This window comes from Halobacillus faecis (assembly GCF_007991335.1).
Classification (GTDB): domain Bacteria; phylum Bacillota; class Bacilli; order Bacillales; family Halobacillaceae; genus Halobacillus; species Halobacillus faecis.
Genome location: NZ_BJYD01000022.1, coordinates 1 through 57,671, shown reverse-complemented (window position 1 = coordinate 57,671; position 57,671 = coordinate 1). Strand labels below are relative to the sequence as shown.

The 57,671-nt window shown below is 43.4% G+C and carries 58 protein-coding genes (1 of these 58 running past the window's edge); 55 read left to right on the top strand and 3 right to left on the bottom strand.

Features of this window, described 5'->3' with window-relative positions:
* The 9 genes from priA to spoVM all read left to right on the top strand — a co-directional run.
* Positions 1–2,182, top strand: the 3' portion of a protein-coding gene (priA, locus tag HFA01_RS12070; protein WP_146816564.1) for a primosomal protein N'. 227 nt of this gene lie to the left of the window's left edge; only the last 2,182 of its 2,409 coding nucleotides appear in the window; the start codon falls outside the window, past its left edge; the stop codon is at positions 2,180–2,182.
* Positions 2,183–2,204: 22 nt separating this feature from the next.
* A complete protein-coding gene (gene fmt, locus HFA01_RS12065; RefSeq protein WP_146816562.1) occupies positions 2,205–3,152 on the top strand; it encodes a methionyl-tRNA formyltransferase in 948 nt (315 codons plus the stop codon).
* On the top strand, positions 3,145–4,491 hold the full coding sequence (rsmB, locus tag HFA01_RS12060; RefSeq protein ID WP_146816560.1) for a 16S rRNA (cytosine(967)-C(5))-methyltransferase RsmB: 1,347 nt from the start codon (positions 3,145–3,147) through the stop codon (positions 4,489–4,491). The genes fmt and rsmB overlap by 8 nt, the downstream gene beginning before the upstream one ends.
* Before the next feature lie 143 nt (positions 4,492–4,634).
* Positions 4,635–5,396: a Stp1/IreP family PP2C-type Ser/Thr phosphatase gene (locus HFA01_RS12055; RefSeq protein WP_146816558.1), complete on the top strand. Its 762-nt coding sequence runs from the start codon at positions 4,635–4,637 to the stop codon at positions 5,394–5,396.
* A complete protein-coding gene (gene pknB, locus HFA01_RS12050) occupies positions 5,396–7,453 on the top strand; it encodes a Stk1 family PASTA domain-containing Ser/Thr kinase (protein ID WP_146816556.1) in 2,058 nt (685 codons plus the stop codon). Before HFA01_RS12055 ends, pknB begins: the two co-directional genes overlap by 1 nt.
* Positions 7,454–7,464: 11 nt before the next feature.
* The gene (rsgA, locus tag HFA01_RS12045; protein ID WP_146816554.1) at positions 7,465–8,346 is read left to right on the top strand and encodes a ribosome small subunit-dependent GTPase A; all 882 of its coding nucleotides are present in this window, start codon (positions 7,465–7,467) and stop codon (positions 8,344–8,346) included.
* 2 nt (positions 8,347–8,348) lie between these two features.
* Positions 8,349–9,002 (top strand): ribulose-phosphate 3-epimerase, encoded by a 654-nt coding sequence (gene rpe, locus HFA01_RS12040; RefSeq protein ID WP_146816552.1) that lies wholly within the window; start codon positions 8,349–8,351, stop codon positions 9,000–9,002.
* Positions 9,003–9,364: 362 nt separating this feature from the next.
* On the top strand, positions 9,365–10,024 hold the full coding sequence (locus HFA01_RS12035; RefSeq protein ID WP_246139324.1) for a thiamine diphosphokinase: 660 nt from the start codon (positions 9,365–9,367) through the stop codon (positions 10,022–10,024).
* Positions 10,025–10,072: 48 nt separating this feature from the next.
* Positions 10,073–10,153: a stage V sporulation protein SpoVM gene (gene spoVM / locus HFA01_RS12030; RefSeq protein ID WP_035505439.1), complete on the top strand. Its 81-nt coding sequence runs from the start codon at positions 10,073–10,075 to the stop codon at positions 10,151–10,153.
* 145 nt (positions 10,154–10,298) lie between these two features.
* Here spoVM and rpmB read toward each other — a convergent pair whose 3' ends face one another.
* Positions 10,299–10,487, bottom strand: a complete 189-nt coding sequence (gene rpmB, locus HFA01_RS12025; protein WP_035505437.1) for a 50S ribosomal protein L28 — start codon at positions 10,485–10,487, stop codon at positions 10,299–10,301.
* A gap of 242 nt (positions 10,488–10,729) precedes the next feature.
* Between rpmB and HFA01_RS12020 the strand changes: the two genes are divergently transcribed.
* The 4 genes from HFA01_RS12020 to HFA01_RS12005 all read left to right on the top strand — a co-directional run bounded on the left by HFA01_RS12020 (position 10,730) and on the right by HFA01_RS12005 (position 14,365).
* Entirely contained in the window at positions 10,730–11,092 is a 363-nt protein-coding gene (locus HFA01_RS12020) for an Asp23/Gls24 family envelope stress response protein (RefSeq protein WP_089654647.1), read from the top strand.
* Positions 11,093–11,123: 31 nt separating this feature from the next.
* Complete coding sequence (locus HFA01_RS12015) at positions 11,124–12,791, top strand: DAK2 domain-containing protein (RefSeq protein WP_146816550.1); 1,668 nt, start codon at positions 11,124–11,126, stop codon at positions 12,789–12,791.
* Positions 12,792–13,083: 292 nt separating this feature from the next.
* Positions 13,084–13,533 carry an Hsp20/alpha crystallin family protein gene (locus HFA01_RS12010; protein WP_146816548.1) on the top strand — a complete coding sequence of 150 codons (450 nt, stop codon included), beginning with the start codon at positions 13,084–13,086 and terminating at the stop codon, positions 13,531–13,533.
* A gap of 445 nt (positions 13,534–13,978) precedes the next feature.
* Positions 13,979–14,365 (top strand): YuzC family spore coat inner layer protein, encoded by a 387-nt coding sequence (locus tag HFA01_RS12005; protein ID WP_146816546.1) that lies wholly within the window; start codon positions 13,979–13,981, stop codon positions 14,363–14,365.
* Positions 14,366–14,448: 83 nt separating this feature from the next.
* Here the strand turns inward: HFA01_RS12005 and HFA01_RS12000 are convergent, their stop codons facing one another.
* Positions 14,449–15,717 (bottom strand): NCS2 family permease, encoded by a 1,269-nt coding sequence (locus HFA01_RS12000; RefSeq protein ID WP_146816544.1) that lies wholly within the window; start codon positions 15,715–15,717, stop codon positions 14,449–14,451.
* A 221-nt stretch (positions 15,718–15,938) separates the two neighbouring features.
* Between HFA01_RS12000 and sdaAB the strand changes: the two genes are divergently transcribed.
* The 9 genes from sdaAB (at position 15,939) to rnc (ending at position 24,366) form a co-directional block, all read left to right on the top strand.
* On the top strand, positions 15,939–16,601 hold the full coding sequence (gene sdaAB, locus HFA01_RS11995) for an L-serine ammonia-lyase, iron-sulfur-dependent subunit beta (protein WP_146816542.1): 663 nt from the start codon (positions 15,939–15,941) through the stop codon (positions 16,599–16,601).
* Between the two features lie 20 nt (positions 16,602–16,621).
* Positions 16,622–17,506: an L-serine ammonia-lyase, iron-sulfur-dependent, subunit alpha gene (sdaAA, locus tag HFA01_RS11990; protein ID WP_089652453.1), complete on the top strand. Its 885-nt coding sequence runs from the start codon at positions 16,622–16,624 to the stop codon at positions 17,504–17,506.
* Positions 17,507–17,511: 5 nt separating this feature from the next.
* Entirely contained in the window at positions 17,512–19,548 is a 2,037-nt protein-coding gene (gene recG, locus HFA01_RS11985) for an ATP-dependent DNA helicase RecG (RefSeq protein WP_146816540.1), read from the top strand.
* A gap of 300 nt (positions 19,549–19,848) precedes the next feature.
* Positions 19,849–20,430: a transcription factor FapR gene (gene fapR, locus HFA01_RS11980; RefSeq protein ID WP_146816538.1), complete on the top strand. Its 582-nt coding sequence runs from the start codon at positions 19,849–19,851 to the stop codon at positions 20,428–20,430.
* Positions 20,427–21,431: a phosphate acyltransferase PlsX gene (gene plsX / locus HFA01_RS11975; protein WP_146816536.1), complete on the top strand. Its 1,005-nt coding sequence runs from the start codon at positions 20,427–20,429 to the stop codon at positions 21,429–21,431. Before fapR ends, plsX begins: the two co-directional genes overlap by 4 nt.
* Positions 21,428–22,369: an ACP S-malonyltransferase gene (fabD, locus tag HFA01_RS11970; protein ID WP_146816534.1), complete on the top strand. Its 942-nt coding sequence runs from the start codon at positions 21,428–21,430 to the stop codon at positions 22,367–22,369. Before plsX ends, fabD begins: the two co-directional genes overlap by 4 nt.
* Positions 22,369–23,109, top strand: coding sequence for a 3-oxoacyl-[acyl-carrier-protein] reductase (gene fabG / locus HFA01_RS11965; protein ID WP_146816532.1), 741 nt, complete (start codon positions 22,369–22,371; stop codon positions 23,107–23,109). Before fabD ends, fabG begins: the two co-directional genes overlap by 1 nt.
* 255 nt (positions 23,110–23,364) lie before the next feature.
* Positions 23,365–23,598, top strand: a complete 234-nt coding sequence (acpP, locus tag HFA01_RS11960; RefSeq protein WP_035505393.1) for an acyl carrier protein — start codon at positions 23,365–23,367, stop codon at positions 23,596–23,598.
* A gap of 75 nt (positions 23,599–23,673) precedes the next feature.
* The gene (rnc, locus tag HFA01_RS11955) at positions 23,674–24,366 is read left to right on the top strand and encodes a ribonuclease III (RefSeq protein WP_146816530.1); all 693 of its coding nucleotides are present in this window, start codon (positions 23,674–23,676) and stop codon (positions 24,364–24,366) included.
* Positions 24,367–24,445: 79 nt separating this feature from the next.
* Here the strand turns inward: rnc and HFA01_RS11950 are convergent, their stop codons facing one another.
* Positions 24,446–24,667: a DUF1128 domain-containing protein gene (locus HFA01_RS11950; RefSeq protein ID WP_146816528.1), complete on the bottom strand. Its 222-nt coding sequence runs from the start codon at positions 24,665–24,667 to the stop codon at positions 24,446–24,448.
* 725 nt (positions 24,668–25,392) lie between these two features.
* Between HFA01_RS11950 and smc the strand changes: the two genes are divergently transcribed.
* The 33 genes from smc to HFA01_RS11785 form a co-directional block, all read left to right on the top strand.
* Complete coding sequence (gene smc, locus HFA01_RS11945; RefSeq protein ID WP_146816526.1) at positions 25,393–28,953, top strand: chromosome segregation protein SMC; 3,561 nt, start codon at positions 25,393–25,395, stop codon at positions 28,951–28,953.
* A gap of 13 nt (positions 28,954–28,966) precedes the next feature.
* A complete protein-coding gene (ftsY, locus tag HFA01_RS11940; RefSeq protein WP_146816524.1) occupies positions 28,967–30,256 on the top strand; it encodes a signal recognition particle-docking protein FtsY in 1,290 nt (429 codons plus the stop codon).
* Positions 30,257–30,331: 75 nt separating this feature from the next.
* A complete protein-coding gene (locus HFA01_RS11935; RefSeq protein ID WP_115824939.1) occupies positions 30,332–30,661 on the top strand; it encodes a putative DNA-binding protein in 330 nt (109 codons plus the stop codon).
* Between the two features lie 13 nt (positions 30,662–30,674).
* Entirely contained in the window at positions 30,675–32,015 is a 1,341-nt protein-coding gene (gene ffh, locus HFA01_RS11930) for a signal recognition particle protein (RefSeq protein WP_146816522.1), read from the top strand.
* An 85-nt stretch (positions 32,016–32,100) separates the two neighbouring features.
* The gene (rpsP, locus tag HFA01_RS11925) at positions 32,101–32,370 is read left to right on the top strand and encodes a 30S ribosomal protein S16 (RefSeq protein WP_146816520.1); all 270 of its coding nucleotides are present in this window, start codon (positions 32,101–32,103) and stop codon (positions 32,368–32,370) included.
* Positions 32,371–32,392: 22 nt separating this feature from the next.
* Positions 32,393–32,620, top strand: coding sequence for a KH domain-containing protein (locus HFA01_RS11920; protein WP_146816518.1), 228 nt, complete (start codon positions 32,393–32,395; stop codon positions 32,618–32,620).
* 91 nt (positions 32,621–32,711) lie between these two features.
* Positions 32,712–33,098 (top strand): YlqD family protein, encoded by a 387-nt coding sequence (locus tag HFA01_RS11915; RefSeq protein ID WP_146816516.1) that lies wholly within the window; start codon positions 32,712–32,714, stop codon positions 33,096–33,098.
* An 8-nt stretch (positions 33,099–33,106) separates the two neighbouring features.
* Entirely contained in the window at positions 33,107–33,622 is a 516-nt protein-coding gene (rimM, locus tag HFA01_RS11910) for a ribosome maturation factor RimM (protein ID WP_146816514.1), read from the top strand.
* Positions 33,622–34,353: a tRNA (guanosine(37)-N1)-methyltransferase TrmD gene (gene trmD, locus HFA01_RS11905; RefSeq protein ID WP_146816512.1), complete on the top strand. Its 732-nt coding sequence runs from the start codon at positions 33,622–33,624 to the stop codon at positions 34,351–34,353. Before rimM ends, trmD begins: the two co-directional genes overlap by 1 nt.
* A 127-nt stretch (positions 34,354–34,480) precedes the next feature.
* Positions 34,481–34,825, top strand: coding sequence for a 50S ribosomal protein L19 (rplS, locus tag HFA01_RS11900; RefSeq protein WP_089652436.1), 345 nt, complete (start codon positions 34,481–34,483; stop codon positions 34,823–34,825).
* Between the two features lie 325 nt (positions 34,826–35,150).
* Positions 35,151–35,699 (top strand): signal peptidase I, encoded by a 549-nt coding sequence (gene lepB, locus HFA01_RS11895; RefSeq protein ID WP_371860333.1) that lies wholly within the window; start codon positions 35,151–35,153, stop codon positions 35,697–35,699.
* A 10-nt stretch (positions 35,700–35,709) separates the two neighbouring features.
* Positions 35,710–36,555, top strand: coding sequence for a ribosome biogenesis GTPase YlqF (gene ylqF, locus HFA01_RS11890; RefSeq protein WP_146816508.1), 846 nt, complete (start codon positions 35,710–35,712; stop codon positions 36,553–36,555).
* 220 nt (positions 36,556–36,775) lie between these two features.
* Positions 36,776–37,540, top strand: coding sequence for a ribonuclease HII (rnhB, locus tag HFA01_RS11885; protein ID WP_146816506.1), 765 nt, complete (start codon positions 36,776–36,778; stop codon positions 37,538–37,540).
* 18 nt (positions 37,541–37,558) lie between these two features.
* The gene (locus HFA01_RS11880; RefSeq protein ID WP_146816503.1) at positions 37,559–39,415 is read left to right on the top strand and encodes a TP0910 N-terminal domain-containing protein; all 1,857 of its coding nucleotides are present in this window, start codon (positions 37,559–37,561) and stop codon (positions 39,413–39,415) included.
* On the top strand, positions 39,412–39,681 hold the full coding sequence (locus HFA01_RS11875; RefSeq protein ID WP_146816501.1) for an EscU/YscU/HrcU family type III secretion system export apparatus switch protein: 270 nt from the start codon (positions 39,412–39,414) through the stop codon (positions 39,679–39,681). Before HFA01_RS11880 ends, HFA01_RS11875 begins: the two co-directional genes overlap by 4 nt.
* 459 nt (positions 39,682–40,140) lie before the next feature.
* A complete protein-coding gene (gene sucC, locus HFA01_RS11870) occupies positions 40,141–41,301 on the top strand; it encodes an ADP-forming succinate--CoA ligase subunit beta (protein WP_146816498.1) in 1,161 nt (386 codons plus the stop codon).
* Positions 41,302–41,318: 17 nt separating this feature from the next.
* Positions 41,319–42,221: a succinate--CoA ligase subunit alpha gene (gene sucD, locus HFA01_RS11865; RefSeq protein ID WP_115823174.1), complete on the top strand. Its 903-nt coding sequence runs from the start codon at positions 41,319–41,321 to the stop codon at positions 42,219–42,221.
* A gap of 265 nt (positions 42,222–42,486) precedes the next feature.
* Entirely contained in the window at positions 42,487–43,170 is a 684-nt protein-coding gene (gene dprA, locus HFA01_RS11860) for a DNA-processing protein DprA (protein WP_246139323.1), read from the top strand.
* A 303-nt stretch (positions 43,171–43,473) separates the two neighbouring features.
* Positions 43,474–45,549: a type I DNA topoisomerase gene (gene topA / locus HFA01_RS11855; protein WP_146816494.1), complete on the top strand. Its 2,076-nt coding sequence runs from the start codon at positions 43,474–43,476 to the stop codon at positions 45,547–45,549.
* A 394-nt stretch (positions 45,550–45,943) separates the two neighbouring features.
* Positions 45,944–46,843 carry a tyrosine recombinase XerC gene (xerC, locus tag HFA01_RS11850; protein ID WP_146816492.1) on the top strand — a complete coding sequence of 300 codons (900 nt, stop codon included), beginning with the start codon at positions 45,944–45,946 and terminating at the stop codon, positions 46,841–46,843.
* A gap of 5 nt (positions 46,844–46,848) precedes the next feature.
* Positions 46,849–47,394 carry an ATP-dependent protease subunit HslV gene (hslV, locus tag HFA01_RS11845; RefSeq protein ID WP_146816490.1) on the top strand — a complete coding sequence of 182 codons (546 nt, stop codon included), beginning with the start codon at positions 46,849–46,851 and terminating at the stop codon, positions 47,392–47,394.
* A 12-nt stretch (positions 47,395–47,406) separates the two neighbouring features.
* On the top strand, positions 47,407–48,804 hold the full coding sequence (hslU, locus tag HFA01_RS11840) for an ATP-dependent protease ATPase subunit HslU (RefSeq protein ID WP_146816488.1): 1,398 nt from the start codon (positions 47,407–47,409) through the stop codon (positions 48,802–48,804).
* A 25-nt stretch (positions 48,805–48,829) separates the two neighbouring features.
* Entirely contained in the window at positions 48,830–49,609 is a 780-nt protein-coding gene (gene codY / locus HFA01_RS11835; RefSeq protein WP_089652423.1) for a GTP-sensing pleiotropic transcriptional regulator CodY, read from the top strand.
* Between the two features lie 784 nt (positions 49,610–50,393).
* Positions 50,394–50,786 carry a flagellar basal body rod protein FlgB gene (flgB, locus tag HFA01_RS11830; protein ID WP_146816602.1) on the top strand — a complete coding sequence of 131 codons (393 nt, stop codon included), beginning with the start codon at positions 50,394–50,396 and terminating at the stop codon, positions 50,784–50,786.
* 3 nt (positions 50,787–50,789) lie between these two features.
* Complete coding sequence (gene flgC, locus HFA01_RS11825) at positions 50,790–51,242, top strand: flagellar basal body rod protein FlgC (RefSeq protein WP_146816486.1); 453 nt, start codon at positions 50,790–50,792, stop codon at positions 51,240–51,242.
* Positions 51,243–51,259: 17 nt separating this feature from the next.
* A complete protein-coding gene (gene fliE, locus HFA01_RS11820) occupies positions 51,260–51,565 on the top strand; it encodes a flagellar hook-basal body complex protein FliE (RefSeq protein WP_146816484.1) in 306 nt (101 codons plus the stop codon).
* A gap of 62 nt (positions 51,566–51,627) precedes the next feature.
* Positions 51,628–53,235, top strand: a complete 1,608-nt coding sequence (gene fliF / locus HFA01_RS11815; RefSeq protein WP_146816482.1) for a flagellar basal-body MS-ring/collar protein FliF — start codon at positions 51,628–51,630, stop codon at positions 53,233–53,235.
* Positions 53,236–53,247: 12 nt separating this feature from the next.
* Positions 53,248–54,261: a flagellar motor switch protein FliG gene (fliG, locus tag HFA01_RS11810; protein WP_146816480.1), complete on the top strand. Its 1,014-nt coding sequence runs from the start codon at positions 53,248–53,250 to the stop codon at positions 54,259–54,261.
* On the top strand, positions 54,245–55,006 hold the full coding sequence (gene fliH, locus HFA01_RS11805; protein WP_146816478.1) for a flagellar assembly protein FliH: 762 nt from the start codon (positions 54,245–54,247) through the stop codon (positions 55,004–55,006). Before fliG ends, fliH begins: the two co-directional genes overlap by 17 nt.
* Positions 54,999–56,303, top strand: a complete 1,305-nt coding sequence (gene fliI / locus HFA01_RS11800) for a flagellar protein export ATPase FliI (protein WP_146816476.1) — start codon at positions 54,999–55,001, stop codon at positions 56,301–56,303. Before fliH ends, fliI begins: the two co-directional genes overlap by 8 nt.
* 15 nt (positions 56,304–56,318) lie before the next feature.
* Entirely contained in the window at positions 56,319–56,768 is a 450-nt protein-coding gene (gene fliJ, locus HFA01_RS11795; protein WP_146816474.1) for a flagellar export protein FliJ, read from the top strand.
* Between the two features lie 4 nt (positions 56,769–56,772).
* Complete coding sequence (locus HFA01_RS11790; RefSeq protein ID WP_146816472.1) at positions 56,773–57,348, top strand: MotE family protein; 576 nt, start codon at positions 56,773–56,775, stop codon at positions 57,346–57,348.
* A 25-nt stretch (positions 57,349–57,373) separates the two neighbouring features.
* Positions 57,374–57,671: hypothetical protein (locus HFA01_RS11785; protein ID WP_146816470.1), on the top strand; the 298-nt coding region annotated here is incomplete at its 3' end.

Here is a 57,671-nt window from a genome sequence, read left to right as displayed (position 1 = left end):
AGAACTTCTACAACTCGGGAAATGGTTATCTAAAAATACGCTGAGCTATTACATCTCCTGTCTTCAAGTCATGCTTCCTCAAGTGATGAAAGCCAAATATCGAAAAGAGCTGTGGAAGCTGACGGAAGAACCCCTTGGATCTGATCTCGATCCTCTATTTGACGGACGTGCGGTTGTAGATTTTGAGGAATTCGAGAAATCAGGCATCGGGTATCATACCCTCCGGAAGCACATGAATGATGGAGAAGTCGATGTCCATTATGAAGTGAAAAGCCGGGAAACGAAGAAGACGATGACGATGGTCGAGCCCCATTTAAATCCGATGGAATTAGAGGAGAAGCTTGAAGATCTCTCCCCACAAGCCAAAAAGCAGCGGACCATTGTCGAGTATTTTCTGGAGTACCCGGAAGCGGTGGAGAAGAAGAGGCTTTTGGATATTCTATCCACCACCCCCGCCTCATTAAAACCGCTCATCGAACAGGGGTTCATCCGCGAATTCAAGCAGGAAGTTTTCAGAGATCCATATGGGGATCGGGACTTCGAACGTACGCAACCTTTTCCACTGACAGTAGAACAGGAAACAGCCATACAGCCAATCCTTAAGACCATTGAGGAAAATGCCCATGATGTTTTTCTTCTTCATGGGGTGACGGGAAGCGGCAAAACGGAAGTGTATTTGCAGTCGATCCAGGAAGTCATTGATAAAGACGAGGAAGCCATCATGCTTGTACCTGAAATTGCTTTGACTCCGCAAATGGTTGAACGCTTTAAAGGGAGGTTCGGCTCAAAGGTCGCCGTCCTTCATAGTGCTTTATCAGCGGGGGAAAAGTACGATGAATGGCGGAAGATTCAGCGCAAGGAAGTCCAGGTCGTGGTCGGAGCAAGGTCTGCTATTTTCGCTCCGTTTACGAACATCGGCTTGATCATTATTGATGAAGAACATGAAACAAGTTACAAGCAGGAGGACCGGACACGTTATCATGCGAGAGACGTGGCCATTGAAAGGGGAAAAACCCATCAATGTCCGGTCGTTTTAGGGAGTGCTACACCAGCACTCGAAAGTTATGCCAGAGCTGTCAAAGGCAATTATCAGCTGTTGACGATGAAAAAGCGTATGAATGAGGCAGTCATGCCGGCGGTGGATCTCGTTGATATGAGAGAAGAACTTCATAGTGGCAACCGTTCCATGTTTTCAATCGCGCTGAAGGAGAAAATTGAAGAAAGGCTTGCCCGTGGGGAGCAGGTCGTTCTTTTTCTAAATAGACGCGGCTATTCGACCTTCGTCATGTGCAGGGACTGTGGTCACGTGAGTGAATGCCCACACTGCGACATCGCACTTACGTATCACAAAAGGCAGAACCGTCTGAAATGCCACTATTGTTCTCATGAAGAACCCATGCCGACCGAATGTCCGGAATGTGAGAGCAAAACCATCCGTTATTTCGGTACAGGGACACAAAAAGTGGAAGAGGCTCTTCAGGAGTTGATCCCGGAAGCACGTGTGATTCGCATGGACGTCGATACAACAAGAAGAAAAGGTGCTCACGAACGGCTGCTTAAAAAGTTTGGAGAAGGACAAGCGGATATCCTGCTCGGCACGCAGATGATCGCTAAAGGTCTGGACTTCGGAAACGTGACCCTTGTTGGTGTTCTTGCCGCTGATGCCCTTCTCAACCTGCCTGATTTCCGTGCGTCAGAAAAAACGTTCCAATTGCTCACCCAGGTAAGCGGAAGGGCAGGAAGACATGAGAAGCCCGGAGAAGTCGTTGTCCAAACGTACACACCGGAGCATTATAGTATTGAACTTGCCAGCCAGTATGATTATGAGCAATTTTTCAATGAAGAAATGAAATTGAGGAAAGCGTTCCGCTATCCTCCGTACTTTTTCTTGACACTTTTCACCATTTCACACCCTAATCAATTGAAAGTGCAGGAAGTGACACAGAAAATCACCATGTTCATGCAGCAGAAGCTTTCCGATCAATCTTATGTGCTCGGACCTACTCCTTCTGCGCTCACCAGGATCAATAATAGATATCGCTATCAATGCATGATAAAATACAAGAAGGAACCTGAGCAGCGAAAATTCGTTGAACGGATATTGCACTATTATGAAGATGAAATGAAACAAGAAAATGGTTTGCAGATTACGGTGGATTTCCAACCGTATCAGTTGATGTAAGCAAGAAGGGAGCAACAAAGTCATGACACGAATCGCATTTATGGGGACACCGGACTTCGCCGTACCTGTCCTTGACCGCATCATTGAAGAGGGGTATGAGGTTGTCCTCGTTATTACACAACCGGACAGACCGAAAGGGAGAAAGAAAACGATGACCCCTCCTCCAGTCAAAGTAGCAGCGGAGAAGCACGGGATCCCGGTATTTCAACCAGAAAAAATCAAAGAAGAATATCAAGAAGTTCTTGCTTACGATCCCGACTTGATCGTAACCGCTGCCTTCGGTCAAATTTTACCAGAAGCTTTACTCAAAAAGCCGAAACATGGATGTATTAATGTCCATGCATCCTTACTGCCTGAATTCCGAGGTGGTGCACCCATCCATTACAGCATCCTTGAAGGTAAGCAGGAGACAGGAGTCACCATCATGTATATGGTTAAACGTCTGGATGCAGGGGATATGCTTTCAAAAGTGACGGTGCCGATCGAAGACGATGATCATGTAGGAACGCTTCATGATAAACTTTCCGTCGCCGGAGCGGACTTGTTAGCGGACACGCTGCCGAAGTTATTGAGCGGAGATATTACGCCTGAGGAGCAGGATGAATCCAAAGTCACATTCGCTTCCAATATCAAAAGGGAGCAGGAGCTTATTGATTGGAGCAAAGAGCAACAAACGGTCTATAATCATGTACGTGGTCTTCATCCTTGGCCGGTCGCTTATACTTACTGGAACGGCAAGCCGATGAAGGTCTGGTGGATTGAAAAAATGGAAGATACATTTGAGGAAGCCCCTGGGACAGTTGTAAGAATCGATGAAGATGGTTTTCTTGTAACCACAGGTGGAAACCAAGCCGTAAAGGTTGTTTCCCTCCAACCTTCTGGAAAGAAAAAAATGGACGGACAGGCGTTTATTAATGGTGCTGGTCAGTCCTTACAGGTCGGCGAACGCCTGGGTGAGACGCATGACTAAGTATGCATTAAGAGAGTCAGCCCTGGATCTTCTTACTCGAATTGGTGAGCAGGGTGGATTCAGTCACGTTTTATTAGACAGGGAAATCTCTAAGCAAAAACTTTCCCGTCAGGATGGTGCATTGTTAACGGAAATTGTCTACGGTACACTTCAACGCCGGGATTTGATCGACTATTCCATTCAGCCTTACATTGCCAAGCAGAAGAAAATAAAGCCATGGGTCCGTTGGCTGCTTTATATGTCGGTATATCAGATGGTCTTTCTTGAAAGAGTACCGGACCATGCCATTATCCATGAAGCCGTGGAAATCTCTAAGAAGCGCGGACATAAAGGGATTTCTTCATTTATGAATGGCGTACTTCGAAACGTCCAGCGCAAAGGTGTTCAGAGCCTAGATAAAATCGAAGATCCAGTAGAGCGAATGGCGATTGAAACCAGTCATCCTCAATGGCTTGTAAACCGCTGGGTTGATCAGTATGGCATGGAAACGACAAAAGAGATGTGTGAAGCGAACAATCAACACCTCCCTATGTCGCTGAGAGTACAGCCGCTTAGAATTTCACGTGAAGAGGCGATGAAGCAGCTTCAGGAAGATGGATACAGAGTGGAAGAGAGCGCTCTCTCCCCTCAAGGCTTCCTTGTTCTTGAAGGGGCAATTCTCTCCCATTCCCTTTTCCAAGAAGGGTATGTAACCGTTCAAGATCAGAGTTCTATGCTTGTAGCGGAAATGATGGATCTTGAAAGGGGATTGTCGGTGCTGGATGCCTGTAGCGCACCTGGAGGTAAAACCACCCATATCGCTGAAAAGATGGAGGATGAGGGAGAAGTCGTCGCTTATGACTTGCATGAGAAAAAAGCGAAACTGGTAAGCAAAAAGGCTGAACAGCTGCAGCTCACATCCATTACCGCCAGTCAGGCAGACTCAAGAAAGCTTGGAGAAAAGCACACGCCGGGCACTTTTGACCGCATCTTACTCGATGCTCCTTGTTCCGGTCTTGGAGTTTTACGTGGAAAACCAGATATAAAATACCATAAAAAAGAAGAAGATATCTTCTCCCTAAGAAAGATTCAGGATGATTTATTGAGAGAAGTTGCGCCACTCCTAAAGCCTGGAGGCAAGATTGTCTATAGTACATGCACGGTGGACCGTCATGAAAATGAGGAAGCCGTCAAGCATTTCTTGAAAGAGAATCCGGACTTTGAAGTAGATCCAGCTTTCTTTAAGGAGCTTCCAGAAGCCCTTCAGGAATCGCAGGGTCTTACCGAAATAGGTCTTCAGCTTTTCCCTCAAGATTGGGATACAGATGGATTTTTCTTAACCCGGTTGTATAAAAAGTAAAGAATCTCAAAATGAATGAATTCCAGGGGGTAGAATCTGATTCCAATACTCGGATTCCTACCCTTTAAAGTAGAGTGTAAGATACCACCTAAGAATGAGCACCCATGTTTTATCTAAGTTATAAATATGAGGCAGGTGAGACCATGATAGGTTATTACGAAACAGATCAAGGGAAAGTCAGAATTCATAATGAGGATGCCGGCGGGGTTTTTAAAAACGATGCAGGCCAGGTCCTTGCCATCGTAGCCGACGGGATGGGTGGGCATCAGGCCGGTGATATTGCCAGTCAGATGACGACCTCACACATACATAAAAAATGGCAGGAAGCCAATCTTATAGAAACTCCTGATCAAGCTGAAAATTGGATCAAAGAAGCGGTCCTCTCTGCGAACAATGAAATCAAAGCCTATGCCAATGAACATGAAGAATGTGCAGGGATGGGAACGACAGTTGTCGTAGCTTTGTGTACAAATGAATTTGCGACGATCGGTCATATTGGAGACAGCAGGTGCTATTTTGCTAATGACTACGGCTTTAAAGTGATCACTGAGGACCATTCTCTCGTGAACGAACTTGTGCGTTCCGGACAGATTACCGAAGAACAGGCCGAGCATCATCCCAGGAAAAATGTATTGTTAAAAGCGCTTGGGACAGAATTTGAATTGACGGCCGATGTGAAAACAATGGAATTCGAGGAAGATGACCGCCTTCTATTGTGCACAGATGGCTTAACCAATAAGGTTAGTGATGAGGAATTAAGTGAATTGAAAACATTTGAAGGGGAATGGTCGTCATTTACGAAGCAGATGATCGATCTTGCGAATGAGCGTGGAGGGGAAGACAATATTACGCTTGCAGTCGTCCATCATCATCCTTCTTCCGACCAGAAAGAAGGTGCGGAATAATGTTGAATAACCGTCTCCTTAATGACCGTTATCGTGTACAAGAGATGATCGGTGGCGGCGGTATGGCGAATGTCTACCTTGCTCATGACACGATTCTGGACAGGGATGTCGCCATTAAAGTACTGCGACTCGAACATGGAAATGATGAAGAGTTTATTGCTCGCTTTCATAGAGAGGCACAATCAGCTACGAGTCTTTCTCATCCGAATATCGTCAACATTTATGATGTCGGGGAGGAAGACGACATTTATTTTATGGTGATGGAGTACGTCGATGGAATGACGTTAAAGCAGTACATTCAACAACATAGTCCAATCGATGTGTCTGAAGCGGTGGATATTATGAGGCAGATTGCATCCGCAATCGCTCATGCGCATGATAATGGAATCGTTCATAGGGATATTAAACCGCAGAACATTCTTATTGATCATTATGGTCATGTGAAAGTGACGGATTTCGGAATTGCTATGGCCCTCAGTGCGACGGCGTTGACTCAGACCAACTCTGTGCTTGGTTCTGTTCATTATCTATCCCCTGAACAAGCGCGGGGCGGGATGGCAACAAAAAAATCAGACGTCTATTCGCTCGGTATTGTTTTTTTCGAATTACTGACAGGCAGGCTCCCTTTTTCCGGAGAATCTCCTGTCTCGATCGCTTTAAAGCATCTTCAGCATGAAACACCTTCCTTGAAAAGATGGAATGCGGATCTGCCTCAAAGTGTTGAGAATATTGTTTTGAAATCAACGGCCAAAGATCCTTTTCATAGGTACGAATCGGTATTGGAGATGGAGCATGAGATTGAAACTTCTCTTGAACCATACCGCGCAAATGAACCGGTATTTACTTTACCCGATGATGGTGATGAAGAAAAGACCAAAGCCATCCCAGTGATTACAAATGAAGCATACGGGAATTCAACCGAAGAAGATACGATCATCAATACCAGTGATCATAAGCCTGTCAGCCCTACGCCTGCATCACCGACTAAAACCTATAAGGAGACACCTCCTGCAGCTCCTCAGGCTGACGAGAAGAAACAAAAGAAAAAGCGAAAAGTGTGGCCCTGGATCCTTACGGTTATTCTTTTATTAGTCATTGGGGGAGCCGTAGCCTTATTCACAATCCCTGGGATCATCCAGCCGGCGGATGTGGAGATTCCTGATCTTGCAGGAGAAGAGTATGAGACGGCATATAGTGAACTCAGTGACTTGAACCTTAGTGTGACAAGAGAAACGCGTTTTTCTGATGAGGTGGAAGAGGGAGATGTCATTGAAACAGACCCTGAAGCTGGGATGACAGTGAAGGAAGGTTCCGAGGTTACCGTATATCTTAGCAACGGAAAAGAACGTGTGGATTTCCCTGATTACAGCGGTGATGATTACGAACAAGTAAAAGAAGAGCTGGAGAGTAAGGGATATAGTGGTGTCGATTTAATCGAACAGACAAGCGAGGAACATTCAGCAGGAGAAATTATTTCCCATGTAAGTCCAAGCCCTGGTACGAGTGTCATTCCAGATGAGACCACGGTAACCTTCCGTGTCAGTTCTGGAGTGGCTAAAGTTCAACTTCCGAGTTTAGTGGAAGCGAATGAGAAGTTTGCCACAGATTACCTGCAAAGAAATAAATTGAAATTTGAAGTGACACGTGAATTCTCCGAAGAGGTAAGAGAAGGCTATGTGATTAGACAGGATCCTGCTGCTCAAACAGAAGTAGAGCAAGGGTCGACCGTAAACTTAGTCATTTCTAGAGGACCTGAGCCAAAACCTCCTAGAGATGAGACCGTTTCTATTGAAGTTCCGTATGAACCGGCAACGAATGAGGAAGAAGGCCAAGGGGATGGCGAGCAAGAAGGAGAGCAGCCGGAAACCGAGGGTCAGGAAGTATTGATTTATGTCAATGATGCTAATCGAAACGGAAGTACTCCAGTGATCAGTGAAACGATTACCGAGACGAAAACGTTTGAAATTACTTTAACCATTGAACCGGGAGAAGTAGCCACCTACCGGGTAATGAGGGACGGAGAAGTCTATCAAGAAGAAGTGGAAGTACCGTATTAAGAGGTGAAAAGATGCCAGTAGGAAAAATTATTAAATCATTGAGCGGGTTCTATTATGTCCTTTGTGAAGGGGAGATCTACCAATGTCGTGGACGGGGCAACTTTCGTAAGAAGAAAGTCACCCCTTTAGTTGGTGATCTCGTAGAGTTCAAGGCGGAAAATAAAGAAGAAGGTTACATCTTATCCATTGAAAACAGAAAGAATGAGTTGGTCAGGCCTCCAATATCGAATGTTGATCAGGCGTTAATCGTCACTTCTGCTGTTCACCCGGATTTCAATGCTTTATTACTGGATCGCTTTCTCGTCCTTGTGGAAGAAAAGAGGATTGAGCCTTTTATTGTCATTTCCAAGGTGGACCAATTGGATGAACAACAAATGGAAGTGATGGAAAGCTACAAATCCTTGTATGAAAAAATCGGCTACCCCGTTATTTTATCAGCTGTAGACGATACAGAATCTATGGATCAAATTGAATCTCACCTGGCTGGGCGTACAACGGTGATTGCCGGTCAGTCCGGTGTCGGTAAATCGTCCTTGCTTAATTCCATCGATCCAAGACTCTCTATTGATACCGATGAAATCTCTGAGAGTCTGGGCCGTGGAAAACATACAACACGTCATGTGGAACTTTATGAAATAGCAGGCGGGCTTGTAGCAGATACCCCTGGTTTTAGTTCATTGGAATTCGGCGAATTGGAACTTGATCAACTGCCTGAGTGTTTCCCTGAGTTCGTAGAAGTACAGAATGAATGTAAATTCCGAGGTTGTTTGCACAACAAAGAGCCGAAGTGCGCGGTCAAAAAGGCCGTAGATAATGGGGAGATTTCCGATCAGCGGTACGAGCATTATCTACAATTTTTAAATGAAATACAGAATAGAAAGCCGAGGTATTAAACATGACAAAAATTGCACCATCCATTCTAGCTTCTGATTTTTCAAAGCTTGGAGAAGAAATCAAGGATGTCGAACGTGGAGGAGCGGATTATATCCACGTAGACGTCATGGACGGACATTTTGTTCCTAATATTACAATCGGCCCACTAATTGTGGACCACATTCGTCCGGTAACCGACTTGCCTCTTGATGTCCATTTAATGATCGAAAATCCAGATCAATATATTGAAGCTTTTGCCAAAGCAGGATCTGATATCATCACCGTTCATCAGGAAGCATGTCCACACCTCCATAGAACGATTCAATTGATCAAAAGCCATGGGGTAAAAGCAGGAGTCGTCATCAATCCAGCAACTCCAGCGGAAGCCATTCGGCCGATTCTCCAGGATGTCGATCTTGTCCTCTTGATGACGGTTAACCCAGGATTTGGGGGGCAATCATTTATTCAGTCGGTCGTACCAAAAATTGAACAAATCTCCCAGTGGAGGGAAGAAGAAGGACTTTCCTTCGAAATCGAAATAGATGGTGGAGTGAAAGTTGATACAGCTAAACTTTGCACAGACGCTGGAGCGGATGTGCTTGTGGCTGGCAGCGCCATCTTTAACCAAGAAGATCGTAAAAAAGCGATGGAAGAAATTAGACAAGCGGCACAATAAATGAAACGCTCAAAGGGCCTCGATCCTTTGAGTTTTTTATTTTCTTTTTTATTATTGGCATCCAGTTCAGAAATAAGTTACATTTTACAATAGAAGAAACCGTCCTATTGTAATAGATAACAGGATTGTGAAAGACTTGATTTCGAGACTTTTGTTGAGTGGATGGGGGCTGCGGGGAATCACTCGCTTTCCGCGGGAGCGCGGCGCTCCCCCACAGGAAAGCGAGTATCTTCCCGACCACCCCTGAATCTCCTTATGGCAAATGAAGCCCGAAACATCTTGAAATTGAGTCTTCCACAGGGAGCTTATCGTGAATAGTGAAGGATTTATTTTTTTATGGTGAAAGGTACAGGGAGGATGTTATGGAAATGAAGAGAGTTATTGTTGTCGGTGGCGGACCGAAGTCTTACATACCGGATTTAAAAGCATATGCATGTGATGAATGCATTTGGATCGGGGCCGATCAAGGAGCAGAAGTTCTCGTCGAGCAGGGAGTGGCTCCCGACATCGCCATTGGAGATTTTGATTCTGTATCAGAAAGATCACTGGCTGAAATAAAAAAGAAATCCAAACACGTCTTTGTTTATCCAGATGAAAAGGATGAAACGGATTTGGAATTAGCTATAAATGAAGCACTCCGTTTAAAGGCGGGGCATATTCTATTATTCGGAGTGACCGGTGGTCGGATCGATCATTCTCAGGCGAACATGCAGCTTCTTTACCCCCTCATGAAGGAAAATGTAAAAAGTGCGATCATTGATCGACAGAATCGGGTGGAATTAGTCTCAGCTGGTGAGCATAAGATGGAAGCGGATGAATGTTATCCATATGTTTCTTTCTTGCCAGTGACGCTGGAAGTGACGGATATTACCCTCGAAGGGTTCTACTACCCTTTGGATCGCGCTTATCTGCCATTTGGATCCACCCTGTGCATCTCAAACCGACTGATTGAAGATACAGGTACTTTTTCATTTGAGTCAGGCATACTCTTAGTAATAAGAAGTACAGACTTGCCTACATGAGGGTTATAAGGGAGTTCGCATTAGTTCATATAGGAGGAGGGGGCTCTTTTGAAATTTTATACCATCAAACTCCCAAGGTTCGTCGGGGGTTTAGTGCGCGCAGTCATAAGTACATTTAAAAAAGATTAGGACCAAATCAAAGTGGAGAGCTCCGGAGTACACATGGGCTGAGCTCCGGAGAGCACCAAAATCGCCCGTTAATTTATCTTAGCAAATAAAAAAAGCACCCGGAAAGGGTGCTTTTTTTGTGAGCTTATAAGCTCTGTGTCAGCAATTATACGCGTTGTACTTTGCCGGACTTAAGTTCACGTGCTGTTACGTAAACTTTTTGAGGCTTGCCATCCACAAGGATGCGAACTTTTTGAACATTAGCTTTGAATTTACGTTTATTAGCGTTCATCGCGTGTGAACGGTGGTTACCTGAGCGTGTACCTTTACCAGATAGAACACTTCTGCGTGCCATGAAAATCCCTCCTGTTACATACATAAATCATCAGATACTTAGTAACTTTATCATATAGAATACGTGTTTGCAATAATCTAGTCAGAATTATATCAAGAATTTTTTCTTGACAGAACTTATGAATTGTTACACAGTATAGTAGGGATATCCAGGTCATTTTCTTACCATTGAACAGAAATTCATTTCACATTTTTGTGTTATAATAGGGTAGGATTGAAGAGGATTATAAAGGAGGATCTATTATGTCTGTTGATTTAAATAACCAATATGGTCATATTACTATTAGCAATGAAGTCATTTCAACGATTGCTGGAGGAGCCGCTGTTGAGTGCTACGGCATCGTCGGTATGGCATCTAAAAATCAGATCCGTGACGGTTTATCTGAAATGCTCCGAAAAGAGAATTTTTCCAGAGGAGTCGTTGTCAGACAGGATGAAGATCGCCTCCATATAGACATGTACATTATTGTGAGCTACGGGACGAAGATTTCCGAAGTCGCTCACAACGTCCAATCACAAGTAAAATACACACTAAACAAAACAGTTGGTTTGTCTGTGGATTCTGTGAATATCTTCATTCAGGGAGTTCGTGTGACGACCGAATAGATCGCGGTTGTAGTCAAAGGAGGAAGTAAGTGTGACGTTACAAAAGTTAGACGGCAAGACGCTTGCCGAAATGATCTTGCAAGGAGCGCATCATTTAAAGCAGAACTCTCAGATGATTGATGCTTTGAATGTTTTCCCTGTACCGGATGGAGATACGGGGACAAATATGAATCTATCCATGACTTCTGGAGCTGAAGAAGTGCGGAACGTGGACCAGAATCATGTAGGAACAGTGGCCCAATCTTTATCCAAAGGTCTCTTAATGGGAGCCCGAGGAAACTCAGGGGTTATTCTTTCCCAAATTTTCCGTGGCTTTGCGAAGACGATTGAAGACAAAGAAGTCATTACAACCAAGGACTTTTCAGACGCTCTTCAAGGTGGGGCCAAAACAGCATATAAAGCTGTCATGAAGCCTGTGGAAGGAACCATTCTTACTGTAGCGAGAGAGGCTGCTGAAGCATCTGTCGAGATTGCTGAAAAGGAGGAAGACTTCATTCCGTTCATCGAAGGAGTCGTTCAAGCAGCTAAAAAATCCTTGAAGCACACACCTGAGCTGCTTCCTGTATTGAAGGAAGTAGGGGTTGTGGATAGTGGAGGACAAGGTCTCGTCACGATTTATGAAGGTTTCCTGGCCAATCTAAAAGGGGAGGAACTTCCTGATCTTGAGGAAACAGTATCGATGGATGACATGGTCAATGCTGAACACCACAAGTTAAATCAGGACTTCATGAATACGGAGGATATTGAATTTGGCTATTGCACAGAATTCATGGTCAAATTTGAAGAAGATAAACTTGCCGAACATCCATATGATGAAGAAGCCTTCCGTAATGAGCTTAGTGAAATGGGTGATTCTCTACTTGTCGTTTCTGATGAAGACTTGATCAAAGTCCATGTGCACGTGGAATATCCAGGTGAAGCTATGACCTTGGGGCAAAGATACGGAAGTCTAATCAACATGAAGATTGAGAATATGCGTGAGCAGCATACTTCAATCGTTGGGGACAAAAAGAAGGCCAAGCCCAAGTCAGAGGAAAAAGCGGAGTACGGAATTGTAACAGTGAGCATGGGAGACGGAATCAAAAAGCTGTTCGAAAGTCTTGGCGCTACTGTTGTCATCCAGGGTGGTCAAACCATGAACCCAAGTACTCAAGATCTTTCAGAAGCGATTAAAGAAGCACATGCGAAACGTGTGCTCATCTTGCCGAATAACAAGAATATCGTCATGGCTGCTGAACAAGCGGCAGAATTAGCGGAGGTAGAGGTTGCTGTCATTCCATCGAAAACCATCCCTCAAGGAATGAGCGCACTTCTTGGGTTCAACCCGGAAGCAGATCTTGATGCGAATAAAGAAGAAATGCTCAGCCTTATGTCTGAAGTGAAAACAGGACAAATCACGTATGCCGTCAGAGATACGCAAATTGATGGGTTGGATATTTCCAAAGGCCACTTCATGGGAATTGCCGATGGTAAAATCTCAGCCACAGACAAAAATGCTTTGACGACGGCTAAAACGTTGTTGAACCAAATGATAGACGAAGATGAAGATGAAATTCTGACCATCTTGACTGGTGAAGAAGCCGACGATAAAGAGATTGCAGAACTTGAGTCATTCATTGAAGAAACATACGAAGATTTGGAAGTGGAAATCCACAATGGTGGACAGCCGATATATTCCTATATCTTTTCAATCGAATAATTCGTGTCGAAACGCAGCCCTAGGGCTGCGTTTTTTATGCTTGCTTTCCCAACAGCTTAAACCGAAGGTGATCTCTATTCGGAAAAATAACAATCAAGGTACACCCGGAAAATGAGAGAAGTGTACATAAAACGGGAAGATGATGAAAGGTTTGGAGATTTTGTTATACGCAAAGGGTACATCCAGCCTGTAACTTCAGGTCAAGATTTTCATTCATAAGTGAAATGTTCACCAAACCGAGCGCCGTGCATAAAGTGTAGGGCAGACTTTATGCAAAAAGAGGTGCAAAGGTATGGATGATAAACATAAACAACTGCCGGATTTGTTTGACAAGAGTTTTCGTGACATCGTCAAGGCGTTCGACTCGTTCTTTGACGAATCGATTAAGCACGTCCATGACTTTTTTCAACAGACCACAATCCCTGTGGAAGTGTTCGAAACAGATCGAGATGTTACTGTCGAAGCTTACCTTCCTAATGTGTCGCGAGAGCAAATACGCATAGATCGATCTGGGAATCAGCTTCGAATCCGCGTGGATGAACGGCAACTAAGAGAAGTGAAGAATGAAGAGGCTCATTATTACCACCGTTCTCATTCATTAAGCCAAAGAGAACGCGTGGTGACCCTTCCCTTTGCCGTGGCGGAGACAGCAAGCAGTGCATCCTTTAAAGGTGGCGTTCTTACGATCGTATTTCCAAAGCATAACTCTACAATCAAGGTCATAGATGTAGATGATCAATAACCTCGCACATAGTAAAAAGCGTCCAGAATTTCTGGGCGCTTTTTAGATGACTTTTTTATCCATTATTGTATCGTTATTAAGTTAAATGGCAGGATTTTGTAAAAAAACGATTTCGAGATGGGGTGCGTTTAGGGGCTCCGGGAAACCGTTCGTTTTCCAAGGGGCGGGCGGTGAGCCTCCTCGGACTTCGTTTTGTGAGGTCTAACCTGTCCTACACGTCCTATAGGAGTCTCACCGTTTCGCTGAGCCCCATGGCCATATAAGTGTCTTGAAACCACTCGATGCAGTAAACGAACCCCGGTTATCTCGAAGCAGAGTTTTACAATAAAGGGAGCGTTACAGGAAGGGGAGGAGATTTGAAGCTTCTGAAATGATGTGGGGTACATATATTTAATAATAGTTTATAAGAGGAGGAAATGTTCTAAAGGGCCCGGGGGGTTTTTATATGTATGTCGTATGGGTTCCGTGCTATGTCCCTTTCGTATATCCAACTGTTTACTATCATGATCATCAACGTCGTTCTATCCGGTTATATCCGGAAGTTGATGAGGATATGTTTGTTCAGTCTGCCTCAGAGATGGAAAAGTTGATGGATGATGCCAGGAAAGTAGTGGGAAGAATCAGCAATTCTCATGATTTTGCCAATGATATAATGGGGGCTGCTCAAGAGTCGGATCAATCAAAAGTAAACACGTTGATTCGAAGCTCTGGTGTGGAGTCTCCCTTTCAAGCGGAATATAATCCCGACCAGATGAAAATTCATTTGTCTGCAAGCAACCAACAAGTAGAATGTTGTCAGCTAACCATTGTTTTACGCTGGAGAATACAATAAATCCCGTACATCATGGATGTACGGGATTTATTTGCTTTTTGTACCCAATTAAGGGTACAGAGCATAATTGCGCTGCAGATAAATTAATGACCAAGCGAGCGCATGATAAATTCAATGAGAAAGACCATGGCAATGAGTACGACTGGCGTAGTTAGTTCTCTTTGCTTTCCGATGGCGAACTTTACGATCGGGTAAGCGATAAATCCAAAAGCCATTCCATCAGCGATGGAGTAGGTGAATGGAATCATCACGATAATCAGAAAGGCTGGCATCGCTTCAGATAATTGATCCAGTGGGATTTCCTTAATATTCTGTACCATCAGCGCTCCGACGATGATGAGGATCGGTGCGATAGCGGTAGATGGAACCATGGAAATCCAAGGAATCAAAAAGATGGTGCCAATGAATAAGACAGCCATCGTTAGTGCTGCTCGTCCTGACTTTCCTCCGGATGCAATGACAGCTGCACTCTCAGCAGAAGAAACCGTCGGTGATGTACCGAGGAATCCCGTACTTAATGCTGAAAAGGCAGAGGCCTGATAGGACTTTTTGAATTTGCTTTGTTGATCCAGCATATCCAATTGTCCGTGGATGAGTCCCATATTCTCAAAAATAAGAACGATTGCAAGCGGGAAAACAGCCATCCAGAACCCGAAGCCGGTCACACTTGTGAAGTCCGGCATGAAAACCCAGGATTGTTCGCTGAGTGCGAGAGAATCTCCGCGTTCACCCAATACTCCTGTGAAATGAGCGATCATGGTCCCTGCAATCATCGTCACCAAGAAGTTACCGGGAACATTTCTTGTGAAAAGGAAAATCCCAATAAACAAGGTGAGGATACTTGTGATGACAATCGCAGAAGAAGGGTTGCCGAGAGTAATCAAAGAATGTTCTCCTCTTACAACAAGGCCGCCTTTTTCTAATCCGATCAACGTCAAAAACAATCCAAGACCAACCGTAATCGCATGTTTCAGGGAAGCGGGAATGGCATGTTTCAGCCAGTCACCAAGTTTGGTAAAAGCTGTGACTAGAAAGATGAGGGAGGCTACGAATACAACAGCCAGCCCTTCTTGAAAAGTCATCCCCGATCCTTCAACGATGGAGTAAGCGAATAGAGCGTTGACACCCATTCCTGGAATGAGAACCATAGGCGCATTGGCGTATATGGCCATGATCAAACAGCCGAGTGCACTGGCAAGAATCGTTGCAATCATGCCGCTCTCAAGCGGCAGACCTGCACTATGAAGGATTTGACTGTTTACGGCCACGATGTAGACGGTCGTGAAATAACCGATTAACCCAGCCAATCCTTCTTTCTTCCAGCTCACTTTTTGATGATGCTGATTGAGCATTTGAATCTCCTCTATGAAATTTATCCCTCTCCCGCCCGGTTACCGAGTAACCCACAAACGTTTATTTTACTCGTAAATCGTCAATCTATCAACCTGATTTGTTCGCTTTTTGTAAAAAATGAGGTGTAGAACAACAGTTTGTGTTAAGATATAAAAGGATTATAATATAGTAGAAAGCGTTTTCTTTCTTTATATATAGATGAAAAGGGAAGGTGATTCTCATGAAATATCGTTCAGTATTCGATATTATCGGTCCCATCATGATTGGACCATCCAGTTCACACACCGCAGGAGCGGCCAGAATCGGGCGTGCCGCACGTCACTTATTTGGCAGGGAACCAAAATATGCCCATATTCATTTGTATGGATCCTTTGCGAAAACATATAAAGGTCACGGCACTGATGTAGCCATCATTGGTGGATTGCTAGATTACGATACGTATGATGAACGAATCAGTCAATCACTCGTTACAGCTCGGAAAAATGGCATGAAGATAAGATTTCACGAAGAAGATGCCCATACGGATCATCCCAACACGGCAAGAGTTAAAATTGGTGATGATGATGGAGAGCTCGAGTTAGTCGGAATCTCAATCGGGGGAGGAAAAGCGGAAATCACGGAATTGAATGGTTTTGAACTCCGCTTATCTGGAAGTCACCCGGCAATTCTTCTTATTCACAATGATCGTTACGGTGCAATTGCCTCGGCAACAGCTATATTAGCGAAAAACCAAATCAATATCGGACGCATGGAAGTGTCCCGTAAAGCACAAGGGGAACAAGCCTTGATGGTCATCGAAGTGGATCAGAACATTGATGATTCGATCCTAGATGAACTTGAACGAGCAGATCACATTACACAAGTAGCTAAAATATCAGATTAAATAAAGAAAGGAGAGCTCACATGTTTAGAAATGTAGCTGAACTCGTAGAATTAGCAGAAAGTGAAAATATCCAAATCTCTGAAGTTATGATTCGTCAGGAGATGGAAGTAAAACAACTAACGAGGGAGCAAGTGTTCTCTCAAATGGAAAGAAATCTTGATGTAATGGAAAAAGCGATAGAAGATGGTTTGAAGGGAGTTAAGTCACACAGTGGTTTGACTGGGGGAGATGCGGTACTCATCCAAAACTATATGAAAAACCATACCCCGTTATCCGGAAATCTTCTTATGGATGCCGTCAGTAAAGCGGTGGCAACCAATGAGGTGAACGCAGCCATGGGGACCATCTGTGCTACTCCTACTGCAGGAAGTGCCGGTTGTGTACCAGGGACACTCTTTGCTGTAAAAAATCAATTGAACCCTACACGGGAGCAGATGGTTCGTTACCTGTTTACTTCAGGTGCCTTCGGGTTTGTTGTAGCTAATAACGCTTCTATTTCAGGAGCTGCGGGAGGCTGCCAGGCAGAAGTCGGGTCAGCGGCTGGAATGGCTGCCGCTGCAATCGTTGAAATGGCTGGGGGTACCCCTTCACAATCTGCCGAAGCGATGGCTATTACGTTGAAGAATATGCTCGGGCTCATTTGTGATCCTGTTGCAGGTCTCGTAGAAGTGCCTTGCGTGAAGAGGAATGCTATGGGTTCCTCGAACGCAGTCGTAGCTGCGGATATGGCTCTTGCAGGTGTGACGAGTCGAATTCCTTGTGATGAAGTAATTGATGCGATGTACAAAGTCGGGCAGCGCATGCCTTCAGCGTTCAGGGAAACGGCGCAAGGTGGACTTGCGGCTACACCAACAGGACGTGAATTGGAAGCCAAAGTGTATGGAATATCGTTGAAGAAAGAGTGAATGACGTGTTGCAGCAATCGATCAGTGAAGTTAAAGGAGTAGGAGACAAACTACAATCACAATTGAATGAGCTTGGACTCTTTACGGTGGAGGATCTGTTATTCTACTTTCCGCACCGTTATGACACCTATGAAGTGAAACCTCTTACTGAACTCACGCATAATGAGAAGGCAACTATTGAAGGCGAGATCGTCTCTGAACCAGCTTTAAGCTTTTATGGCAGGAAAAAATCAAGGCTGACTTTTACCCTTCAAGTCGATCAGTTTGCGGTAAAAGCTGTCATGTTTAATCGTGCTTTTGCTAAGAAACAGTTGAATCAGGGGGATACGGTTACAGTAACAGGGAAATGGGATCAGCAGAGACTCCAAATAACGGTCAGTCAGTTTAAAAAAGGAGAATCGAAAAGTCAGGAACCTATCCAGCCTGTGTACACGTTAAAAGAAGGAGTCAACCTCAATACATTAAGGAAAGTGATCAAAAACGCTCTTGATGATTACAGTGCAGATATTCCTGACATTCTTCCAGAAGATCTGGCTCTTGCATACAAACTTCCTGACCGTTCTCAAGCATTGAACCAAATGCATTATCCTGAGACCAGGGTTATGTTGAAGCATGCCAAGCGTCGCTTTATTTATGAAGAGTTTCTTCTGTTTCAATTGAAAATGCAGCTGTTAAGGAAACATAACCGAGAATCGACAACAGGGATTGGCCAAATGTATGACAACGATCAGTTGACGGCATTTGTTCAGTCGCTGCCATTCGAATTGACTTCTGCTCAGAAACGGTCGCTGGCAGAAATTTTGAATGACATGAAAAGTCCGCACAGAATGAACCGTCTGCTGCAAGGGGACGTTGGATCAGGGAAGACAGCGGTTGCCGCGATTGCTCTTTACGCATCGATTACTGCAGGTCATCAGGGGGCTCTCATGGTTCCGACAGAAATTCTGGCAGAACAACATTACCATTCCTTGAAAGAAATGTTTGAAGGACGTGCTAAAGTTGCTTTGCTGACAGGATCTATAAAAGGAAAGCGGAGAAGAGAAATTCTTGAAGCCGTTGAGCAGGAAGAAATCGATATCTTGGTCGGCACCCATGCGCTCATTCAGGACGAGGTCGTTTTTAAGAATCTTGGCTTCGTCATCGTTGATGAGCAGCACCGATTTGGGGTTGAACAGCGCAGATCATTACGGGATAAAGGTCTTTCCCCTGATGTCTTATTCATGACGGCTACACCTATCCCAAGAACACTTGCGATTACGGCATTCGGAGATATGGATGTAAGTGTTATTGATGAAATGCCAGCAGGAAGAAAACCTGTAGATACGTATTGGGTCAAAGGGGAAATGACCAACCGTGTTTTAAGTTTCATCCAGAAAGAGATCGACCAGGGACACCAGGCTTACGTCATTTGTCCATTAATCGAAGAGTCGGACCAACTTGATATTCAAAATGCCATCGACCTCTATGATCAGCTTAGCGCTGTTTTTGAGCCTTCCACATCAGTCGGGTTGATGCATGGTCGTCTCCATAACGAAGAAAAAGAGAGCGTTATGCAGCAGTTTGCTGTAAACGAGCTGAAAATTCTCGTCTCCACAACGGTTGTCGAGGTAGGGGTGAACGTCCCGAATGCAACGGTTATGGTCATTTATGATGCACAAAGATTCGGCCTATCCCAACTCCACCAACTGAGAGGACGGGTAGGGCGTGGTGCTGATCAAAGTTACTGTATTCTATTGGGTGATCCCAAGGGAGACGTAGGAAAAGAACGGATGAGAATAATGACCGAAACGAATGATGGCTTTGAATTATCCGAACAAGATTTGAAGCTTCGTGGTCCTGGTGACTTTTTCGGCAAAAAACAAAGCGGTCTTCCTGAATTTAAAGTCGGTGACATGGTTCATGATTATCGGGCTCTCGAAACCGCAAGAAAAGATGCGGCTGAAATGATTATGGAGAATACGCTGGATAATGACCAACGATACAAAGCGTTAAAAGAACACGTTTATAGTGACCAGCACCTTCTCGGGAATGTGTTGGACTAACGATCCAAACGAACACTCGGCTTCCAGGAGCTGGGTGTTTTCCTTTGTTAAGGAAGTCATCGATTACGGGATCTCGACAGACCATACTCTGATCATGTTCAAAGCTCCTATGGAAAATAATTCATTCTCCGTGCTCCAACGGCTATCAAACATAATGGGAACGTTTAAAACAATTATTAGGGAGTGGAAAATAGGGAATCCTAAGCAAATCCTTGCGTAATTGAACTTGGTATTATATATTACTATTAGTACCTAGTCATAAGGTGATGAAATTATGACTAAATGAACGGTGGCATTCGTATGAAGAAGTCTAAAAAAGTACGTCAGGAAGAATTGAAAACGAAAATAGACCATACCCCCTTCATTACAGACGAAGAATTAGCAAAGACATTCGGGGTCAGCATTCAGACCATAAGGCTTGATCGAATGGAACTCGGAATTCCGGAATTGCGTGAACGCATCAAATCGGTTGCCACGCAAGAATGGAATGAAACGGTAAAAGCATTACCGGTGGAGGAAATCATCGGGGAAGTGGTGGACCTGGAATTGGACGACCGTGCCATTTCGATTTTGGATATCCGTCCGGAACATGTTTTTTCGAGAAACCATATCGCTAGAGGTCACTATTTATTTGCACAAGCCAATTCCCTGGCCGTCGCCTTGATCAACGATGAACTCGCGCTTACGGCGCATTCTGAGATCACATTCACACGTCCAGTAAAACTTGGAGAACGTGTGGTGGCCAAAGCGACGGTCAAAGGGGACGATGAAAAGGGACGAACACTTGTGAATGTGCATAGTTATGTAGGTAACGAAGAAGTATTCGCAGGTACTTTTGAGATGTATCGTTCCAACCAACAGAAGGAGATGGATCGAGAATGAAGCTAGCCATTGACGCTATGGGCGGTGACAACGCTCCCGAGGCGATTGTAAAAGGAGCCGTAGAGGCCGCAGATACAATAGACGGTCTCGAAATCACCCTCGTAGGTGATGAAGCACAAATCAAGCCTTTTTTAAAAGGACAGTCAAATGTGTCCATATTACATACAACAGAAGTCATTACAGCAGATGATGAACCGGTAAGAGCCGTAAGGAGAAAAAAGCAATCCTCTATGGTTCTCACGGCCACTGAAGTGAAAGAAGGACGGGCAGATGGTTGCATATCTGCTGGGAATACAGGGGCCTTAATGAGTGCAGGGTTGTTTGTCGTCGGTCGCATGAAAGGTGTGGACAGGCCTGCCCTCAGTCCAACCCTTCCAACGTCAGATGGCAAAGGGTTTCTTATGCTGGATGTCGGGGCGAACGTGGATGCAAAGCCCGATCACTTATTGCAATATGCAGTGATTGGAAGTATCTATGCTGAAAATGTACGTAAAATCAAACAACCGAGGGTCGGTCTTTTGAATGTCGGTACGGAAGATGGCAAAGGAAGTGACTTGACTAAAAAAGCGTTTGATCTGATGAAGGAAGCTCCCATCAATTTTGTCGGAAACGTTGAGGCTCGTGATTTACTTGAAGGCGTGGCAGACGTAGTCGTGACTGATGGGTTCACAGGTAATGTAACCTTGAAGACGATTGAAGGAACGGCCATGACGATGTTCTCGATGATCAAGCAAACATTTATGAGTAACTTTAAAACAAAAATTGCTGCGGGCCTCGCAAAGAATGATTTGCGGAATTTAAAAGCCCAGCTCGATTATAGTGAATATGGCGGAGCAGGGTTGTTTGGCTTGGCCGCGCCAGTCATTAAAGCGCACGGCTCCTCCAATGATCGAGCTGTTTTGAATGCGATCCGACAGGCTTGCCACATGATTGAGCTTGATGTAACGAATACAATTTCAGCAACACTTTCTAAAATGGACAAAGAGGAGGATGAATCATGAAGCGAATCGCATGTGTTTTTCCTGGGCAAGGATCCCAGGAAGTAGGAATGGGGAAGGCGATGTATGAGGCTTATCCTGCTGTGAAACAATTGTTTGATGAAGCGGATGAAGCTCTTGGTTATTCATTGACTCGTTTAATGTTCGAAGGACCTTCAGAAGAATTAACGAAAACAGAAAATGCTCAACCGGCATTACTTTTGAATAGTATAGCCATTCAACGAGTCCTACAGCAAGAAGGGGTGGCTCCTGCTATGACGGCAGGTCACAGTTTAGGAGAGTACAGTGCCTTGGTCGCAGCAGGAGCACTGGATCCAATGGAAGCTGTCCAACTTGTCCATGTCCGCGGGAAGCTGATGGAAGAAGCTTACCCTACAGGTTTGGGAACAATGGCTGCTGTACTTGGTCTATCGCAAGAAGAAATAGAAGAAGTTTTGCGTGACTTTGATGGAGAGTCAGCAGTAGACCTTGCGAACATCAATTGTCCAGGACAGATTGTCATTTCTGGTACAAAGGAAGGCGTGGACAAAGCTTCTGAGCAATTGTCAGAGGCAGGAGCGAAGCGTGTACTTCCACTCAATGTCAGTGGTCCCTTCCACTCCCGTCTGATGAAGTCAGCCAGTGATGATTTTGCTGACCATTTGTCTGAAACGACGATCCATGATGCTAATGTGCCTGTGTATGCGAACGTAACCGCAGCGCCCGTGACAGATGCTGAAGAAATAGAAAAGCTTTTGGTGGAGCAACTCTACTCACCTGTAAGGTTTCATCAGATTCTTGAGGCATTCGTCGAAGAAGATGTCGATGCTATTGTAGAAGTAGGACAAGGGAAAGTGTTGAGTGGTCTTGTCCGTAAAGTGAAACGTCGCATGAAAACGTTCAGTGTGCAGGATCCAGAGACACTGCAAGCGTTCATCGATTGGTATAAGGAGGAATCGTAATGTTACAAGACCAGGTAGCTCTTGTCACAGGAGCATCCCGCGGTATCGGGAAGGCCATTGCTCTTGAACTTGCTGCACAAGGAGCTAAAGTTGCCGTCAACTATGCGGGAAGCGAAGATAAAGCCGAGGCAGTTGTTCAGGAAATTCATGAACAGGGCGGTGTGGCCATTAAAATACAGGCCAATGTCTCTAATGATGAAGATGTCAAACGTATGGTGAAAACAGTCGTTGATGAATTCGGACGACTGGATATCCTTGTCAACAATGCAGGGATTACGAAGGATAATCTATTGATGAGAATGAAAGAAGAAGAATTTGATTCAGTGATCGATACGAACTTGAAAGGCGTTTTCCTCTGTACTAAAGGAGTGACACGTCAAATGATGAAACAGAAATATGGACGGATCATTAACGTGGCTTCAATCGTAGGTGTTTCCGGGAATCCAGGGCAGGCGAATTACGTCGCTGCTAAAGCTGGTGTCATCGGAATGACGAAATCGAATGCCAAAGAATTGGCAGCTAGAAACATCCAGGTCAACGCGGTAGCTCCAGGATATATCGCTACAGATATGACGGATGCCCTTACAGACGAGCAGCGCGAGCAGATGCTTGCCTTGATTCCACTGAAGCGTCTTGGAGAAGGGCAGGATGTGGCACGCGTTGTACGTTTCCTGGCTTCTGAAGATGCGGCATACATGACAGGTCAAACATTACATGTCGATGGTGGTATGGTCATGTAAAACATGGCTCTTATTAGGCGGTAATCTCTATTGAAACAAAGAGATTACGACTTCTGCTGGAAATCGGGGCAAAACAGCCTCTTGTTCTTTTGACTACATCCAGCTCCAGAGGTTAGCCCCTCGAGGTCTTAAGCAAGCCCTTTGCTGTGGCAAAATACGCCACTTCAAAGGTTTGCTTAAGCTGGTCGGGGCTAAACAACCTCTTGCGCTTTTGGCCACACATTACTATAATTACTGAAGGGAGGTGAGGTTCCAATGGCAGAAACATTTGATCGTGTAAAACAAATCATCGTCGATCGTCTTGATGTTGATGAGTCTAAAGTGACTATGGAAGCTTCCTTCAAAGAAGATCTAGAAGCAGACTCTCTTGATGTCGTTGAGCTTGTAATGGAGCTTGAAGACGAGTTTGATATGGAAATTTCTGATGAAGAAGCTGAAAAAATCAATACAGTAGGCGACGCTGTGAATTACATAAGCAGCCAGTCGTAATAGGATCGCTGTCCGTTCTTCGGGCAGCCTTTCCTATATTTTTTAAGAAATTCATTGTAAAGGACAAGGTGATTTATGGATGATTTTTCCAGTTTCCAGAAAAAGATAAATTTACAATTCAATAATATCTCGTTACTGGAACAGGCTTTTACACATTCATCATATGTGAATGAGCATCGGAAAACCGATCGGGAGGATAATGAACGGCTGGAATTCTTGGGAGATGCTGTTCTTGAACTAGGAGTTTCTCAGTATTTATACCGGGAGTTCCCGGATATGGCTGAAGGAGAACTTACGAAGTTCAGAGCCTCGATTGTGTGTGAAGTCTCATTAGTAGAATTTGCGAATGAGCTGAATTTCCAAGACCTGATTTTACTTGGTAAAGGGGAAGAGCTTACAGGAGGGCGTAACCGACCAGCATTACTAGCTGATGTCTTTGAGGCGTTCATTGGAGCTCTTTATTTAGACCAGGGTTACGATGCAGTTATACAGTTCTTAAGAACGTATGTGTATCCGAAAGTGAAAAAAGGTGCTTTTTCTCATGCGATGGATTTCAAAAGTCAGCTACAAGAATTTATTCAACGGGATAAAAACAGTAAAATTGAATATGAAATCGTTGAAGAGAGAGGACCTGCACACAGCCGGGAGTTCATCGCTCATGTACTGATCCAGGATGACATCGGCGGGATTGGTGTAGGTCGTACGAAGAAAGAAGCGGAACAAAAAGCGGCTCAACAAGCATTGGAAAATCAAGGAGCGCATTCATAATCCGCCTTTAAAAAGTAATCAAAAATAGACCGTTATCCGGAGGGAACCTTCGGATAACGGTCTATTTTAGTAGCGGTCGTTATTTTCGGTATTGGCCAAGCTCCTGAACGAATGCCTGGATTTCAGAAACACTCAATGAACCTTTCATCTCAATAATGTCGTGTAGGGATTTGATTTCTTCGTATTTATTGAGATCGTAATCCTCTGGGTCCATAAGGGAACGGTTCACGACCTGCAATTTTTCTGCCATATCGTTGATGATGACTTCTAAGTTTTCTTGGTTCGCTTCTTGTAAACTCAAAAATGAATCCTCCTTCAAGGCTCGGTATCTAGGCTATTACATATGATAAAGGACTTTGCCGAATTTTGAAACCCTTCATTAATATTATGACTCATTAAAGTAAATGGCAGGATTGTGGAAGGCTCAGTTTCAAGGTGTTTTCGGGGTTCGTTGCCTTGTGAAGCGTTTGGGGTGGCTGGGAAGCTACTCGTCCAGCTCCATCGCCCAGACACTCGCGTCTACCAGGGCGATTCCGCATTTGAACACTTTCCTGTGGGGGAGTGGCGAGCTTCCTCGGGCTAAAGCCCTGCGGGATCTCGCCTATCTCCTTTCTCCCACGGGAGTCTCGCAGCTTCCCAACCACCCCTATCGATTTAAGGGAGAAACGAACCCTTGTACCAAGTTGGAGGGTCTTCCACTATCCAGCTGTTAGAAGTATAAAGCCTTCTGGATAAAGCTTTTAAGTGTTATGGAGGTGTCCCATAATTATACGAGATGACCTTATGGTAGTGGTTTCGAGAATCTTCCATGGCAAAGGGGCGGAAAGCGAGTCATTCCCCGCAGCCCCTACCCACTAAACAAATGTCTCGAAACTGAGTCTTCAAGAATAGGGAGCTTATGTTGAACAATGAGATTTTCAAGGGTGTTATAAAAGTAGCCTTCGGTTCCTACCGTAGGGGCGTTCTTTATGATAAAATATATAAGTTGAGTGAATGAAAGATTTGTGAAAATACAGGAGGATGAATATGTTCCTCAAACAATTAGATACGATAGGTTTTAAATCATTTGCCGAACGAGTGACCGTCGATTTCGTTTCTGGAGTCACATCTGTCGTCGGACCGAATGGTAGTGGGAAAAGTAATATAACGGATGCCATTCGCTGGGTATTAGGTGAACAATCAGCCCGGTCGCTCCGTGGTAGTAAAATGGAAGATATCATTTTTGCAGGTAGTGAGAGCAGGGCACCATTGAATATGGCAGAAGTGACTTTGACTCTTGATAATACCGATCAGGCGCTTCCTTTGGATTACCAGGAAGTCAGTGTAACGAGACGCGTTTACCGTTCTGGCGAAAGTGAGTTTTATATAAATAATCAGACTTGCCGGTTGAAAGATATTGTCGACCTATTCATGGATTCCGGGCTTGGAAGAGAAGCCTTCTCTATCATCAGTCAAGGAAAAGTGGAGGAGATTCTCAGCTCCAAAGCAGAAGATCGTCGTTCCATTTTTGAAGAAGCAGCAGGAGTCCTGAAATATAAACAGCGGAAGAAAAAAGCGGAATATAAGTTGTCTGAAACACAGGAAAACTTGAACCGTGTGGAAGATATCATATGGGAGATTGATGGTCAGCTTGAACCGTTAAAAGAGCAAGCGGCTGTTGCGAAAGATTACTTAGAGAAAAAAGACGAGCTTAAGAACGTTGAAATCTCTTTATTGATTACTCAAATACAACAAGTTCACGGAGAATGGGAAAGTATTCTCAAGGACCTGGAAGAAGTCAAAAACCAGGAAAACGAGTTAAGTGAGAAGATCGAAGCTGATGAGGTTTCACTGAAGAGTCAAAGGGATCATGTGGAAAGTCTTGATGCTTCTATAGAAAACATGCAGGCGAAGTTGCTTCAACTAACGAGAGACCTCGAAAATCTTGAGGGAAAAAAGCAACTGATGAAAGAACGCCATAAGCATTTTGAAGAAAACAAGTCCAAGTTGGAAGAAGCCTATGAGGACCTCTCTGACAAACTGGTGAACTTGAAGGCCATTGCCGAAGAAGAAGCTCAAAAGTTAGAACAGATGAAAGAAAAAAGAGAAAATACGAAGCAAGAATTAAACCAAACCACCCAGGCATTAAAACAGGATCTTCATCTTATTGAAGATGAAATTGAAGACTTGAAGAGTGAATATATTGAATTGCTGAATAAGCAGGCAGCTAAACGGAATGAGAAGCAACTCTTAGAAAAACAGCTGGACCAAATTCACTCCAAAAAAGGTAGTCAAATTGATAAATTCAAAGATCTTAGAATTGAACGTGCTAAGCTTGAAGAGCAGTTGACTTCTATGACAAATGAGTTGGAAAACCTGACCACGCAGCGGGAGAAACTGGAGTCTCAAGTTCAAGAGTTAAGCAAAAGATACGAAAAGAATAAACAGACGTATCAGGAGTGGCAGGAGAAGTTGTATAAAGGGTATCAATATTTGGAAAACATGCGATCGAAGAAGGAAATGCTAGAAGAGATGAAGGAAGACTTCTCCGGTTATTTCCATGGCGTTCGTGAAGTTTTAAAAGCTTCTCAAAAAGGTCAGCTGCAGGGGATTCATGGAGCTGTGCTCGAATTGATTGATATACCTTCCCACCTTTTAACAGCCATTGAGACAGCACTCGGTGCGCAGGCTCAGCATATTGTCGTAAAAGATGAACAAACCGGAAGACAAGCGATTCACTGGTTGAAAACGAATAATAAAGGGAGAGCTACCTTACTTCCTCTTACTTCCATTCAGCCTCGTTCTGTCCATGGGAATGCATCGCTCTCACAGCAAGAAGGGTATGTAGGAGTGGCAGCAGATCTTATCCAATATGATACGGCGCATTCAAAAGCGATCCAGCACCTCCTAGGTCATATTGTCATTGCTGAAGGGTTAGAACATGCAAACCAAATTGCCCGTGTATTGAATCGAAAGTACAGGGTTGTGACGCTTGATGGAGATGTCGTCAACCCTGGGGGGTCGATGTCAGGAGGGGCGAAAAAACAATCCAAACAATCCTTGTTCACAAGAGAAAAGGAATTGCAGGAACTTAGTGAAAAAATCGTTGCTTATGATGCGAAGGCGTTAGATGTTGAGAATAAAGTCAAAAAGTTGAAATCGACATTGGCTGAGCAAGAGAAGGAAAAAGAACAGTGGAATGTAAAGCTCTCTGAATTAAAAGATGAAGAGCACGAAAAGCAGTCCGATCAAAGGGAAGTGCAGTTGAAACTTGACCATTTGAATGATCAGCTCCAATTGTTTGACCAAGATCAGGCCCAGTATGATCAAGATTCTCATCACGCAGATCAGCAGTTGAACGAGCTTGACGATACTTTGCGTACCCTTGAGGGTCAACTCGTCTCGATCAATACAAAGATCGAAGAGTTGACGACAACAAAAGAACGTCAAAAAGAAGACGAGGCTAACTTGCAGGAACGCAGGCAGAAGCTCCAAATTCAGCTAGCCGAGCAAGAATCAGCGGTAAACAACCAAAAGGAAAAAGCCGACCGTTATCAGCAGGAGAAAGACCTAATAGAGCAGGAATTACGAGGCAACCGTGTTTCTTATCAACAATTGATGGAAGTCAAGGAGTCCAATCAGACCGAAGAAGAAATTCAGGCTCAGATCGAAAGTATGAGAGCGGCTAAGGAAGAAACCACTTCGTCTATCGAAATGAAGAGAAAAGAGCGTCAAGAGCTGGCTGCAAACATTCAGCAAGCGGAACAGAGGCTGAAGGAGTGGAAGCGTAGGCATCAAAACTTCATTCAAGACTTGCAGCAAAAAGAAGTCAAGGCCAACCGACTGGATGTAGAGCTTGAGAATATGCTTCAATACTTGCAGGAAGAGTATGTGATGACGTTTGAAAAAGCGAAGAGGGACTACCCGGGGGTAGACGATATAGATGGAGCTTCCACGAAGGTCAAGCTGATTAAGCGGGCCATTGAAGAGCTAGGAACTGTGAATTTGGGAGCCATCGATGAGTATGACCGGATCAAGGAACGCTATGAATTTTTGAAAGGGCAGCAAGAGGACTTACTCGAAGCTAAACAAACGCTTCATACAGTCATCAATGAGATGGATGGTGAAATGAAACGTAAGTTTGAAGATACCTTTACAAAAATCCGTGCTGAATTTGGTGAAGTCTTCCGTACCTTGTTTGGTGGAGGGCGAGCCGATTTGCAACTCACCGATCCTAATGACATGTTAGAAACGGGAGTAGATATTGTTGCTCAGCCCCCAGGTAAGAAACTGCAAAATATGAGTTTGTTATCGGGTGGAGAGCGTGCACTGACGGCGATTGCACTACTATTCTCTATCTTACGCGTGCGTCCCGTGCCATTCTGTGTCCTTGATGAGGTGGAAGCAGCATTGGATGAAGCGAACGTGGATCGCTTTGCTAAGTTTTTGAAAGAATTCAGTGAAAAGACACAGTTCATCGTGATCACTCACAGAAAAGGGACGATGGAAGAATCGGATGTTCTTTATGGGGTGACCATGCAAGAGTCAGGCGTATCTAAACTTGTATCCGTCAGACTAGAAGAAACACCTGAATTATTGGAAGCATAGGAAGGATGAGTCGATGAGTTTTTTTAAGAAACTGAAAGAAAAATTTGTGAAAGGTCCTGAGTCGGAAGAAGAAAAAGAGGATCAGAAGCTGAATGAAACAGAAGGTTCCGACGAAAAGGAAAATTCTCCGGAGACAGACCCTGCAGAGAGCGAACATCAGGAGCTTGACCTTCAGGGAGAAACAGAAACTCTGGAAACAGAGGTCCCTGCAGAGGATACGGAGGAAGATACTTTAGAATCAACAGTGGATGAAGAAGATGATCAGAATGTTGAAAATCTTGAAGAATCATTCCCAGAAGAAGAAATAGGTGCAGAAAGTCAGGAAGAGGATGAAAAAGCTTCCATAGCATCCAAGTTTAAAATGGGTCTGGCTAAAACGAGAAATTCATTCTCGACTAAAATCAATGATCTCGTCGCACGTTATCGTACCGTTGATGAAGACTTCTTTGAAGAACTCGAGGAAGTGTTGATCTCTGCAGATGTCGGGGTTACGACCGTTATGGAAATGATCGAAGAGCTTGAGATGGAAGTGAAGCGCAGGAACGTTCAGGACCCACAAAAAGTGAAGGAAATCATTTCTGAAAAGCTTGTTGAAATCTACTATGGTGATGACCGCGCTGAAGAAATCGAAGGGTTGAATGAAAACCCAGGCGGCTTGACCATTTATCTTTTTGTCGGTGTCAATGGGGTTGGGAAAACAACAACGATTGGTAAACTCGCTCACCGACTGAAAAGCGAAGGAAAGAACGTGACACTTGCCGCAGGAGATACATTCCGTGCAGGTGCCATTGAGCAATTAGAAGAATGGGGCAAACGCGTAGGGGTAAATGTCACGAAGCATAGTGAAGGCAGCGATCCGGCAGCCGTCATTTACGATGGCATACAGTCTGCAAAATCGAAGAATGCCGATGTTCTCATTTGCGATACAGCCGGCCGACTTCAAAATAAAGTGAACTTGATGAATGAACTTAGCAAAGTCAAACGCGTCATTGAACGTGAAGTTCCTGGAGCTCCTCATGAAGTGCTGCTTGTACTTGATGCTACAACAGGGCAGAATGCTATGAGCCAGGCGAAAACATTCTCCGAAGCAACGGATGTATCCGGCATTGTTCTATCAAAACTGGACGGAACAGCAAAAGGCGGGATCGTTCTTGCGATTCGAAATGAATTGGAAATCCCAGTAAAACTTGTCGGCCTTGGCGAAAAAGTGACCGATCTTGAAACCTTTGATGCTCATGCCTTTGTTTATGGACTGTTTGCAGATATGATTGAAGAATATGAGGAAGAAGAAGAACTTTCTTAAGCCTTGACACAAAGGTACATGTTCCTTTAGTATTTATGTGTAAAGGCATTTCACTTAACAAGGAGTGCTTCAAGCATGCTTGAAAAAACGACACGGATTAATTATCTATTTGATTTCTATCAATCGTTGTTGACTCCTAAGCAAAGAAACTACATGGAGTTGTATTATCTCGAAGATTACTCTCTTGGTGAAATATCGGAAACCTTTGATGTCTCACGTCAAGCGGTGTATGATAATATTCGCCGAACAGAGACGATGCTTGAAGAATATGAAAAAAAGCTTCATCTATATGGGAAGTTTGAAAAACGGCAGAAAGTGATCAAAGAAATGGAAGCTCAGTTTAAAAAAGACGAGCTGCCAGCCCCTTATGAATCATGGCTGCACGAATTACAAGAATTAGAATAGGAGGGGATCTTCGATGGCATTTGAGGGTTTATCCGACCGTTTGCAGGAAACGATCAAGAAAATCAAAGGCAAAGGGAAGGTAAACGAACAAGACGTAAAAGAGATGACCAGGGAGGTCCGTCTCGCCCTCCTCGAGGCCGATGTAAACTTTAAAGTCGTGAAAGATTTTGTTAAGCGTGTACGTGAACGCGCCGTCGGTCAGGAGGTCATGGAAAGCCTGACCCCTGGACAGCAGGTTATCAAAGTTGTTAAAGAAGAGCTCACAGAGCTGATGGGTGGCGATGAAAGTAAAATCGCTGTCGCCAAACGTCCTCCGACGGTCATCATGATGGTCGGTTTGCAGGGTGCAGGTAAAACGACGACGACCGGGAAGCTTGCGAATTTGTTGCGCAAAAGCTACAACAGAAAGCCGTTACTCGTAGGAGCCGACGTTTACCGTCCTGCTGCCATCCAGCAATTACAGACACTCGGTAAACAATTGGATATGCCGGTCCATGAGGAAGGTACCGATGCAAACCCAGTCGATATTGCCAAAAATGCAATAGCTAAGGCCAAAGAGGAGCACCACGATTATGTGCTCATCGATACCGCTGGTCGTTTGCATATTGATGGTGACTTGATGGGTGAATTGCAAGAGATCAAGGAAGCGGTCAATCCTGATGAAATCTTCCTTGTTGTCGATGCTATGACAGGTCAGGATGCGGTGAATGTTGCAGAAAGCTTTGATGAGCAGCTCGACGTCACCGGAGTACTTCTCACAAAACTGGATGGAGATACCCGTGGTGGTGCCGCGTTATCCATCAAAGCCGTGACAGGTAAGCCGATCAAATTCGCAGGTATGGGGGAGAAGCTGGACCAGCTGGAGACCTTCCACCCTGAACGTATGGCGTCAAGAATCCTTGGAATGGGCGACATGCTTACATTAATTGAAAAAGCACAAACGCAAGTCGATGAAAAGCAGGCGAAAGAGCTGGAGTCGAAAATGCGTAATGCGTCCTTTACATTCGAGGATTTCCTTGAACAGATGGAGCAAGTAAAGAACATGGGACCACTGGATGAAATTTTGAACATGATTCCTGGTGCGAACAAAATGAAAGGTCTTCAGAATGTGTCCTTTGATGACAAGCAGATCGTTCATGTTGAAGCGATTATCCAATCGATGACAAAGAATGAACGACAGGACCCTTCTGTCATGAATGCTAGCCGTAAGAAGCGGATCGCTAAAGGTTCGGGAACCTCTGTTTCAGAGGTCAACAGACTGTTGAAACAGTTTGAAGAAATGAAGAAAATGATGAAACAAATGAGCAATACAAAAGGGAAAAAAGGCAAAGGAATGAAATTTCCTTTTATGTAATGGAAAAAACCTTTACACACCCTTGAAGTTCTGCTAAAATCTAAATCTGTGTGAAACATTAAAGAAATTTTGGAGGTTGTTAAAAATGGCAGTAAAAATTCGCCTAAAACGTATGGGATCTAAGCGTAACCCATTTTATCGTGTAGTAGTTGCTGATTCTCGTTCTCCTCGTGATGGACGTATCATCGAGCAAATCGGAACATATAACCCAGTTGCTAACCCTGTAGAGGTTAAGCTTGATGCTGAGAAAGCAATGGACTGGATGGCAAACGGCGCGAAGCCAAGCGACACTGTTCGTAACCTTTTCTCTAAAGAAGGTATCATGAAGCAGTTCCACGATAAGAAAAACCAATAAATTATAAAGTAGTGGTGATCCCATGAAAACCTTAATCGAAACGATCGTAACGCCGCTTGTCGATCATCCTGATGACATCATCGTGGATGAGAAAGAGGAAAATCACAAAGTGGTTTACCATCTTACGGTCCACCCGGATGACGTAGGGAAAGTGATCGGGAAGAATGGGCGGATTGCGAAAGCGATTCGGACTGTCGTTTATGCGGCAGGATCAGATTCTGAAAAACGAATCTATTTGGATATCATGTAAGAGAACTAATTTTATTGGTGTAAGAAGGGAGAAGGGAAACCTTTTCCCTTTTTTACTATTCTCATGGAATGGCAGAGGGGCGGGCGAAAAGATGCAAATCATCCGAACGGTACCTGTCAAACAGATGTTGACAGAGACGAGTCGTGCGCAAATTAAGGAAAAGTTCGATGAAAGATATCAACGTCTGGAACGAGAATGCAGGCAGCTTTCATTTGAACAGAAAAAATTGGAACGCAAGCCCGGGGTGTCAAGACAGGAAGTGGAGCGCCGGTTTTCGAAGGAAATCGGGCGCAGAAAAGATCAACTGAAGTGGCTTGAATATCAGCGCAGACAATTGGATATCCTGCCTGATGGAAGTGAGCTTGAAACGGACGAAGTACAGGCGCTAATTGAAGTTGAAGAAGGCGATCAATGGGAAGAGGTCATTCAGGATCGTCAAATCGTCGTGGAAGACGGAAAAGTCATACGAGCGAGGTAATTGCATTCATGGAGAAACAGTTATTCAATGTTGGTAAAATTATAAACACACATGGCATCAAAGGAGAAGTGAAAGTTCATCGCGTTACAGATTTTGATGAACGTTTTGAACCAGGTCAGCTTTTGTATTGGGTAAGTGATAAAAAGGAGCCGAAGCCACTCGTAATTCGAACACACCGAATTCATAAAGGTTTCGACCTTGTAAGCTTCGAAGATCATCCTACGATTAATGATGTCGAAGGATACAAGAATGGAAAGCTGATGGTATCAGAAGAGCATCAAGAAGAGCTTGATGACCATGAATTCTATTTTTATGAAATCATCGGGTGTACCGTATTTTTAGAGTCAGGTGAAGAATTAGGTGAAATCAAAGAGATTCTCACCCCTGGCGCGAATGACGTTTGGGTTGTGAAGCGGAAGAATCAGCCGGATGTTCTTATTCCATATATTGAACCTGTCGTTAAAGAAGTGGATACGGAGCGGAAGACAATCATCATCGATCCAATAGAGGGGCTGCTAGACTAATGCATATCGATATTCTGACACTTTTTCCAGAAATGTTTGATGGTGTTTTGCAGAATTCCATCATGAAGCGCGCTCAAGAACAAGGTGCCTTTTCACATCAATATGTCAATTTCCGTGATTTCACTGAAAACAAACATAACAAAGTCGATGATTATCCTTACGGAGGAGGGGCTGGGCTTGTTCTATCCCCTCAACCCATCTTTGATAGCATTCAGTCCATTAAAGATTCAGCGGAAAAGCCTCCCCGTGTCGTGCTTCTTTGTCCTCAAGGGGAACCCTACTCCCAGCAAAAAGCGGAAGAGCTTTCAGAAGAAGATCATCTGGTCTTCATTTGTGGACATTATGAAGGATATGATGAACGGATCAGGCAGGAATTGGTGACTGATGAAATTTCCATTGGTGATTATGTCCTGACCGGAGGGGAACTTGGAGCGATGGTCGTCATTGATTCTGTCGTTCGTCTCCTTCCAGGGGTTCTTGGAAATGAACAGTCGGCACCGATGGACTCCTTCTCAAACGGTTTGCTAGAGCATCCCCATTATACGAGACCAGCTGACTTTCGGGGGCATAAAGTGCCGGATGTCCTTTTATCAGGCAACCATGCCAAAATTGATGAGTGGCGTCATTTTCAGTCACTGAAGCGAACATTCGAAAGAAGGCCGGATCTGCTTGAAGGACGAGAATTATCCGCTAAGGAACAATCGTGGCTGGAAGAGTGGAAAAATAGCTGAGTATTGTTGATGTTTGTCTCTAGATATGGTATATTAAATCTTGTGCTTAAACGTACGGTTTAAGTGGAAAACGATGTTCCGCTGCCTCTTAGAAGACATGAGCATTAGTTAAAAAGGAGTGAAAATCATGCAACAATTGATTCATGACATTACAAAAGAACAACTTCGTACGGATCACCCTGATTTCCGTCCTGGTGATACTGTAAAAGTACACGTGAAAGTTGTCGAAGGCACACGTGAACGTATCCAGGTATTCGAAGGTGTTGTCATCAAGCGTCAGAACGGCGGAATCAGCGAAACATTCACTGTTCGTAAGATTACTTACGGTACAGGTGTTGAGCGTACATTCCCAGTTCATTCTCCACGTATCGCTAAGATTGAGCGTACTCGTCGTGGTAAAGTACGTCGTGCGAAACTTTACTACCTGCGTAACCTACGCGGTAAAGCTGCACGTATTAAAGAAATTATCTAATTTCAGTCAAAAGGAGCTTGCGATGCCAAGCTCCTTTTTTCTAATTATCTAGAGGTTTCACAAAAGTAAAGTTCCTGTTTCATAGATCCCCCAGCCCCCTAAACGCACAAACCTCGCAGAAGTGAGTTTTCAACTAAGGGGAGCTAAACGGAAATAGAAACAAGGATAAAGAATTTTATGATATGATTTGTAAGACGAAGATAAAACTTAAGACTAGAGAGCGTTCAGCAGCAAATATAACCATATAGTAAAAAGGTTGTGCTACAGCCCCTACACTATGGTTTTGCCGCTCCAGACTCCTTCATTCAAGGAAGAAGGGATAATGATGAAACAACAATGGTTGGACTGGTTGAAAGCATTTCTGATCGCCGGCGTATTGGCTGTGGTCGTAAGAGTGTTCTTGTTTGCACCGGTCGTCGTTGAAGGGCCTTCCATGTTGACCACCTTACATAGCGGGGATCATTTGATTGTAAGTAAGCTCAATTATAAGATTGGATCGCCGGAGCGTTTTGATGTGGTTGTATTCCATGCAACAGAACGTAAAGACTATATCAAGCGGGTAGTTGGCCTTCCTGGTGACCATATCGCTTATGAAGATGACCAGCTCTATGTGAATGGAGAACCCGTAGAAGAACCATTTCTAAATGATCGGAAACAGCAATTAAACGGAAATCGCCCTCTGACAGATGATTTTACGATGGAAACTCTCCCTGGTGAGTATAAAGAAGTTCCTGAAGGTCATTTGTTCGTTCTTGGTGATAACCGTAACAACTCGACAGACAGCCGGATGCTCGGCATGATTGACCAAGACCAGATGGTAGGGGAAGCAGTCGTTTCCTACTGGCCATTAAATCGCATCCAGCTCGTGAACTAGGAGGATCTACATGACCATTCAATGGTTTCCAGGCCACATGGCCAAAGCAAAAAGGGAAGTCGCGGAGAAGCTGAAGCTTGTGGATTTCGTCATTGAACTCGTGGATGCACGAGCGCCACTTTCTTCTCAAAACCCTATGCTTCATAATACTTTACAAGAAAAGCCCAAAATGATGGTGTTAATGAAAAAAGATCTCGCTGACACCCAAATCACCAATGAGTGGATTGAACATTTTAAAGAAAGAGGAATCCCTTCAGTTGCCATTGAAGCAAATCAAAAGCAGGATGTACAAAAAGTTGTCCAGCTAGCGAAAGAGTTAGGCAAAGAAAAAATGGACAAGCTCAAAGCGAAAGGTATACGTCCGAGAGCTTCAAGGGCGATGATCATAGGGATTCCGAATGTAGGGAAATCCACATTGATTAATAGACTGGCGAACAAGAAAATGGCTAAAACAGGTGATAAACCAGGGGTCACGACGAAGCAGCAATGGATCAAGGTAAAAAAAGAATTCGAATTGCTTGATACTCCTGGGATTCTTTGGCCGAAATTCGAGGAAGAAGAAGTGGGCTATCGCTTAGCGGCGATCGGAACGATTAAAGATCAAATCCTTCCAAAAGAAGATGTAGCTGCTTATGTACTCAATTTTCTGCATCAATCCTACCAAGATCGTCTTGAAGAGAGATTTAGTCTTGAGAATGTGGATGACATGATGGAGGCTTTTGAGGCCATAGGGAAAAAACGAGGTTGTCTTGAAAGTGGAGGCCGTGTTAATTTTGAGAAAGTCTCTGATATAATCTTACAAGACTTGCGGACAGGGAAGCTCGGAATGATCACCCTTGAACGCCCTGATTCATAATCCAAAGCGCAAAGAGGCTCTTGCCCCTTGCGCTTTCTTTATGAGGTTAGGTCTAAAATGTATCAGAAGCATATTAGATAGAGCATTCATTTCTCAGCTCCTGATCCACTAAGGTACACAATGACTATTGATCATGAATTATTTATAGAACAGAAACGATATTCGATTTTAAATCAATGAAAAACGACCGATATGATAAGAAATGGAGAGTTTAAATCTTATGACCCAATTGACCGTAGCCCAGGTGAAAGAAAGATTGAATGACGATGAATTGACCGATCATGAGTTAGCTTCGTTTAAAGAGGATTCGAGAAAAGGTGTCCAACAACTCGTGAAGCGTTATGATAAGGAAGTTCAGCAGAAGCAAGAGCTGAAAAAACAATATGAGATGATGATGTCGTTTGAAAAAAATCTCTTTCAACATGGTTTTACCCATGTAGCAGGCATAGACGAAGCGGGGCGAGGACCGATTGCCGGCCCTGTCGTTGCAGGTGCTGTTATTCTACCTCGTGACTATTACTTAGGAGGACTGAATGACTCGAAGAAACTTTCCTTGAAAACTCGGGAGGCCTACTTCGATCGGATTAAGTCCGATGCTGATTGGGGTATAGGGATTGTCACAAATGAAGAGATTGATCGAATCAATATCTATCAAGCAACAAAACTTGCCATGCAGAGAGCTGTCGAAGATCTTTCTGGCCACCCCGAACATTTGCTGATTGATGCGATGGAATTGGACGCGATTTCAAGTCCTCAAACGAAACTTATTAAAGGGGACGAGAGAAGTGTTTCGATCGCTGCTGCGAGTGTGATTGCTAAAGTGACGAGGGACCGAATGATGGCTGAATTAGATGAACAGTATCCAATGTATGAGTTCCGTAACAATCAGGGATATGGAACAAAGCCACACGTGGAAGCATTAAAAACTCATGGACCTTCCCCGGTTCACCGGAAAACATTTGCCCCTGTGAAAGATTTGCTTTAAGAAAGGGATGGAATAGAGATGAACCATTTGATCAACAGCCTTACTCGCTTATCTGCAAATGCAGCCCTGTCTGTAGAACCCAAATCAGGACAACTGATAAAGGGGAAAGTCATACAACTATTACAAGACAACAAAATGGTGGTGAATATAGGCAGGAAAAGCGTGGAAGTACTGGTGAATCAACCGTTGATCAAAGGTTCATCTTACTTATTCCAAGTTGAAAAAGAGGAACCAGATCTCGTTTTACGGGCCGTATCACTTTCTGAAGCGCGTTCAGGACTGTCGGATCTCGCTTCACTTCTAAAGCAAATAGGAGTGAAGCCTAATCAATATAATGTTTCATTCATGAAGGCTATTATGGACTTGAATATGCCAATACATAACAAAGATTTAGCAAAGGCGTTCAGCTTGATTCAGGCTTCAGACAATCAAGGACAGGCACGCGAAATATTGCTACATATGCTCAGCAGGAAAATGCCCATCCGGTCTTCCATTTATGCAGCGCTAACAGCGAAATACACGGCCGAATTTACTCAGGTTTTATCAATGGTCGAGCAACAATTGGGAGAAAAAACACTCTCTTCGAACGATGAAAATATCAGAACTTTGGTCCAAACATTGCGAGGGGAACAGAAATCACACCCTGAAAATAGGATGTTTAAGAGATTTAAAACTGAGTTAGCAAATGGATCCAAAGTAACTTTTGAACTATTTAAAAGCGCCGGAATCATAAATCCCAAGCATACCCTTACGTCGTTCAAGGAGAACTGGTATCAACAGGACCCCGCTATGGATCGATTACCATTCACTAACGAGCGAGTAGCTGGTTCTTTAAAACAGCTGTTACAAAACCAAATTCCGTTATCCCCATCAGAAAATCAGAATATTAAACAGTGGGCCCATACGACAAAAAAACTTCACTCACTCTGGACTCAACAACCTTCAAATACTGATTTCTCCATGTTGTCTAGACAAACACGTAGCCAATGGACAGAGACATTCAGAAAAATAGTGGAACAAAAAATGATGGAGCGATTAACTCCACACTTACAGGAATCGACGAAGCAATTCATTGAGCAAGCTCTTCCTTTGTTAAGGGAGGAAGCGATTGAAAGGAACCCATTTACAAGAGACGCATTCAGGTCTTTTCTTTCAGATATCAAAAACTTGATGGCCAAACAACTTCCCATTAATCAACAACACCTCCTTATTCATTCCCTGCAGTCAATGAGCGAGAGTATCCCGATATCCAAAAAAGATAGAATGTGGCTCCAAATGAAAACGATGATGAATGAAATTGGATTCAATGATGAGCATGCGCTTGCAAAATTATCTCAACGGACAGATGCACTCATACAGCCAGATCATACATTAAAATCGTTGCTGTTAAAGGGTTTAAGTGAAGGTTCAGAAGTAAAAGTAGAAACGGCAAATCGGCTGATCAACTTAATCAATGGGACTCAACTCGCTTCCTATTCGGATAATTCCCAAACCTTGCAAATAGCGCTTCAGTTCCCGGGTGATTTCATTGGAGCTCTTAAGGATGTACATATGAACATGGAAGGGCGGAAAAATGACGATGGGCAGATTGATTCTGACTATTGTCATGTGATGTTCTACTTACACCTTTCTCAGCTTGAGGAAACCATCATAGATCTAAATATCGTTGAACGCCGTGTATCGGTCGTTATATATAATGACAAACCGGAGATAGAAAAGCTATTTACGCCCTTTCAAGAGAAATTAGAAGAGGGATTGGCAAATGCGGGGTATGAAATGAACTCTCTAAAGGCACGCGTCATAAGTGAGGCTTCAAGGACTTCAGACTCGAGCAAACAAGAGGTGGTGGAAGAAGGGGTGGATGTGAGAATATGATGAAAAAAAGAAGAGAAGCGATTGCTTTGACCTATCAATCTGAAAAGGCGGCTGCTCCCGAGGTTGTAGCCAAAGGGAAGGGCATCATAGCTGAAAATATTCTAAAAGCCGCAGAGGAGCACCAGATCCCCGTACAAGAAGATGCCTCACTCGTCGAACTGCTCTCCGAATTGAACATCAATGAACAAATTCCAGAAGATCTTTACCACGTCGTCGCTGAAGTTTTCGCCTTCATTTACAACGTTGACCAGCAACAAAAGAAATAATCCTTATTAAAGTATAGGGAAATATTGCGGTAGACTCAGTTTCGAGATGTTTCAGGGGTTCGTTGCCGTGTTGAGCTTTTGGGGTGGTTGGGAAACTACTTGCTTTCCTGCGGGGATGACGGCAAGCCTCTTCGTGCTTCGCACTGTGGGCTCTTGCCAGCTAATCCATTCCCGCGGGAGTCTCTCAGCTTCCCAACCACCCCATTCCATAAATGTGAGAAACGAACCTTTTCCCGGAGCCCCTAGAATCACACGAACATCTCGAAACTGAGTCTTCAAGTAAAGGGAGCTTTGGTAGAGGAATAGAAGAACGATTTTCATACTCTTGCATTATAGTTTACATAATATTATACCTGTGAATCTAGTGAATTTTTCGACAGATATCTAGCTTAGTATGGACAATTGATAGCGTTTTTTTATACAATGTACATGCAGTGAAATTTGATGGGAGGATGAAACATGAACATTCACGAGTATCAAGGAAAAGAAATCATGCGTGATTTTGGCGTATCTGTGCCAAATGGACACGTCGCATATACCGTAGATGAAGCTGTCGAAGCAGCGCAGAAATTAGGTAGCGATGTCACAGTTGTCAAAGCGCAGATCCACGCAGGTGGCCGCGGGAAAGCGGGCGGAGTCAAAATTGCTAAGAATCTTGACGAGGTGCGTACATACGCTGACGAAATACTAGGAAAAACACTTGTAACCCATCAGACTGGACCAGAAGGTAAAGAAGTAAAGCGCTTACTTATCGAAGAAGGTTGCGATATTAAGAGCGAATACTATGTCGGTCTTGTTCTCGATCGCGCGACAAGCCGTGTAACGATGATGGCATCTGAAGAAGGTGGAACAGAGATTGAAGAAGTCGCAGAAAAGACTCCTGAAAAAATCTTTAAAGAAGTCATTGATCCTGTGACAGGTCTCACACCATTCCAGGCGCGTCGACTTGCATTCAATATTAATATTCCGAAAGAATCTTTAGGAAAAGCAGTTAAGTTTATGCTTGGCCTTTATGACGTTTTTGTACAAAAGGATTGCTCTGTTGCAGAAATCAATCCACTTGTTACAACAGGTGATGGGGACGTTTTGGCGCTTGACTCCAAGTTGAACTTTGATGATAATGCCCTTTTCCGTCAAAAAGATATTGCTGAACTTCGTGATCTTGAAGAAGAAGATCCTAAAGAAGTAGAAGCATCTAAATATGATCTTAGTTACATCGCGCTCGATGGTAACATTGGCTGTATGGTCAACGGTGCGGGTCTTGCGATGGCTACAATGGACACAATCAAACACTATAATGGAGATCCTGCCAACTTCCTGGATGTCGGAGGCGGCGCTACAACTGAAAAAGTAACCGAAGCTTTCAAGATCATCCTTTCTGATGAAAATGTCAAAGGAATCTTCGTCAACATTTTCGGTGGCATTATGAAGTGTGATGTTATTGCTGAAGGTGTGGTTGAAGCAACGAAACAAATCGGACTAACATTGCCGCTCGTTGTTCGTTTAGAAGGTACGAACGTAGATGCTGGGAAGAAAATTCTTGATGAATCAGGCTTGAACATCACTTCTGCAGATTCTATGGCAGAAGGCGCACAAAAAATCGTTGAACTAGTCAAGTAAGAAAGGCGGGGAATCAGATGAGTGTATATATTGATAAGAACACAAAAGTCATTGTTCAAGGTATTACAGGCTCCACAGCACTCTTCCATACAAAACAGATGGTTGAGTATGGGACACAAATCGTGGGCGGTGTCACACCTGGTAAAGGCGGCACCGAAGTTGAGGGAATTCCTGTATTTAATACAGTTGCGGAAGCTGTGGAAAAAACAGGAGCGAATGCTTCCGTCATTTATGTCCCTGCACCGTTTGCAGCGGATGCTATAATGGAAGCGACAGATGCAGAAATGGATCTTGCCATTTGTATCACTGAACATATTCCTGTACTGGATATGATCAAAGTAAAACGTTATATGGAAGGAAAGAAAACACGCCTTGTCGGACCGAACTGTCCCGGCGTCATTACTCCTGATGAATGTAAAATCGGTATCATGCCTGGTTACATTCATAAAAAAGGCCATGTCGGTGTCGTATCCCGTTCTGGCACATTGACTTATGAGGCTGTTCACCAGCTTTCTGAAGCTGGAATCGGTCAATCAACAGCGGTTGGAATCGGGGGAGATCCTGTAAATGGGACCGATTTCATCGATGTATTGAAAGCTTTCAATGAAGACCCAGATACAGAAGCTGTCATCATGATTGGTGAAATTGGTGGAACAGCTGAGGAAGAAGCAGCTGAATGGGTGAAAGCGAATATGAGCAAACCAGTAGTCGGCTTTATTGGCGGCCGAACAGCCCCTCCAGGAAAACGTATGGGCCATGCTGGTGCGATTATTTCTGGTGGTAAAGGTACCGCTGACGAAAAAATCCGTGTCATGAATGAGTGTGGAATCCAAGTAGCTGAAACACCTTCAGTTATGGGTGAAACATTGATCCAAGTGTTAAAGGATCAGGATCTATTTGAAAAATGCAAAACTCACTAAGTAAATGAAAAAAGAGGCCGTATCGATAAACAGGTACGGCCTCTAAACTATGGAAATGAGGTGCCTGATGAAAGACCGTAGAAGACGCTTGCTCCTCCTTCATGATTCACCCAACATGACAAGGCCTATTCTTAGAAAATTACTTCAGATCGACGCTTCTTTACTTTATCCCTTTTCATGTACACCTTCTCAGTTATCCACTGCTCTATCTATCCCCCTTTCTAGAGCTCAATCCATCCACCGACATATAACTGACAATAATATAATGAAGAAACTCGACATTTATGACCAAGAATGTACAATTGTCACTGTGTTTGATCCATCATATCCAGAGTATTTAAAAACGATTCCAGACCCTCCTTATGCTCTTTACATGGAAGGTGATGTATCCTTGATTCATACACCACTTTCGATTAGTGTGGTCGGCACTCGCAAGCCCTCATCTTATGCGTTTCCTGCTATGAAGTCTATCCTTATCCCACTGATCAGGTCTGGGTTTACCATTGTCAGTGGTATGGCACAGGGAATCGATCAGCTTGCTCACAAGTTAGCGGCTGAATATAATGGAAAAACGATTGCCGTACTCGGTTCTGGATTTGAGCATATTTATCCTAAGAACAACCCTTTTTTATACGACACTTTAATACGAGAACATTTGGTTGTAAGTGAATATCCTCCGGACTGCCCACCGAAAAAATATCACTTTCCTGAACGTAACCGGTTAATTGCAGGATTGACTCCAAGTACCTTTGTTATTGAAGCACGATTGAGAAGCGGCACATTGATTACAGTGGACCAGGCCTTAGAGCAAGGCAAGGATGTTTATGCACTCCCGGGACCTGCTGGACATGTAACGAGTGAAGGATGTCATAAAATGATCAATGAAGGTGCAAAATTGGTTCATACGCATCATGACATCCTGGAAGATTGGTTAGAAAAATTTGAATAATCCGTTACAAAGGTGTTACATTCAAGGGTAAGAATGGACCAATTTGAGACTTTTTTGAAAAATATATGTTTGACAAACGGTTTCATTGTATTTAATAATAGGGAAGATTTATTTTATACTAAGCTGATCCAAACAATTACATGGGAAAATCACTGCGTTAGATCGACTTTTTCTCTTAGGAAGGAAGGTTAAGCTTTCTTTTTCATTAGAATAAGTGATCCAGCAATAGGTAAATCAAAAATTGATAAAATAAAAAGAGTGTATGATGCAAAAAGAGAAAACACCTCTATGGGAGGAACATATATGGCAGATTATCTGGTAATAGTAGAATCACCTGCAAAAGCAAAAACAATTGAACGATATCTTGGAAAAAAATACAAAGTCAAAGCATCCCTTGGGCATGTGCGTGACCTGCCTAAGAGTCAAATGGGCGTGGATGTAGAGAATGAATTCAACCCCAAATATATAACCATCCGAGGAAAAGGTCCTGTTTTGAAAGAACTAAAGACCGCAGCCAAAAAAGCAAAGAAAGTATATCTCGCTGCCGACCCCGACCGTGAAGGGGAGGCCATTGCTTGGCATTTAGCACACAGCTTGGAAATTGATGATACATCTGATTGTCGAGTTGTATTTAATGAAATCACTAAAGAAGCCATTAAAGATTCATTTAAACAACCGAGATCGATTGATTCAGATCTCGTTGATGCCCAACAGGCTCGCCGGATTCTTGACCGACTTGTCGGTTATAACATCAGCCCAATTCTTTGGAAGAAAGTTAAAAAAGGCTTAAGTGCAGGTCGTGTTCAATCAGTGGCTGTTAAAATCATTATTGATCGTGAAAATGAGATTAAAAAATTCCAGCCAGAAGAATATTGGACGATTGAAGCCGATTTCTTAAAAGATAAAGAGACATTTGAAGGTTCTTTTTATGGTGTTGATGGTAAGAAGAAGGATTTAAAAACACAGGACGATGTCGACCAAATTCAAAAGCGGATGAAAGGGAAGGATTTCTCGGTAGATAAAGTTAATAAAAGAGAAAGAAAAAGAAATCCGTCCCTTCCTTTTACCACTTCATCACTTCAACAGGAAGCCGCACGTAAATTGAACTTCCGCGCGAAGAAAACGATGATGATTGCCCAACAGCTTTACGAAGGGATCGACCTTGGAGGAAAGCAAGGAACGACTGGTTTGATTACGTACATGCGTACGGATTCCACTAGACTCTCAAATTCCGCCAAAGAGGACGCAAAACAATATATCGAAGGGAACTTCGGTAAAGAGTTTCTTGGGCAAAGTAAAGGGACTAAAAAGCAAGAGGGTGCTCAAGACGCTCACGAGGCGATCAGGCCGACAGGGGCAGATCGTGATCCAAAAGCAATGAAGAGCATATTATCCCGTGACCAGTATCGTCTTTATAAATTGATTTGGGACAGGTTCATTGCCAGCCAAATGGCTCCAGCAGTGTTAGATACGATGACTGTTCACCTTTATAATGAAGGGGTAGAGTTTAGAGCTACAGGTTCTGAAGTCAAATTCAAAGGGTTTATGAAGGTTTATATTGAAGGTCGCGATGATAATAAGAAAGAGAAAGACAAACTTCTGCCTCATCTTGAAGAGGGGATGACCGTAAAAGCGGAAGAAATCAAACCGAACCAGCACTTTACACAGCCACCTCCGCGCTACACGGAAGCCCGTCTTGTTAAGACGCTTGAAGAGCTCGGAATTGGGCGTCCATCGACATATGCACCAACCCTAGATACCATCCAGCGCCGTGGGTATGTCGCTCTGGATAATAAGCGTTTTATTCCAACGGAGCTTGGTGAAATTGTCCTTGAACAATTGAAAGAATACTTCCCGGAAATCATCGATGTCGACTTTACAAAAGGCATGGAAGATGACCTTGATGCGATCGAAGATGGTAAAGAGGACTGGGTGAACATCATCAGTCATTTCTATGAAGGTTTCCAGCCCCGATTAGAAAAAGCGGAAAAAGAGATGGAAGAAATTGAAATCAAAGACGAACCTGCAGGCATTGATTGTGAGAAGTGTGGACATGAAATGGTGTATAAGATGGGAAGGTATGGAAAGTTTCTTGCCTGCTCAAATTTCCCTGACTGTCGTAATACGAAACCGATTCTTAAAAAAGTCGGCGTCACTTGTCCTAAATGTAAAGATGGAGAAGTTGTCGAACGGAAAAGTAAGAAAAACCGTAAGTTCTTTGGTTGTGAAAACTATCCGGAATGTGACTTTATATCCTGGGATAAACCAATCAGCAGACCATGTCCGAAATGTGAGTCTCTGCTTGTAGAGAAGAAATCGAAGAAGGGCACACAAATTCAATGTACGGAATGTGATTATAAAGAAGAGCCTCAATCCTGATTTAGTTATAAAACCAAGAGTCTATGACTATCCTTTTAGTTGTAGACTCTTTTTTTAGTGGCTGTATCAAATGTTGGTATAATTTCTTTCAGCCTCTAAAAACACAAGAAATTTCTAATCTGAGCCTTAACGAATAGGAAGATATTATGAAACCTGCCGTGAGTTTTTGTGGAACGTAAGTTTTTGATTGACAGCTATAAGGTGGGGCGCTATAATTACGCTTTGGTAAGTATACATACTTGACACATGATCACGCTAAAGTATGATTTCATCAAATACTTGATTCATTAGAGTTGGAAACAATTCAGAATTTTGTTACATTTTAATTAAATGCATTGTTATGCCAATGAATGTTGTGATAAAATTTAGACGCCTTTGTGAGGTGGAAGGAATCATGCAGTCTTATAAAGAGCTTTTTATGGAATATCTTCAAATTGAAAAAAACGCTTCGCCTCTTACATTAAAGCATTATGGAAGGGATTTGGATGAATTTGCATCCTTTCTCACATCAGAGGGGTTGTCCATACAGGAATGTGAATACCCTGTGATCCGAATCTTTTTATCAAGGCAGTACGAAGCGCAGTATTCAAGAAGGACAGTTTCCAGAAAGATATCAAGTTTAAGAAGCTTTTTCCGCTTCTTGGAACGTGAGGAAATTGTCGTTCAGAACCCATTTTTGAATGTGATATTACCAAAGAAAGAAAGTCCCATCCCCAATTTCTTTTATGAAGAAGAGTTAGAGAAACTTCTTACTGTGAGTGATTTGCATACGCCCTTAGGACAGAGAAACCAGGCTCTTATCGAACTTCTCTACGGAACGGGCGTACGTGTCAGTGAATGTGTGAAAATGGAACTCCCAGACTTGGATTTTTCATTGAACACAGCTCTTGTTCATGGAAAAGGAAGTAAAGACCGTTATGTTCCCTACGGGCAGTTTGCTGCAAAAGCACTTCAGACATATATAAATGATGGCAGAAAACAACTGGCTTCTAAGAAAGATGCCTCGAGTAAACGATTGTTTTTGAATGCTAAAGGCGGTCCTCTGACAGCTGATGGGATCAGGCTCGTACTGAAAAAGATGGTCGAAAAAGCAGCGTTGACGGTGGATATTCATCCCCATAAGTTAAGACATTCGTTTGCTACTCATCTTCTGAATGAAGGAGCAGATTTGCGCTCAGTACAGGAATTATTAGGACATGAACGACTCTCTTCAACTCAGATTTATACACACGTATCGAAAGATCGGTTGAAAAATGTATATATGAACAGTCATCCACGAGCGAATAAGAGGTGAAAATGATGGAGCAGCAATTTCATGCAACAACGATCTTTGCCGTCCAGCACAATGGAGAGTGTGCGATGAGTGGAGATGGTCAAGTAACATTAGGCAATCAGGTAGTTATGAAACATAAGGCAAGGAAAGTTCGTCGACTATTTAATGATCAAGTGTTAGCAGGCTTCGCTGGTTCTGTGGCCGATGCTTTTACTCTTTTTGAGAAGTTCGAAGGAAAACTGGAAAGCTTTGATGGCAACCTGGCAAGAGCTTCCGTAGAACTTGCAAAAGAGTGGCGGAGTGATCGTGTTCTAAGGAAATTAGAAGCGATGTTGATTGTTATGGATAAAGAGAATATGTTTCTTGTTTCAGGTACTGGGGAAGTAATAGAACCGGACGACGGTATACTTGCCATCGGTTCAGGTGGAAACTTCGCTCTAAGTGCAGGACGCGCGTTGAAACGTTATTCACCGGAACAATCTGCTTCACAAATCGCTAGAGCAGCGCTTGAGGTTGCAGGAGAGATCTGCGTCTTTACGAATGATCAAATAATCCTGGAAGTTCTCGATTAAGGGGGACCATGAATGTCATTAAACTTAACTCCTAGACAAATTGTAGAAAAACTAGATCAATATATCATTGGACAGGAGAGCGCTAAGCGATCTGTAGCTATTGCTCTTCGGAACAGATATCGTCGTATGCAGCTGACAGATGATTTGAAGGACGAAATTGTACCAAAGAACATCTTAATGATGGGACCTACAGGGGTAGGGAAGACAGAAATTGCCCGTCGCTTAGCGAAATTAGTCGGGGCCCCTTTTGTTAAAGTGGAAGCCACGAAATTCACTGAAGTTGGTTACGTTGGTCGAGATGTTGAGTCCATGGTGCGAGACTTAGTGGAAATGGCCGTACGTATGGTGAAGGAAGAGAAAATGGAGGCTGTAAAAGACAGGGCGGAAGAACAAGCAAACAAGCGTCTTGTGAAACTGCTCGTTCCTTCTAAGAAAAAGCAGTCCAATAACTTTAAAAATCCATTTGAGATGATTTTTAATCAAGGCAATCAGCAGGAAGTGGATCCTGATGAGAAGAGTGAAGAAGCGGAAATAGAGACAAAAAGAAGCCGCATTCGTCATCAGCTGGATCTCGGTGAGCTGGAAGACCGGATGGTAACCATAGAAGTGGAAGAATCTCAATCTTCCATGTATGACATGATGCAAGGCTCCGGTATGGAACAGATGGGGATGAACATGCAGGATGCATTTAGTCAATTCATGCCGAAGAAGAAAAAGAAACGTAAACTTCCTGTTTCAGAAGCACGAAAAGTACTAACACAAGAAGAAGCGGGCAAGTTGGTGGATATGGACGAAGTCGGTCAGGATGCTGTTGCTAAAGTAGAACAGGCAGGAATGATCTTTATTGATGAGATCGATAAAGTTGCGGCGAAAGGTGACAATCAGGCAAATGTATCCCGTGAAGGTGTACAGAGAGATATTCTTCCGATTGTCGAAGGCTCAACCGTTGTGACAAAATACGGACCTGTAGCAACTGACCATATTCTATTCGTTGCAGCCGGTGCGTTTCATATGGCTAAGCCATCGGATTTAATTCCAGAACTGCAAGGAAGGTTTCCAATCCGCGTAGAGTTAAATAAACTCAGTGTTTCAGACTTCAAAAGTATCCTAACAGAGCCTTCAAATGCACTTTTGAAACAATATAAGGCGTTACTTGAAATAGAAGGTATAAAGGTTGAATTTTCTGACGATGCTATTACTAGACTCGCAGAAATCGCTCATGAAGTAAATCAGGAAACAGATAACATCGGGGCACGGAGGCTGCATACGATTTTAGAAAAACTGCTTGAGGATTTATCTTTTGAGGCTCCTGACGTAACGATGGAAACTATTGAGATCACACCACAGTATGTAGACAGCAAACTATCATCAATCGTAAAAAACAAAGATTTGAGTCGATTTATTTTATAGGGTGAACAACAAGGAGGAAATGAACATGAAACTACTAGATCGTGCACGTAAAATCAATGCAATGCTGCAAAAGACAACCGGAAAATCCGTGGACTTTAACGACATGTCCGCAACGATGAGAGATGTAATTGAGGCAAATACTTTTGTGTTAAGCCGTCGAGGAAAGCTTTTAGGGTTTGCTATCAATCAAGAAATTGAGAATGAGCGAATGAAGGCCATGCTTTCTGAGCGTCAATTCCCAGAAGAGTACACGCAAAACCTTTTCAACATTGAAGAAACAACACCAGATATCGATATCAATAGTGAATACACGGCATTCCCAGTTGAAAACCGTGAGTTGTTTGAAAATGGTCTGACGACAATTGTTCCGATCATTGGTGGTGGTCAGCGTCTAGGTACGCTTATTCTGAGCCGCCTGAACAGCAATTTCAACGAAGATGACTTACTTCTTGCTGAATACGGTGCTACTGTCGTTGGTATGGAAATTCTTCATGAGAAAACAGAAGAAATCGAACAGGAAGCCCGTAGCAAAGCCGTTGTACAAATGGCGATCAGCTCTCTATCCTACAGTGAACTTGAAGCGATCGAGCACATTTTCGAGGAACTAGAAGGAAATGAAGGGCTACTTGTAGCAAGTAAAATTGCCGATCGTGTAGGAATCACGAGATCAGTGATTGTTAACGCATTGAGAAAGCTTGAAAGTGCTGGTGTAATCGAGTCCCGTTCACTAGGAATGAAGGGAACGTATATTAAAGTACTGAATAACAATTTCCTACTTGAGCTTCAAAAACTTCGCACGAATTAATAATAAAAAACCGTCACTCTTTTTATAGAGTGGCGGTTTTTTCATATATGAATTTATTGTAGTTCATGAATATTTGTATCCTTTTTAGCTTCGTTCTCCTTGTCAATGAATGGTTACGAGTGAGTAGCTTAACAATCTTAGGGGACTCCGTATCGAGGTTTCTAATGAAGGGGGGGGGCTTTAGGGGGAGACTCGTTTCAAAAGGATCGGGTTCCCCTTTGCGAAATCCGGCTCGTGCGACCAGCGGCTAGTAAGACTTCTCTTTCTACTGTACGATAAGGCAACATCAAATCGCTCACAACTTCGTTTTACTTTATCTCCGCCCGCTTAGTCGATGGGATACACTGGTGACCGACGTTTCATCATATTTCATTTAGGAGTTTCCCTATACCCGCAGCTCTTGACGCTCAACCATGCAACGAATCCTGAAATCATTTCTAAACGGACTCTTCAAGAAATTTGCCATGCAATTGATAAACCCATACACGTATTTTACATCGTGCTTTTTTTAACAGATTTAACCTATTTTCACTATCTTATGTCGTGTTTTAAAAATATCCATGATAAATTCACTATTCGACAAAAAGTTATGTAATAATGTTCATTATGGGAAAGATTTCGACACATGGAAACAAAAGTAAAAAAGTGAGGAATTTGTCCCTGATTCATTTGGGGTGTTTGTAATACTCTCGTAAAAAAGTGGTTTTTTGTATAGACACAAGTACGCGAATTTTTTTACAATTGTGTCTGTGAGTATAGAATAATGTCGAATAGAGGTGGAGGAATGACTCTTTTCAGCAGCACTTTTACAAGCTTAGAGAATGCTTTGGACTATTCTTCAGCTAAAAACAGAGCAATCTCTAATAATATTGCCAATGTGGACACGCCGGGATACAAAGCGAAAGGTGTGGCATTTAAGGATGTCTTGAGTCAAGAACATTCATTTCTACAGGCTAAAAAGACGAATGAGCGCCATTTACCCTTTACGAATGACTCTCGTGAACCGTATCGGACGTTTACAAAGACGAATACGGAATACAATCATAATGGGAATAACGTGGACATTGATAAAGAAATGAATGAACTGGCACAAAATCAAATTCAGTATCAAGCCTTGGTTGATCGTATGAGTGGGAAGTTCCGCAGCCTGGAATCTGTCATCAGAGGGGGGAACTAATAGATGAGTATCTTTCATGCTATGAATAACAGCGCTAGTGCTCTTACAGCTCAAAGATTACGGATGGATGTCGCTTCATCAAATATGGCGAATGCGAATACTACAAGAGCCACTCTTAATGAGAATGGGGAATGGGAGCCTTATCGCCGAAAGATGGTGGTTTTTGAACCGTCTGAAAACAACTTCAAAAGTTTTTTACATAAAGCAGCCGCTGATTCATCACAGGGAAGTGGTGTAAAAGCAACAGCAATTATTGAAGATGATGAGCCTTTTAAACTTGTGTACAACCCGAATCATCCAGATGCCAACGAAGATGGTTATGTAGAACTGCCTAATGTCGATCCCCTAAAGGAAATGGTCGATATGATGAGCGCCACGCGTTCTTATGAGGCGAATGTTACAGCCGTTAATGCATCGAAAAGTATGTTAATGAAAGCTTTGGAAATCGGGAGATAAGGTAAGGAGAATTCATAATGTCAAACCATCTAGTTAACACAATCCCCTTAAGTCAACCTTCTCAAACACAATGGAAGAAAAATGTTTCTCCTGGTGAAGCTCATGCTACATTTGCCAATCAGTTGAAAGATGCAATTGCAGGAGTGAACGACGCTCAAATCCTGTCTGATCATAAGACGAAAGCTCTCGCTCAGGGAGACATCAATGATTTGCATGATGTGATGATCACTTCACAAAAGGCAAGCATCACTATGAAAACAGCTGTGGAAATGCAGAGCAAAGTCGTAGAAGCATATAAAGAAGTCATGCGTATGCAAGTGTGACGCTACTATATTGAATTCGCACTAAACCATTCGCTTAGGTCGTGCTTTTTATGGGGGCAACTATGAAAGAAAAAATAAAAAAATATCAGGAAAGACTGACAACCTTTTGGAAAGAGCGGAAAAAATCACAAAAGGGATGGATGATCGGCGGGGCGGCTGTCATCATCTGCATCCTTCTTCTGACAAGTGTTTTAGCCTCTCAGACGAAAATGGTTCCGTTATACAGAGACCTAACTTTACAGGAGATTGGTCAAATTAAGACAGAACTTGAAACAAGAGGAATTACATATGAACTAGACCAGGGAGGAGCTACCATCCTTGTTCCAGACACTCAGGCAGAAGGTTTGCTGGTGGACCTTGCAGCCGCCGGCCTGCCTAATAGTGGAACGATTGATTATGGTTTCTTCAGTGGAAATACTTCATGGGGAATGACGGATAATGAGTTTGATGTCATCAAACTGGATGCGATGCAAACCGAACTTGCAAATTTGATGAAGGGGATCACAGGCATCCAGGATGCTCAAGTCATGATCAATATGCCGGAAGAGCAGGTATTTGTTTCTGAATCGGCACAACCGGCCTCTGCCTCGATCGTACTCAATGTACAGCCTGGGTATCAGATCGAAAATGGACAAATTGAAGCCCTTTATAATTTAGCTTCAAAATCCGTACCGAACCTTCCTAAAGATAATATCGTCATCATGGATCAAAATTTTAACTATTTTGACATAAATGATTCCCAGATGGGTGGCTCTGAAAATGCCTATACATATCAGCAGAATGTAAAGAGAGACATTGAAAGAGACATTAAACAACGATTGCAACGCATGCTAGGTATGATGATCGGTCAGCAGAAAGTGATTGCCACCGTAACGGCAGATATCGATTTTACAAAAGAAAATCGTGTAGAAGAACTGGTAGAGCCTGTAGACCCTGAAACAATGGAAGGTCTGCCTGTCAGTGTAGAACGAATTGAAGAAACGTACGAAGGCGGTCTGCCTGAGGGTGGCCCTGTAGGTACGGAAGAAGGGGACATACCTGAATACCCTGCTGGAGCAGAAGGCTCAGGTGGCGATTACGAAATGAATCGCGAAACCATTAATAACGAGTTCAACAGAATTAAGAAAAATATTGAAGAGAGCCCATACAAGGTAAGGGACCTAGGGATTCAAGTAGCCATTGATAATACCAAAAGTGTTAGTCCTGAGGGAGAAATCGAATACCTTACCGCCGCTGAACAACAAACCGTTGAAGAAAGCGTACAGTCCATTGTTGATTCGATGATTACAACATCAATTAATGGCGAATACGGAGAAGTGGATACACAAGAGAAAGTTTCGATCGTATTCCAGGAGTTCAACGGAGACCCCGAGTTCCCTGAATCAGGTGAGGGTGTACCTTTTTGGGCTTATGTTATAGGAGGTGTGCTCCTATTTACAATCATCGTACTTCTTATCGTCCTTGCACGCAGGAAAAGGACTAAAGAAGAGGTTGAAGAAGCGTATATGATGTTTGAAGAAGAGGTTCAAGAAGCCAAGCCACAGGAAGTCCCATCCATTGAGGAACGTGAGGATGAAGGGACGCGTAAACGTAAGCAGTTGGAAAAGATGGCCAAAGAAAAACCGGAAGATTTTGCGAAATTATTGCGATCATGGATTGCGGAAGATTAAGGAGGTCTTTATATGGCCTTGAGAAAGTCGGAATTGACAGGCAAGCAGAAAGCGGCTGTCCTGTTAATCTCCCTTGGGCCAGATGTTGCAGCCCAGGTGTACAAACATTTAGATGAGGAAGAGATTGAACAATTGACGTTGGAGATCTCTTCGGTACAAAAGGTAGATAAAAAAGAAAAGGAAGAAATCCTAGAGCAGTTCCATCAAATAGCATTAGCCCAGGATTATATATCCCAGGGTGGAATCGGCTATGCAAAGACAATTCTAGAAAAAGCGCTCGGTTCTGATGAAGCTTCTAATATTATCGGACGCCTCACTTCATCTTTGCAGGTAAAGCCATTTGATTTTGCAAGAAAAGCAGATGCGCATCAGATTCTCAACTTTATCCAAAACGAGCACCCCCAAACGATTGCGCTCGTACTGTCCTACCTAGATCCAGAGCAGTCCGGACAGATTCTATCAGAACTTCCTCAAGAACTTCAGGCGGACGTGGCGCGGAGGATTGCCACAATGGAATCAACATCCCCTGAAATTATTAGTCAGGTGGAACAAATCCTGGAGAAAAAATTATCGACTACGGTGACCCAGGATTATACAGAAACCGGTGGAATTCAAGCCGTCGTGGAAGTTTTGAATGGTGTTGATCGCAGTACAGAAAGAACGATCCTTGACTCTCTTGAAATACAAGATCCAGAATTGGCGGAAGAAATTAAGAAACGCATGTTCGTCTTTGAAGATATCGTTGCTCTTGATAATCGGGCGATTCAAAGGATCATTCGTGATGTTGAAAATGATGATCTGCGTTTGTCGCTTAAAGTGTCCAGTGAAGAAGTCAAAGACATCGTATTCAGTAATATGTCTGAACGGATGGCGACCACTTTCAAAGAAGAAATGGAGTTCATGGGGCCCGTCAGACTTCGGGATGTGGAAGAGGCTCAAACGAGAGTGGTTACGACCATTCGCCGTTTAGAGGATGTTGGTGAAATCGTCATAGCAAGAGGTGGAGGAGATGACATCATTGTCTAAGCACGCCGCTTCATCAAGTGGCAGAGTCATAGGTTTGAGGCCTGTTCATATTCGAGAGCCGCACGTTCAGGAAAACGAACAGGAGCAAAAAAGTCATCAAATAAACCAAGAATTAGCCCAGGCTCAAAAAGACTTAGAAGCAGCAAGGATTCAAAGAGATCAGCTGATGCGATCAACAGAAGAAGAAATACAGTCTATGAAAGAAACCTGGGGAGAAGAGAGAAAAGTGATCGAAAATGAAGCCTATCAAAAAGGGATGGACCAGGGGTTCGGGCAAGGTCATAAAGAAGGCCATGAAGCCTTAGAAGACAGATTATCCCAGGCTAATGAAATCATTCAGCAAGCCAAAGCTGCGCATGACCGTATGGTGACAAATAGTGAAAGAACAATTATAGAAGTAGCCATGAAAACAGCCGAGAAAATTCTCAATGCAAAACTTGAAGAAGACCCCGCTTTGTTTTCCCCAGTGGTTAAAAGAGTAATCGAAGAGGTCAAAGGCCAGCCAGAGGTCGCTTTGTATGTCCACCCAGAAAAATATGAATTTGTCTATAAACAGTCTGACGAGCTGGAACGGTTGATCACTCCATCTTCGTATTTAAGCATTTACGCAGATGAAGAGTTAGCTCCTAACGCCTGTATTGTGGAATCGCAGTTTGGAAGGCTTGATGGAAGTATAGATACACAATTATCAGAACTCAGGCTTCAACTGCTCTCTGTGGCGAATGAGGAGATGGGAAATGAATAACCAGCGTTACTTTGATGCGATTGCCAATGCAGAATCTATGAAAAGGTATGGGAAGATTCATAGAGTTGTCGGACTAATGATTGAATCCAAGGGACCGGAAGCTTCTGTCGGTGACTTGTGTTATATCCATACGTCCCAACAAACAGGAAAGATCCCAGCCGAGGTGGTCGGTTTCAATAATGAAAACATCCTCTTAATGCCTTTTCGCGAAGTAAAAGAAGTTCGTCCTGGCAGCATTGTCGAAGCCACCGGTGAACCGATGCGAATTCAAGTGGGAGTAGGGCTGATCGGGAAGATTTTGGATGCTGCAGGCCAACCGTTGGATGGAGCGGCCATGCCTTTAGGGTTAAAAGGGTACCCGACGGATCAAAACCCTCCCAACCCTCTCATGCGCCCACCCATCCATGAACCGATTCAAGTCGGCGTGAGAGCTGTGGATACTTTATTAACTGTCGGAAAAGGGCAGAGAGTCGGTATTTTCGCAGGGAGCGGGGTTGGTAAAAGTACCTTGATGGGGATGATTGCCAGAAACAGTTCGGCTGATTTGAATGTGATTGCTTTGATCGGCGAACGAGGGCGGGAAGTGAGAGAGTTCATTGAGAATGACCTGGGAGAAGAAGGGTTGAGAAACTCCATTCTCGTCGTTGCTACTTCTGATCAGCCTGCACTAATGAGAGTGAAAGGGGCTTATACAGCAACAGCCATCAGTGAATATTTTCGCGACCAAGGGTATAACGTCAATTTGTTGATGGACTCTGTCACCCGTTTTGCTATGGCTCAGCGTGAAATCGGCCTCGCGACAGGCGAACCTCCTACCACTAAAGGTTACACTCCATCCGTTTTTGCCCTATTACCGAAATTATTAGAAAGAACAGGGTCAAGCGTGAATGGTACAATCACAGCTTTTTATACGGTTTTAGTTGATGGCGATGATTTGAATGAACCCATATCTGATACCGTGAGAGGGATTCTCGACGGGCACTTTGTTCTTGATCGTAAACTTGCTGAACAAGGCCACTTTCCAGCCATCAATATACTAAAATCCATAAGCCGCGTAATGAAGCAAATTGCTTCCCCTGAACATAAAGAATCTGCTGAAAAGCTACGGGGCCTGTTGGCTACTTATGAAGAAAATAGTGAGCTGATACAGATTGGAGCCTATAAAAAAGGATCGAGTAAGGAAATCGACCAAGCGATCACCTTTCACTCTGCCATCACTCGATTCTTAAGACAAGGGATACATGAACCGGCAAGTTTTGAAAGGTCAGTAGAAGACCTGAGAAAACTGTTCGTATAGGAGGACCCGTAAGAGATGGCTGATGTTCAAACATTTCAAAGAATCAGGGACCTGAGAGATCGAGAGAAGCAAAAGACTCAGATAATCTATCAGGATGCTGTCGACAATTTTGAGAAGATCGCAGAAAAACTTTATGAATGTCTAAAGAAGAAGGAAATAGCGGAAAAAAGCTTTGAGGAAGAATTGAAAAACTATACGGTAAGAGCAGAAGCCATCGTACGGCATCAACGTTACATACAAGGCCTACAGCAGACGATCGATCAACTTCAGCCCGCGGTCCAGAAAGCAAGGAAGAATATGCAGCAAAAACAAGTCAAACTTTCTGCAGCTCACATAGAGGTGAAAAAGTTTGAAAAAATTGTAGAACATAAGCGGAATGAGCAGTGGGATTTAATGAAAAGTGAAGAGAACAAACAAATGGATGAACTATCCATGCAGCAATACTTAAATTTTCATAATAGGTGATGAAATGGCAAAGAGTGACCCTACGCAAAAAAATAAGAAATCTTTTTTTAAAATGATTGCTGCCATTTTCTTTCCCCTAGTTTTTCTTATCACGCTTACATTGATCATTCTCACGTTGAGTGGGGTCAATGTTTTTGAAGAAGCCGAAAAATATACAAGTCGTATTCCAGGCCTATCCAAAGCAGCTTCCTCTGATGATGGCCATTCAGAAACCGGTGAGGTGGACCGTTTACAGGCGGTAATTGCCAACAAAGAAGCTGAAATGGAAGAACTCCAATCAGAATCTGACAGCAAGCAAAATCAGATCAATGAATTAGAACAACAAGTGGTGCAGTTGGAAGCTGATTTGAAAGCGGCTAGAACAGAAGATGAGAACAACAAAAATTCAAAAGTGAAAGAAATGGCTCAATCTTTTCAGGAAATGGACCCAGAAAAAGCAGCTCCTATTCTTCAAAGTATGAAACAAAATTTAGCGGTGCAGGTTTTAAATGATGTAGCTAGTGAGGAAAGAGGAGAAATCCTCGGTCAGATGGATCCAGAAGCTGCTGCAAACATCGCCGGTCTGCTTATCGAAGATTGATGCTTCCTTGAGAGGGGGTGTGAAAATGAATACGGCTATGATGACGATGTTGGGACATTCTCAGAAAATGTTCATGAACCCTAATGTGAAGCAAAAGGAAGAGGTCAAGGGGCAAGAAACTCTTTTTGGATCTCTTCTTGGAGATTTACAGGGGATCTCCACAATAACGAATGCAACTAAACAAAGCACAGAAGAAATGAAAGAGAGTTTCCTAAAGCTCATTGGAAAAATCGAGGCGATGATTTCAAACCTAGTCGAACAAGGGGAGGCGCCTAATGGCGACGGATTGGATTGGGAGGGAAACATTCTAAGAGCAAAGACGG

What these genes read in the sequence shown, in the direction of transcription:
- rpsP (WP_146816520.1), top strand. Translation starts at nt 32,101, where the DNA reads ATGGCAGTAAAAATTCGCCTAAAACGTATGGGATCTAAGCGTAACCCA.
- trmD (WP_146816512.1), top strand. Translation starts at nt 33,622, where the DNA reads ATGCATATCGATATTCTGACACTTTTTCCAGAAATGTTTGATGGTGTT.
- HFA01_RS11935 (WP_115824939.1), top strand. Translation starts at nt 30,332, where the DNA reads ATGCTTGAAAAAACGACACGGATTAATTATCTATTTGATTTCTATCAA.
- fabD (WP_146816534.1), top strand. Translation starts at nt 21,428, where the DNA reads ATGAAGCGAATCGCATGTGTTTTTCCTGGGCAAGGATCCCAGGAAGTA.
- dprA (WP_246139323.1), top strand. Translation starts at nt 42,487, where the DNA reads ATGAAGAAACTCGACATTTATGACCAAGAATGTACAATTGTCACTGTG.
- plsX (WP_146816536.1), top strand. Translation starts at nt 20,427, where the DNA reads ATGAAGCTAGCCATTGACGCTATGGGCGGTGACAACGCTCCCGAGGCG.
- rsgA (WP_146816554.1), top strand. Translation starts at nt 7,465, where the DNA reads ATGCCAGTAGGAAAAATTATTAAATCATTGAGCGGGTTCTATTATGTC.
- rimM (WP_146816514.1), top strand. Translation starts at nt 33,107, where the DNA reads ATGGAGAAACAGTTATTCAATGTTGGTAAAATTATAAACACACATGGC.
- codY (WP_089652423.1), top strand. Translation starts at nt 48,830, where the DNA reads ATGAAACTACTAGATCGTGCACGTAAAATCAATGCAATGCTGCAAAAG.
- HFA01_RS11790 (WP_146816472.1), top strand. Translation starts at nt 56,773, where the DNA reads ATGGCAAAGAGTGACCCTACGCAAAAAAATAAGAAATCTTTTTTTAAA.
- sdaAA (WP_089652453.1), top strand. Translation starts at nt 16,622, where the DNA reads ATGTTTAGAAATGTAGCTGAACTCGTAGAATTAGCAGAAAGTGAAAAT.
- pknB (WP_146816556.1), top strand. Translation starts at nt 5,396, where the DNA reads ATGTTGAATAACCGTCTCCTTAATGACCGTTATCGTGTACAAGAGATG.
- fliJ (WP_146816474.1), top strand. Translation starts at nt 56,319, where the DNA reads ATGGCTGATGTTCAAACATTTCAAAGAATCAGGGACCTGAGAGATCGA.
- hslV (WP_146816490.1), top strand. Translation starts at nt 46,849, where the DNA reads ATGGAGCAGCAATTTCATGCAACAACGATCTTTGCCGTCCAGCACAAT.
- HFA01_RS12000 (WP_146816544.1), bottom strand. Translation starts at nt 15,717, where the DNA reads ATGCTCAATCAGCATCATCAAAAAGTGAGCTGGAAGAAAGAAGGATTG.
- HFA01_RS11880 (WP_146816503.1), top strand. Translation starts at nt 37,559, where the DNA reads ATGAACCATTTGATCAACAGCCTTACTCGCTTATCTGCAAATGCAGCC.
- fmt (WP_146816562.1), top strand. Translation starts at nt 2,205, where the DNA reads ATGACACGAATCGCATTTATGGGGACACCGGACTTCGCCGTACCTGTC.
- flgC (WP_146816486.1), top strand. Translation starts at nt 50,790, where the DNA reads ATGAGTATCTTTCATGCTATGAATAACAGCGCTAGTGCTCTTACAGCT.
- HFA01_RS11915 (WP_146816516.1), top strand. Translation starts at nt 32,712, where the DNA reads ATGCAAATCATCCGAACGGTACCTGTCAAACAGATGTTGACAGAGACG.
- fliF (WP_146816482.1), top strand. Translation starts at nt 51,628, where the DNA reads ATGAAAGAAAAAATAAAAAAATATCAGGAAAGACTGACAACCTTTTGG.
- HFA01_RS12035 (WP_246139324.1), top strand. Translation starts at nt 9,365, where the DNA reads ATGGAAATGAAGAGAGTTATTGTTGTCGGTGGCGGACCGAAGTCTTAC.
- HFA01_RS12055 (WP_146816558.1), top strand. Translation starts at nt 4,635, where the DNA reads ATGATAGGTTATTACGAAACAGATCAAGGGAAAGTCAGAATTCATAAT.
- acpP (WP_035505393.1), top strand. Translation starts at nt 23,365, where the DNA reads ATGGCAGAAACATTTGATCGTGTAAAACAAATCATCGTCGATCGTCTT.
- HFA01_RS11920 (WP_146816518.1), top strand. Translation starts at nt 32,393, where the DNA reads ATGAAAACCTTAATCGAAACGATCGTAACGCCGCTTGTCGATCATCCT.
- rpmB (WP_035505437.1), bottom strand. Translation starts at nt 10,487, where the DNA reads ATGGCACGCAGAAGTGTTCTATCTGGTAAAGGTACACGCTCAGGTAAC.
- fabG (WP_146816532.1), top strand. Translation starts at nt 22,369, where the DNA reads ATGTTACAAGACCAGGTAGCTCTTGTCACAGGAGCATCCCGCGGTATC.
- rplS (WP_089652436.1), top strand. Translation starts at nt 34,481, where the DNA reads ATGCAACAATTGATTCATGACATTACAAAAGAACAACTTCGTACGGAT.
- smc (WP_146816526.1), top strand. Translation starts at nt 25,393, where the DNA reads ATGTTCCTCAAACAATTAGATACGATAGGTTTTAAATCATTTGCCGAA.
- HFA01_RS12005 (WP_146816546.1), top strand. Translation starts at nt 13,979, where the DNA reads ATGTATGTCGTATGGGTTCCGTGCTATGTCCCTTTCGTATATCCAACT.
- rsmB (WP_146816560.1), top strand. Translation starts at nt 3,145, where the DNA reads ATGACTAAGTATGCATTAAGAGAGTCAGCCCTGGATCTTCTTACTCGA.
- HFA01_RS12010 (WP_146816548.1), top strand. Translation starts at nt 13,084, where the DNA reads ATGGATGATAAACATAAACAACTGCCGGATTTGTTTGACAAGAGTTTT.
- flgB (WP_146816602.1), top strand. Translation starts at nt 50,394, where the DNA reads ATGACTCTTTTCAGCAGCACTTTTACAAGCTTAGAGAATGCTTTGGAC.
- xerC (WP_146816492.1), top strand. Translation starts at nt 45,944, where the DNA reads ATGCAGTCTTATAAAGAGCTTTTTATGGAATATCTTCAAATTGAAAAA.
- fliI (WP_146816476.1), top strand. Translation starts at nt 54,999, where the DNA reads ATGAATAACCAGCGTTACTTTGATGCGATTGCCAATGCAGAATCTATG.
- rnhB (WP_146816506.1), top strand. Translation starts at nt 36,776, where the DNA reads ATGACCCAATTGACCGTAGCCCAGGTGAAAGAAAGATTGAATGACGAT.
- lepB (WP_371860333.1), top strand. Translation starts at nt 35,151, where the DNA reads ATGAAACAACAATGGTTGGACTGGTTGAAAGCATTTCTGATCGCCGGC.
- topA (WP_146816494.1), top strand. Translation starts at nt 43,474, where the DNA reads ATGGCAGATTATCTGGTAATAGTAGAATCACCTGCAAAAGCAAAAACA.
- hslU (WP_146816488.1), top strand. Translation starts at nt 47,407, where the DNA reads ATGTCATTAAACTTAACTCCTAGACAAATTGTAGAAAAACTAGATCAA.
- ffh (WP_146816522.1), top strand. Translation starts at nt 30,675, where the DNA reads ATGGCATTTGAGGGTTTATCCGACCGTTTGCAGGAAACGATCAAGAAA.
- rpe (WP_146816552.1), top strand. Translation starts at nt 8,349, where the DNA reads ATGACAAAAATTGCACCATCCATTCTAGCTTCTGATTTTTCAAAGCTT.
- rnc (WP_146816530.1), top strand. Translation starts at nt 23,674, where the DNA reads ATGGATGATTTTTCCAGTTTCCAGAAAAAGATAAATTTACAATTCAAT.
- ylqF (WP_146816508.1), top strand. Translation starts at nt 35,710, where the DNA reads ATGACCATTCAATGGTTTCCAGGCCACATGGCCAAAGCAAAAAGGGAA.
- fliH (WP_146816478.1), top strand. Translation starts at nt 54,245, where the DNA reads ATGACATCATTGTCTAAGCACGCCGCTTCATCAAGTGGCAGAGTCATA.
- fapR (WP_146816538.1), top strand. Translation starts at nt 19,849, where the DNA reads ATGAAGAAGTCTAAAAAAGTACGTCAGGAAGAATTGAAAACGAAAATA.
- sdaAB (WP_146816542.1), top strand. Translation starts at nt 15,939, where the DNA reads ATGAAATATCGTTCAGTATTCGATATTATCGGTCCCATCATGATTGGA.
- fliE (WP_146816484.1), top strand. Translation starts at nt 51,260, where the DNA reads ATGTCAAACCATCTAGTTAACACAATCCCCTTAAGTCAACCTTCTCAA.
- fliG (WP_146816480.1), top strand. Translation starts at nt 53,248, where the DNA reads ATGGCCTTGAGAAAGTCGGAATTGACAGGCAAGCAGAAAGCGGCTGTC.
- ftsY (WP_146816524.1), top strand. Translation starts at nt 28,967, where the DNA reads ATGAGTTTTTTTAAGAAACTGAAAGAAAAATTTGTGAAAGGTCCTGAG.
- sucC (WP_146816498.1), top strand. Translation starts at nt 40,141, where the DNA reads ATGAACATTCACGAGTATCAAGGAAAAGAAATCATGCGTGATTTTGGC.
- sucD (WP_115823174.1), top strand. Translation starts at nt 41,319, where the DNA reads ATGAGTGTATATATTGATAAGAACACAAAAGTCATTGTTCAAGGTATT.
- HFA01_RS12020 (WP_089654647.1), top strand. Translation starts at nt 10,730, where the DNA reads ATGTCTGTTGATTTAAATAACCAATATGGTCATATTACTATTAGCAAT.
- HFA01_RS11875 (WP_146816501.1), top strand. Translation starts at nt 39,412, where the DNA reads ATGATGAAAAAAAGAAGAGAAGCGATTGCTTTGACCTATCAATCTGAA.